General features: G+C 67.2%; 46 protein-coding genes (1 of these 46 running past the window's edge). 26 read left to right on the top strand and 20 right to left on the bottom strand.

What is annotated here, in order from left to right; translation table 11 throughout:
- Together MX571_RS19590 and MX571_RS19585 are read right to left on the bottom strand one after the other, a co-directional pair.
- Positions 1–947, bottom strand: the 5' portion of a protein-coding gene (locus MX571_RS19590) for a branched-chain amino acid ABC transporter permease (protein ID WP_247420424.1). The gene continues 88 nt to the left of window position 1, outside the view; only the first 947 of its 1,035 coding nucleotides appear in the window; its start codon is at positions 945–947; the stop codon falls past the left edge of the window.
- The gene (locus tag MX571_RS19585; RefSeq protein ID WP_247420422.1) at positions 947–1,825 is read right to left on the bottom strand and encodes a branched-chain amino acid ABC transporter permease; all 879 of its coding nucleotides are present in this window, start codon (positions 1,823–1,825) and stop codon (positions 947–949) included. Before MX571_RS19585 ends, MX571_RS19590 begins: the two co-directional genes overlap by 1 nt.
- A 109-nt stretch (positions 1,826–1,934) precedes the next feature.
- On the opposite strand from MX571_RS19585, the gene MX571_RS19580 reads away from it, so the two are divergent.
- Positions 1,935–2,678 carry an ABC transporter ATP-binding protein gene (locus MX571_RS19580; protein WP_247420420.1) on the top strand — a complete coding sequence of 248 codons (744 nt, stop codon included), beginning with the start codon at positions 1,935–1,937 and terminating at the stop codon, positions 2,676–2,678.
- Positions 2,678–3,370, top strand: coding sequence for an ABC transporter ATP-binding protein (locus MX571_RS19575; RefSeq protein WP_247420419.1), 693 nt, complete (start codon positions 2,678–2,680; stop codon positions 3,368–3,370). Before MX571_RS19580 ends, MX571_RS19575 begins: the two co-directional genes overlap by 1 nt.
- A 104-nt stretch (positions 3,371–3,474) precedes the next feature.
- Here MX571_RS19575 and MX571_RS19570 read toward each other — a convergent pair whose 3' ends face one another.
- A complete protein-coding gene (locus MX571_RS19570) occupies positions 3,475–4,233 on the bottom strand; it encodes an IclR family transcriptional regulator (protein ID WP_247420417.1) in 759 nt (252 codons plus the stop codon).
- 230 nt (positions 4,234–4,463) lie between these two features.
- On the opposite strand from MX571_RS19570, the gene MX571_RS19565 reads away from it, so the two are divergent.
- The gene (locus MX571_RS19565; protein ID WP_247420416.1) at positions 4,464–5,477 is read left to right on the top strand and encodes a TIGR04024 family LLM class F420-dependent oxidoreductase; all 1,014 of its coding nucleotides are present in this window, start codon (positions 4,464–4,466) and stop codon (positions 5,475–5,477) included.
- A gap of 45 nt (positions 5,478–5,522) precedes the next feature.
- Here the strand turns inward: MX571_RS19565 and MX571_RS19560 are convergent, their stop codons facing one another.
- The 4 genes from MX571_RS19560 to MX571_RS19545 all read right to left on the bottom strand — a co-directional run bounded on the left by MX571_RS19560 (position 5,523) and on the right by MX571_RS19545 (position 9,254).
- Positions 5,523–6,374 carry an SDR family oxidoreductase gene (locus MX571_RS19560; protein WP_247420413.1) on the bottom strand — a complete coding sequence of 284 codons (852 nt, stop codon included), beginning with the start codon at positions 6,372–6,374 and terminating at the stop codon, positions 5,523–5,525.
- Between the two features lie 102 nt (positions 6,375–6,476).
- Complete coding sequence (locus tag MX571_RS19555) at positions 6,477–7,544, bottom strand: phosphotransferase family protein (protein ID WP_247420410.1); 1,068 nt, start codon at positions 7,542–7,544, stop codon at positions 6,477–6,479.
- A 157-nt stretch (positions 7,545–7,701) separates the two neighbouring features.
- Positions 7,702–8,778, bottom strand: coding sequence for a phosphotransferase family protein (locus MX571_RS19550; protein ID WP_247420408.1), 1,077 nt, complete (start codon positions 8,776–8,778; stop codon positions 7,702–7,704).
- The gene (locus MX571_RS19545; RefSeq protein ID WP_247420405.1) at positions 8,775–9,254 is read right to left on the bottom strand and encodes a hypothetical protein; all 480 of its coding nucleotides are present in this window, start codon (positions 9,252–9,254) and stop codon (positions 8,775–8,777) included. Before MX571_RS19545 ends, MX571_RS19550 begins: the two co-directional genes overlap by 4 nt.
- Positions 9,255–9,388: 134 nt before the next feature.
- Here MX571_RS19545 and MX571_RS19540 point away from each other — a divergent pair, with 134 nt between their 5' ends.
- Positions 9,389–10,165: an SDR family NAD(P)-dependent oxidoreductase gene (locus tag MX571_RS19540; protein ID WP_247420389.1), complete on the top strand. Its 777-nt coding sequence runs from the start codon at positions 9,389–9,391 to the stop codon at positions 10,163–10,165.
- 105 nt (positions 10,166–10,270) lie between these two features.
- Here MX571_RS19540 and MX571_RS19535 read toward each other — a convergent pair whose 3' ends face one another.
- The gene (locus tag MX571_RS19535; protein WP_247420371.1) at positions 10,271–11,500 is read right to left on the bottom strand and encodes an acyl-CoA dehydrogenase family protein; all 1,230 of its coding nucleotides are present in this window, start codon (positions 11,498–11,500) and stop codon (positions 10,271–10,273) included.
- Positions 11,501–11,579: 79 nt separating this feature from the next.
- Here MX571_RS19535 and MX571_RS19530 point away from each other — a divergent pair, with 79 nt between their 5' ends.
- On the top strand, positions 11,580–13,085 hold the full coding sequence (locus tag MX571_RS19530; RefSeq protein WP_247420368.1) for a class I adenylate-forming enzyme family protein: 1,506 nt from the start codon (positions 11,580–11,582) through the stop codon (positions 13,083–13,085).
- Between the two features lie 33 nt (positions 13,086–13,118).
- On the opposite strand, the gene MX571_RS19525 is transcribed toward MX571_RS19530, so the two are convergent.
- Complete coding sequence (locus tag MX571_RS19525; protein WP_247420366.1) at positions 13,119–14,138, bottom strand: TIGR03617 family F420-dependent LLM class oxidoreductase; 1,020 nt, start codon at positions 14,136–14,138, stop codon at positions 13,119–13,121.
- 161 nt (positions 14,139–14,299) lie between these two features.
- Here MX571_RS19525 and MX571_RS19520 point away from each other — a divergent pair, with 161 nt between their 5' ends.
- The 6 genes from MX571_RS19520 (at position 14,300) to MX571_RS19495 (ending at position 23,085) form a co-directional block, all read left to right on the top strand.
- The gene (locus MX571_RS19520; RefSeq protein WP_247420363.1) at positions 14,300–15,103 is read left to right on the top strand and encodes an enoyl-CoA hydratase/isomerase family protein; all 804 of its coding nucleotides are present in this window, start codon (positions 14,300–14,302) and stop codon (positions 15,101–15,103) included.
- 76 nt (positions 15,104–15,179) lie between these two features.
- A complete protein-coding gene (locus MX571_RS19515) occupies positions 15,180–16,439 on the top strand; it encodes an acyl-CoA dehydrogenase family protein (protein ID WP_247420359.1) in 1,260 nt (419 codons plus the stop codon).
- Between the two features lie 103 nt (positions 16,440–16,542).
- Entirely contained in the window at positions 16,543–18,216 is a 1,674-nt protein-coding gene (locus MX571_RS19510; RefSeq protein ID WP_247420356.1) for an acetate--CoA ligase, read from the top strand.
- Positions 18,217–18,324: 108 nt separating this feature from the next.
- Positions 18,325–20,403 carry a hydantoinase/oxoprolinase family protein gene (locus MX571_RS19505; RefSeq protein ID WP_247420353.1) on the top strand — a complete coding sequence of 693 codons (2,079 nt, stop codon included), beginning with the start codon at positions 18,325–18,327 and terminating at the stop codon, positions 20,401–20,403.
- Between the two features lie 220 nt (positions 20,404–20,623).
- Positions 20,624–22,282 carry a hydantoinase B/oxoprolinase family protein gene (locus tag MX571_RS19500; protein WP_247420349.1) on the top strand — a complete coding sequence of 553 codons (1,659 nt, stop codon included), beginning with the start codon at positions 20,624–20,626 and terminating at the stop codon, positions 22,280–22,282.
- A 26-nt stretch (positions 22,283–22,308) separates the two neighbouring features.
- Positions 22,309–23,085 (top strand): acetoacetate decarboxylase family protein, encoded by a 777-nt coding sequence (locus MX571_RS19495; RefSeq protein ID WP_247420346.1) that lies wholly within the window; start codon positions 22,309–22,311, stop codon positions 23,083–23,085.
- A 56-nt stretch (positions 23,086–23,141) separates the two neighbouring features.
- On the opposite strand, the gene MX571_RS19490 is transcribed toward MX571_RS19495, so the two are convergent.
- On the bottom strand, positions 23,142–24,320 hold the full coding sequence (locus MX571_RS19490) for an epoxide hydrolase family protein (protein WP_247420343.1): 1,179 nt from the start codon (positions 24,318–24,320) through the stop codon (positions 23,142–23,144).
- Between the two features lie 297 nt (positions 24,321–24,617).
- Here MX571_RS19490 and MX571_RS19485 point away from each other — a divergent pair, with 297 nt between their 5' ends.
- Entirely contained in the window at positions 24,618–25,934 is a 1,317-nt protein-coding gene (locus MX571_RS19485) for an ABC transporter substrate-binding protein (RefSeq protein WP_247420340.1), read from the top strand.
- 156 nt (positions 25,935–26,090) lie between these two features.
- Here MX571_RS19485 and MX571_RS19480 read toward each other — a convergent pair whose 3' ends face one another.
- On the bottom strand, positions 26,091–27,242 hold the full coding sequence (locus MX571_RS19480; protein ID WP_247420330.1) for a thiolase family protein: 1,152 nt from the start codon (positions 27,240–27,242) through the stop codon (positions 26,091–26,093).
- Positions 27,243–27,401: 159 nt separating this feature from the next.
- On the opposite strand from MX571_RS19480, the gene MX571_RS19475 reads away from it, so the two are divergent.
- Positions 27,402–28,628 (top strand): acyl-CoA dehydrogenase family protein, encoded by a 1,227-nt coding sequence (locus MX571_RS19475; protein ID WP_247420327.1) that lies wholly within the window; start codon positions 27,402–27,404, stop codon positions 28,626–28,628.
- A gap of 61 nt (positions 28,629–28,689) precedes the next feature.
- On the opposite strand, the gene MX571_RS19470 is transcribed toward MX571_RS19475, so the two are convergent.
- Positions 28,690–30,216 (bottom strand): class I adenylate-forming enzyme family protein, encoded by a 1,527-nt coding sequence (locus MX571_RS19470; protein ID WP_247420323.1) that lies wholly within the window; start codon positions 30,214–30,216, stop codon positions 28,690–28,692.
- Between the two features lie 88 nt (positions 30,217–30,304).
- Positions 30,305–31,471 (bottom strand): acyl-CoA dehydrogenase family protein, encoded by a 1,167-nt coding sequence (locus MX571_RS19465; protein ID WP_247420320.1) that lies wholly within the window; start codon positions 31,469–31,471, stop codon positions 30,305–30,307.
- Positions 31,472–32,470: 999 nt separating this feature from the next.
- Here MX571_RS19465 and MX571_RS19460 point away from each other — a divergent pair.
- The 11 genes from MX571_RS19460 to MX571_RS19410 all read left to right on the top strand — a co-directional run bounded on the left by MX571_RS19460 (position 32,471) and on the right by MX571_RS19410 (position 45,078).
- Positions 32,471–33,670: an acyl-CoA dehydrogenase family protein gene (locus tag MX571_RS19460; protein WP_247420318.1), complete on the top strand. Its 1,200-nt coding sequence runs from the start codon at positions 32,471–32,473 to the stop codon at positions 33,668–33,670.
- A 5-nt stretch (positions 33,671–33,675) separates the two neighbouring features.
- Entirely contained in the window at positions 33,676–34,818 is a 1,143-nt protein-coding gene (locus MX571_RS19455; protein ID WP_247420314.1) for an acyl-CoA dehydrogenase family protein, read from the top strand.
- A gap of 174 nt (positions 34,819–34,992) precedes the next feature.
- The gene (locus tag MX571_RS19450) at positions 34,993–35,787 is read left to right on the top strand and encodes an enoyl-CoA hydratase/isomerase family protein (protein ID WP_247420311.1); all 795 of its coding nucleotides are present in this window, start codon (positions 34,993–34,995) and stop codon (positions 35,785–35,787) included.
- A gap of 128 nt (positions 35,788–35,915) precedes the next feature.
- Positions 35,916–36,980 carry a phosphotransferase family protein gene (locus MX571_RS19445; RefSeq protein WP_247420307.1) on the top strand — a complete coding sequence of 355 codons (1,065 nt, stop codon included), beginning with the start codon at positions 35,916–35,918 and terminating at the stop codon, positions 36,978–36,980.
- Between the two features lie 86 nt (positions 36,981–37,066).
- The gene (locus MX571_RS19440; protein ID WP_247420302.1) at positions 37,067–37,840 is read left to right on the top strand and encodes an SDR family NAD(P)-dependent oxidoreductase; all 774 of its coding nucleotides are present in this window, start codon (positions 37,067–37,069) and stop codon (positions 37,838–37,840) included.
- A gap of 109 nt (positions 37,841–37,949) precedes the next feature.
- A complete protein-coding gene (locus MX571_RS19435) occupies positions 37,950–39,491 on the top strand; it encodes an acyl-CoA carboxylase subunit beta (protein ID WP_282594733.1) in 1,542 nt (513 codons plus the stop codon).
- Positions 39,492–39,501: 10 nt separating this feature from the next.
- Positions 39,502–39,756: a DUF8022 family protein gene (locus MX571_RS19430; protein ID WP_247420298.1), complete on the top strand. Its 255-nt coding sequence runs from the start codon at positions 39,502–39,504 to the stop codon at positions 39,754–39,756.
- Between the two features lie 129 nt (positions 39,757–39,885).
- Positions 39,886–41,715 carry an acetyl/propionyl/methylcrotonyl-CoA carboxylase subunit alpha gene (locus tag MX571_RS19425; RefSeq protein ID WP_247420290.1) on the top strand — a complete coding sequence of 610 codons (1,830 nt, stop codon included), beginning with the start codon at positions 39,886–39,888 and terminating at the stop codon, positions 41,713–41,715.
- Positions 41,716–42,253: 538 nt separating this feature from the next.
- Positions 42,254–43,600: an APC family permease gene (locus MX571_RS19420; protein WP_247420287.1), complete on the top strand. Its 1,347-nt coding sequence runs from the start codon at positions 42,254–42,256 to the stop codon at positions 43,598–43,600.
- 35 nt (positions 43,601–43,635) lie between these two features.
- Complete coding sequence (locus tag MX571_RS22810; RefSeq protein WP_247420285.1) at positions 43,636–43,815, top strand: AMP-binding enzyme; 180 nt, start codon at positions 43,636–43,638, stop codon at positions 43,813–43,815.
- A gap of 87 nt (positions 43,816–43,902) precedes the next feature.
- On the top strand, positions 43,903–45,078 hold the full coding sequence (locus MX571_RS19410; protein WP_247420283.1) for a CaiB/BaiF CoA transferase family protein: 1,176 nt from the start codon (positions 43,903–43,905) through the stop codon (positions 45,076–45,078).
- A gap of 53 nt (positions 45,079–45,131) precedes the next feature.
- Here the strand turns inward: MX571_RS19410 and MX571_RS19405 are convergent, their stop codons facing one another.
- The 3 genes from MX571_RS19405 to MX571_RS19395 form a co-directional block, all read right to left on the bottom strand.
- Positions 45,132–45,581, bottom strand: a complete 450-nt coding sequence (locus MX571_RS19405; protein WP_247420281.1) for a MaoC family dehydratase — start codon at positions 45,579–45,581, stop codon at positions 45,132–45,134.
- 52 nt (positions 45,582–45,633) lie between these two features.
- Positions 45,634–46,620 (bottom strand): LLM class flavin-dependent oxidoreductase, encoded by a 987-nt coding sequence (locus MX571_RS19400; RefSeq protein ID WP_247420278.1) that lies wholly within the window; start codon positions 46,618–46,620, stop codon positions 45,634–45,636.
- A gap of 89 nt (positions 46,621–46,709) precedes the next feature.
- The gene (locus MX571_RS19395) at positions 46,710–48,299 is read right to left on the bottom strand and encodes a long-chain-fatty-acid--CoA ligase (RefSeq protein WP_247420275.1); all 1,590 of its coding nucleotides are present in this window, start codon (positions 48,297–48,299) and stop codon (positions 46,710–46,712) included.
- Positions 48,300–48,823: 524 nt separating this feature from the next.
- On the opposite strand from MX571_RS19395, the gene MX571_RS19390 reads away from it, so the two are divergent.
- Positions 48,824–50,020 (top strand): 3-hydroxyacyl-CoA dehydrogenase, encoded by a 1,197-nt coding sequence (locus MX571_RS19390; RefSeq protein WP_247420272.1) that lies wholly within the window; start codon positions 48,824–48,826, stop codon positions 50,018–50,020.
- A gap of 916 nt (positions 50,021–50,936) precedes the next feature.
- On the opposite strand, the gene MX571_RS19385 is transcribed toward MX571_RS19390, so the two are convergent.
- Positions 50,937–52,928, bottom strand: a complete 1,992-nt coding sequence (locus MX571_RS19385; RefSeq protein WP_247420270.1) for a TRAP transporter permease — start codon at positions 52,926–52,928, stop codon at positions 50,937–50,939.
- A 9-nt stretch (positions 52,929–52,937) separates the two neighbouring features.
- Positions 52,938–54,023, bottom strand: coding sequence for a TAXI family TRAP transporter solute-binding subunit (locus MX571_RS19380; protein WP_247420268.1), 1,086 nt, complete (start codon positions 54,021–54,023; stop codon positions 52,938–52,940).
- Positions 54,024–54,236: 213 nt separating this feature from the next.
- Here MX571_RS19380 and MX571_RS19375 point away from each other — a divergent pair, with 213 nt between their 5' ends.
- Positions 54,237–55,376 carry an acyl-CoA dehydrogenase family protein gene (locus MX571_RS19375; RefSeq protein ID WP_247420256.1) on the top strand — a complete coding sequence of 380 codons (1,140 nt, stop codon included), beginning with the start codon at positions 54,237–54,239 and terminating at the stop codon, positions 55,374–55,376.
- 50 nt (positions 55,377–55,426) lie between these two features.
- Here the strand turns inward: MX571_RS19375 and MX571_RS19370 are convergent, their stop codons facing one another.
- Positions 55,427–56,569: a thiolase family protein gene (locus tag MX571_RS19370; protein WP_247420244.1), complete on the bottom strand. Its 1,143-nt coding sequence runs from the start codon at positions 56,567–56,569 to the stop codon at positions 55,427–55,429.
- On the bottom strand, positions 56,569–57,671 hold a 1,103-nt coding region (locus MX571_RS19365; protein WP_247420242.1), incomplete at its 5' end, for an acyl-CoA dehydrogenase family protein. The genes MX571_RS19365 and MX571_RS19370, both read right to left, overlap by 1 nt.

Here is a 57,671-nt window from a genome sequence, read left to right as displayed (position 1 = left end):
CCGTCCGGGACGAACAGGACGAACAGGACGTACACGACGCCGAGCACGATGGGCCACCCCTCGATGAACCCGGTGAGGAGTTCGCGTGCGCCCAGCAGGAACGCGGCCCCGAAGATGACGCCCCAGAGCGTCCCCATCCCACCGATGAGCGTCACGAGCAGGGCGTCGCCGCCGGTCGACCAGTACAGCATGTTCGGCGTCAGGATGTTGAGGTACAGCCCCTGCAGGAGGCCGGCGACGCCGGCGAAGAGGCCCGCGACGACGAACACGGCCAGCTTGTAGTGCGTCGTGTCGTAGCCGAGGAACCGCGCGCGGTCCTCGTTCTCCCGGATGCTGACGAGCACTCGCCCGAACGGCGACTTCGTGAGCCGCCGCATCGCCAGGAACGAGAGCACGACGACCCAGAGGGCGAAGTAGTAGAACGTCACGTAGTCCGAAAGCGGGACGCCGAGCAGGTCGGGGCGAGCGATGAGCAGGCCGTTGTCCCCGCCGGTGAACTCGGTCGACTCGAAGACGGCGTAGTAGCCGACCATCGAGAACGCCAGCGTCAACACGGCGAAGTACACCCCCGACAGTCGGAACGCCAGCCACCCCGTGACCACCGAGATGACCACGACCGCGAGCAGGGCGAGTCCGACCGCCACGGGGAACGAGACCCCCACGTCGGGAATCAGTGGGAGGGGTCGTCCCGCCATCGCCATCCCCATCACGTACGCGGCGGCACCGTACGGGAGCGCGTGGCCGAACGAGACGACGCCGGTGTACCCGATGAGCAGGTCGTAGCTGGCCGCGAACAGCAGGAGGACGAGGAGTTCGACCGCCAGCCCTGTCCGGTAGCTGCCGTACACCTGCGGAACCGCGAGGAAGCCGACCAGCAGGGCGATGCCGATGACCCACTGGAGCCGACCGGACATCCCCGCGAAGCGCTGGCTGAGACTGACCGCCATCAGTGTTCCACCTCCGGGTCACCGAAGAGACCGCCCGGACGCACCAGCAACACGACGATCATGAGCGTGAAGATGATGATGGAGGAGAGCGACGGGATGTAGAAGCTCCCGAAGGCCTGCGCCAGGCCCGCGAGCAACGCCCCGACGACCGACCCGCGGAAGCTCCCCAGTCCGCCGATGACCACGACGACGAACGCCTCGATGACCATGTCCAGTCCCATGGCGGGGTAGACGCTCAGCATCGGCCCGGCGACGACGCCGCCGAGGGCCGCCATCCCCGCACCGACCGCGAACATGATGGTGAACGCTCGCTTGACGTTGATGCCGTTGGCCTCGACCATCGTCCGATTGGCGGTGCCGGCCCGGACGACCAGGCCGTAGCGGGTCCGCTGGAGAAATAGGTAGAGGCCGACCGCCACGACAGCCCCGAGAACGATGACGAACACGCGGTAGATGGGGAGCGCTGCCCCGGCGACCGTGAACACCCCCGTGAGCCACGACGGCCCCGCGAAGTTGAGCGCGTTCGGTCCCCAGACGAGGATGACCACCTCGTCGAGGATGAGGGCGATGCCGAACGTCAGGAGTATCTGATAGAGCGGGTCGCGCCCGTAGAGCGGTCGGAGCGTGAGGTACTCCATCAGCACCCCGATGCCGGCGACGAGGAACGGGGCGAGCAGGAGGGCCAGCAGGAACACCCCCGTTCTGTCGAACAGGACGAGGCCGAAGTAGGCCCCGAACATGTACAGCGACCCGTGCGCGAAGTTGACCACGCCCATCAGCCCGAAGATGAGCGACAGTCCGGAGGCGACGAGCAGCAGTAACATTCCGATGGCGATACCGTTCAGTGTGAGGCCGACCAGGACGCTAGCTGATGTCATACACCCTCTGCAAGAGCAGCGAAGGGGGCACGGTTAAACTTATGGGTGGGGAACACACACCAAGCGATAGGTTCTCATGATAGTGCCAACCGATTCGGGAGGAAGGTAGATGGGGGTACTGGAGACCAGCGGTCTGACCAAGCACTTCGGCGGCGTGACGGCGGTCGACGACGTCGACATCTCCGTTCCGCGGGGAGAGATCACCTCGCTGATCGGGCCGAACGGCGCGGGGAAGACCACGCTGTTCAACATGCTGGCGGGGGCGCTCGAACCCTCCTCCGGAGTGGTCCGGTTCCGGGACGAGGAGATCACCGGGCTCACGCCGGAGGCGATCGCGCGGAAGGGCGTGGCTCGGTCCTTCCAGATAACGAACGTCTTCGAGGGGCTCAGCGTCCTCGAGAACGTCTGCGTCGCGGTCCAGGCCCGGCATCGGGGTGGGTGGAACTTCTACCAGCACGTCGACAGTCGCGACGACTACACCGAGGAGGCGCTGGAGATGCTCTCGACGGTCGGTCTCGCGTCCGAGCGCGACCGCCTCGCTAGCTCGCTGTCACACGGCGACAAGCGGTCGCTCGAAATCGCGCTCGCGCTCGCCATCGGCCCCGAGTTGCTGTTGCTCGACGAACCGGCGGCCGGGATGAGCCAGGTAGAGATCGAGGAGATGCTGGACCTCATCGACGACCTCGCCGGCGAGTACACCATCCTCTTCGTCGAACACAACATGGACATCGTGATGAACATCTCCGATACGGTGCTGGTGCTGCAGAACGGGTCGATCATCGCCTCGGGGCCGCCGTCGGAGGTACAGGCAGACGAGTCGGTACAGGAGGCGTACCTGGGAGGGGTGGCCTGATGGCGAGACTCGATATCGACGCCATCGACGCGTACTACGGACAGAGCCAGGTCCTCCACGACGTCTCGCTCGACGTGAACGACGGCGAGGTCGTCGCGCTGCTCGGCCGGAACGGGGCGGGGAAGACGACCACGTTACGCAGCGTCGCCGGCATCGTCCCGCCCAGGTCGGGCCAGATTCGGTACGACGACGAGGACATCACCGGCCTGTCGACCTTCGAGATCATCCGCCGTGGTATCGGCTACGTGCCCGAAGACAGGCAGGTGTGGGAACCGCTCACCGTCGCGGAGAACCTGGAGGTGCCGGCCGGCCGCGGCGGCGAGTGGACCGTCGACGACGCGTACGAACTGTTCCCGAAGCTCTCGGAACTCCGCGAAGCCAAGGCCGGCGACCTCTCCGGCGGCGAACAGCAGATGCTCGTCATCGCACGGGGGATGCTCGGCGGGACCGACTTGCTCCTGCTCGACGAACCGAGCGAGGGGTTAGCGCCACAGATCGTCGCCGACGTTCGAGACGCGCTCGTCGACCTCAAGGACGACCTCACCATCCTGCTCGTCGAACAGAACGTGAACCTGGCGCTGTCCGTCGCCGACCGGGTCTACGTCCTCGCCAACGGCCGAATCGTCCACGAGAGCGCCGCCGACGGGCTCGAGGCCGACGACCCGACGCTGCGCGAGCACATCGCGGTGTAGTCTCTCTCCAGCGCTCGTCGGTCGGCTGACGGGAGCGTCGACGGGAAGCCGCCCGAGCGACCGACCCCGCGACGACAGACAGAAGAACGGTAACTCCTCAGTCGTCAGCCGACCGTCAGGTCGACCTCGATCTGGTTCGCCGAGGAGAGGAGCTGGTTCGACAGCTCCGTCTTCGCGTGGTCCTTCGTCAGGCGCATCGACGGGCCGTAGACGGAGATCGACCCGTGGACGCACTCCTCGCCGCGGATGGGAACACCGATCGACGCGACGCCCCGCCGGTACTCGTGCTGACTGAAGAACACGCCCTGTTGCCGATTCGTCTCCAGTTGCTCCTTGAGACGCTCCCGGCTCGTTATCGTCCGGTCGGTGAGCCGCGGCATCCCCCACTGGTCGAGTATCTCGTCGACCCGCTCGTCGGGGAGGTACGCGAGGATGGCCTTGCCCGCCGCCGCCCCGTGCATGTAGGTGTGGGTGCCGACCCGGATGGTGGTCTGGACGGCCCGGTCGCCCGCCTTCGCACAGAGCGCCGTCGCCAGCCCCTGCTCTTCGACCCAGCAGAACACGAGTTCGCCGGTCTCGTTCGCCAGGTTCTCGACCGCCGGTTTCGCGGCGGCGTAGAGGGGTTGTGCGCGTTTGACGTACTCGCCGTAGTTCAGGAACCGGAGGCCGAGTTCGTACTGTCTGTCCGTGGAGACGACGTACCCCTTCTCCTCCAGCGTCGTCAGGTGGATGTGGACCGTACTCTTCGAGAAGTCGAGATACTCGGCGAGTTCGGTGACGCCGGCCCCGTCGAGCTTCCACAGCCCCTCCATGATGTCCAGCGCCTTGTTCACCGACGCGATGGTTTTTACCTCCTCTTGCATACGTGTTGTTGGAAACCAAAGGCATAAAAGCGTTTAACATCGTTGTACTGATTCCGGCCACTATTCGACTGGATTGAACTTCTAAATGTTCTCTTACCCGTAGGTACTTCGACGCCGCATCGACGAACGCCGAACCGGGGTGGCGCTCTCTGCGGGTCGGCATCGTTCGAGCGTGTTGGACTCCGGTCCGACGTCAACGGTTAACTTGGCGGGGTCTGCACGTCGGTACGATGTCAGACGACTTCGAACTCGACGTGACGCTCACACCGGATCGCCACGACACGCTCGACGACTTCGCGGCGGTCGCGCGCGACGTCGAGGACCTCGGCTTCGACACGGTGGGCTTCGGTGAGACGACCGGCTGGGACAGCGTCGCACTGTTGACCGTCCTCGCGGACCGAACGGGGACCATCGGCATCGCCGACGAGGTCATCGGCCCGTTCTCCCGCTCACCGAGTCAGATCGCACAGGCGGCCGCGTCCGTCCAGTCGCTGGCGGACGGACGGTTCAGACTGGGCCTCGGGACGAGTTCGCCAGCGCTCGTCGAGGGCTGGCACGGCCTCTCGTTCGAACGGCCACTCCGGCGACTGCGCGAGGCCATCGATATCGTGAACCAGGCGACTGCCGGCGAGACGGTGACGTACGACGGCGAGGTGTTCACGCCGGAGGGGTTCCAGCTCGAACTCCCGACGCCGGTCGAGGTGCCCATCGACGTCGCCGCACTCGGCCCGAAGGGCGTCGAACTCGCCGGCCGGTTCGCCGACGGGTGGGTGCCACAGCTGTTCACCCCCGAGGGCCTGGAACGACGGCTGGAGGACCTCAGGCGAGGTGCCGAACTCGGCGACCGCGACCCCGACGCGCTCCGCACCTCGGTGCTCCTGCGGGCGTGTGCGCTCGAGGACGGCGAGAAGGCGAGACAGCTCGGTCGACAGCACGTCGCGTTCATGATCTCCCTGTACGGCCCCTTCTACCGGCAGTCCATCGCGGACCAGGGGTACGAAGGGATGGTCGAGACGGTCCGCGGCCACTGGCAGGACGGTGACCGCGAGGCGGCGGTCGCTGCCGTCGAGGACGAGGTGCTCGACGGCCTCGTCGCCTGCGGGACGCCCGACGAGGTCAACGCCATCGTCGACGAGTTCGCCGCCATCGACGGCTGTGATGCCGTCCGAATCGGCTGGGTCGGACCGGCAGACGACGACGCCATCGAGGCGACGATGCGGGCCGTCGCGCCGAACAATCGGTGACGCAACGGGACGGACATCCTGGCGGCTACCGGAACGCGCGTCGGTTCACTCGGGACGCTGGAACTCGGGGTCGAACAGCGCGGCGGAGTCCGGGTCGGGGTCGCCGGGCGTGCAGTTGTACTCCGAGAAGTCCTCGACGCCGACCTCGCGCAGTATCTCCTCGTCGTACACCGAGTTGCCGCTGAACTCGCTCGGGTCACGGGACAGGAGTTCCAGCACCGTATCCGCGAGGATGTCGGGCGTCCGCCAGTCGTCTTCGGTGCCGAGCCCGAAGTACCGCGACGCCCGCGTGTCGATGGTCGTCACCGGCCAGAACGTGTTCGCTGCGACGCCGTGCTCGCGGAGTTCGTCGGCCAGCGACAGCGTGACGAACGTCATCCCCATCTTCGACCAGGCGTACGCGGCCTGGCCCGGCGCACGGTCGACCTGGATGGGGGGCGCGTTCGTCAGGATGTGGCCACCGCCGATCTCCTCGAGATGCGGGACGAACGCTCGCGAGGTGGCGTACGTGCCCCGGACGTTGACGTCGGCGACGAGGTCGAACCGGTCGGCCGGCATCTCCTCGACGGACGCGATCTGGATGGCACTGGCGTTGTTGATGACGATGTCGACCTCGCCGAACTCGTCGATGGCCTGCTGCGCGGCGGCCTCCACCTGGTCGACGTCGCGGAGGTTCAACTGGATTGGAAGCGCCTCGACACCTCGTTCCTCGCAGGCGTCGGCGGTCTTGTGGATGGTCCCCTCCAGGTCTGAGTCGCTGTCGTCGACGGTCTTGCCCGTCGAGACGACGTTGCAGCCGGCGTCCGCCAGCGAGAGTGCGATCTCCTTGCCGATACCCCGTGTCGTACCCGTGATGAAGGCGGTCCGTCCGCTCAGGTCGGGCGTTTCGAGCGCCATGCACGTCGCTTCGTGAGAAGAACCCTCAAGCTTGTCGTCCCGGCAACCCTCACGCTGCAGACGACGCTGGGGTCCGTCACGGACGACGCCAGCGGTCGTCGGTCACTCCTCGCCCTCGACGATGCGCTTCGCGCGCGCTGCGAGCGTCGGCACGCGCTCTTCCATCTGCGGGTACGTGTCGTCGTCCGCGTTGCCCTCGAGGTGCCGGCGGAAGAACATCTCCCCGAGCGCCCCGAGCTTGTACACCGCCAGTGCTCGGTAGAAGCGGTCGTTCGCGAACTCGAGACCGGTGGCGGACTCGTACCGGTCGACCAGTTCGTCGCGGGTCGGGTAGCCGTCCCGGAGCAGGAACTCCGCCCCGCCGGCGGTACCGACGGCGGCCGACTGGTCGCCGTCGTCGGGCCAGTACGAGAGCAGCCACCCGAGGTCGGCGAACGGGTCGCCGAGCGTCGACATCTCCCAGTCGAACACCGAGCGGACCGTCGGCGGCGGCGACGTCTCGAACATGACGTTGTCCAGCTTGTAGTCGCCGTGAACGAGCGCGTGTGGCGGGTCCTCGGGGACGTTCGCCTGAAGCCAGTCGGTCAGTTCGTGGACCGCCGGCACGTCGCGTTCGTCCGTCGTGACCTCGAACGCCCACTCGTACTGGCGTTGCCAGCGGTCGACCTGGCGCTGGGTGAACCCGTCCGGTCGGCCGAACTCCTCCAGACCGACCGCCTCGTAGTCGACCCGGTGGATGGACGCTAGCGTGTCGACCATCTGCTCACCGAGTCGGCGACGGTGGTCGGGGGCCGCGAACTGGTCCGGTTCCTCGTCGCGAATCACGACGCCGCGTTCGCGCACCATCACGTAGAAGTCGCTCCCGATGACGTCGTGGTCGTCGCAGGCGAGGACCGTCTCCGGAACCGGGACGTCGGTTCCCTGGAGTGCCTCCATTACCGTGTACTCCCGGAGGACGTCGTGGGCCGTGTCGGCAGTCTCGCCCGGCGGTGGCCGTCGGACGACCAGGTCGCGGTCCCCCCACGTGACGAACAGCGTCTCGTTGGAGTGCCCCCCGGCGTGCCGGTCGACCTCGAACGTGTCCGTCGCTCCGAGGTGGCTTTCGAGGTACGATTCGAGCGCGTCTACGTCGACGAGGCGCTCGAAGTACGAGTCGTCGCTCTCACTCACGAGTCCTCACCCTCCAGTCGTTCCATACGAGGCGTGCGAGGCCCACCCACATAAGCGTGGACGGACCGACGAACCACGTCGTCGATAGCGACCCCGTTCACCACGGAGACGAACAGCGGACGCCGCCGGTGAGCGAAGGGAGAATCAGTGTGTCGGGTCAGCGCGTCCGGTCGTCGGTGATGGTCGTCAGCAGGTCCTCTATCTGGCCGGGGACGATGTACTGGAACCAGGCGCTCCTGACGTCGTCGCTCTCCCCGGTGTGGTACCGGTGCGCGCCGGCCACACCTCTGGTCAGCATCGTGAACGTCGAGAACGCCTGCCAGTACCGGACCCGGTCCCGGTCGACCGTCCGGCCCGTCCGTCGCTCGTACTCGTCGTACAACCACTCGCGCTCGACCAGGGCGCTCGCCAGTTCCGGCCGTTCGATGGGGTCGAGGAGCTTTCCGGCGAAGTACCGCGTGCTCGCGTAGCCGAGGTCGTACAGCGGGTCGCCGACCTGTGCGAGTTCCCAGTCGAGGACGCCCGTGAGTTCATCGTCGGTGACGAGGACGTTCCCGATGCGGAAGTCCCCGTGGACGAGCGTCGTCTCGGTGACCTCGGGTTTGTTGGCCCGGAACCACCGCAGCGCCTCCTGAATCGCCGGCTCCCGTTTCAGCCTCGTCTCCTCGTAGATGCGCTCGTACGTGTCGAGTTCCCGGTCGACGACGGCCTCGGGGTCCGTCTGCTCCAGGAACGGGACGTCCTGGGGGGAGACGGTGTGGATGGCGGCGACGGCGTCGACGAACTGGCTCGGAAGCGTGTTCTCCGGGTCGTCCCACGCGTCGTAGAGCCGCTGTCGGTTGCGCGGGTCCCAGGTGATGAGCGCGTCGCCGTCGAGGTGTTCGACGACGAAGAAGGGCCCGCCGAGGACGGCGGGGTCCGACTCGTAGAGGTAGGGTTCCGGTGCCGGGACGCCCGCCTCGTAGCCGGCCTTCATCGTTCTGAACTCCGTCTCGATGTCGTTCCGGGTGTCCGTCGCGTCGTCGACGTCGTCGTAGTCGGTGCTGATGCGGACGACGAAGCGCTGGGACGTCTCCGCGCCGTCGTCGGCCCAGTGGCCCGTGAACGAGATGGTCCGGCGCGACCAGCCCTCCGTGTGGCTCAGGACGTCCGTCACGTCGACGGGGCCGTCGGCCAGTCGGCCAGAGAGGTACGTCGAGAGGTCCTCCGCGACGGTGTCGAGGTCGGCCGTCATTCCGCCTCTCGCCCGAGCATCCGCAGTTGCGACTCGACGCGCGTCTCGAGGAACCCGTACAGCGGGGTGCGGACGGCCCGCGCCGTCTCGCGGTCGAGTCCCTCGTCGACGGCTTCGAGGAGGTCGGCGCTCGCCTCGACGAGCACTCGCTCGTGTTCGTAGACGTCGTCGCGGGGAGCGTTCGATACGCGTCGACGCGTCTCCTCGACGCTCACCGAGAGGTCCGCTCCCTCGACGGCCGCGTCGTCCAGGACGTCATCCGCGTCGTCCAGCGCCGCGAGTAGCGCCTCGTGCTGTGTTTCGACGCTCTCACCCATCCCCCCCAGTTCCTTCGAGAGGAACGAGAGGGTGCTGGACATCGACCCGACCTGTGCTTCGAGGAACTCGTCGCCCTCACCGGTGATGGCCGGCCGGACGTCGTCGCGAGCGAACGACGAGAACCGGTCGAGAACGAGTTCCGGACGAAGGTATGGCATAGCACACGCCACTCGGTGTGTCGATAAGAAACTGTCGGCGCTGCCGACGGTTTGGGTGCGCTCTGCCACGGGCGGGCCCCGCGTGTTCGGCGACGTGATAACACTTATCAGGACCGGTTCTGAAGGGTTCTGCGATGCGCGTAAGCAACGCGATTGGAGAGATAGACTTCTCCGGCCAGACGGCTATCGTCACCGGCGGAGCGTCGGGCATCGGACGGCAGATCAGCGACACGTTCGCCGCACTCGGTTCGAACGTCGCCATCGCCGACATCGAGGAGGGGCCAGCCGAGGAGGCGGCCGCCGAACTGGAGGACGACCACGACGTCGAGGCCATCGCGGTCGAGACCGACGTCTCGTCGTACGACGCCGTCACCGAGATGGTCGAGACCGTCGACGACGCGTTCGGTCGAATCGACAGCCTCGTCAACAACGCCGGCATCGGGGAGAGCAAACCGTTCGTCGACACCGAACCGGAGGGCTGGGAGAAGATCGTCGGCGTCTGTCTCTACGGGACGATGAACTGCACGCACGCCGTCCTCCCCCACATGACCGAGCAGGACGAAGGCGGCGCTATCGTCAACTTCGCCAGCGACTCGTTCAAGGGGAACGACCCAGGACTGTCCGTCTACGGGGCGGCGAAGGCGGGGAACGTCTCGTTCACCCGGACCGTCGCCCACGAGGTCGGGGGCGACGGCGTCCGCGTGAACTGCCTGTCGCCGGGCACGACGAAGACGCCGGCGACCGCCGAGTGGATCGAGGAGTACGAGGAGAAGATCCTCGAGTCGTACGCGCTCGACCGTATCGGCGAACCCGAAGACCACGCCGACGCCGTGGCGTTCCTCTGTAGCGACGCCGCCGACTGGGTCACCGGCGAGGTGCTCAGCGTCAACGGCGGCTACATCCGCGGCTAGCGCGCGTCGATAGGCGCGGGACCCCTCTCGGGCCGGTCGGCTCGTCGTTCTTCTCGCCGTGTGCAGAGAATCAGAGGGTGCGGAGCGTCGCCGACGACCGACCGGTCAGTCGCGCAGTTCTCCCACGATGGTCTGTTTCTGCATCTCGTCGGTACCCTCGGTGAGTCGCTTCCCACGAGAGGTCCGGTAGCGTTCCTCGATGGGTTCGCGCCTGGAGTACCCCGACCCACCGTGGACCTGCATGGCGACGTCGGCGGCCCGGTTCTCCAGGGTGGCCGCCGAGAGCTTCGCCATGGCGATCTCCTTGCGCGCGTCGCGGTCGTCGTCGACCTTCCAGGCGGCGTAGCGATAGAGCTGTCGCGTCCGCTCGACGTCGGTCGCCACCTCGGCGAGCGGGAACGAGATGCCCTGTCGTTCGACGAGCGGTTTCCCGAACGTCTCGCGGTCCTCGGCGTAGTCGAGCGCCTTCTCGACGAGGAACTCGGCCGAGCCGACGCAGCCGGCGGCGACGTTCAGCCGCGCGTTCCCGATCCAGTTCATCGCCTGGTAGAACCCCGCCCCTTCGTCGCCGAGGAGCTGGTCGTCGCCGACGCGACAGTCGTCGAACCGGAGCTTCGAGGGGGCGACCCACGCGTGTCCCATCGGCCGGTGGACGTCGCCCACCTCGAAGCCGGGCGTGTCGGCGTCGACGAGGAAACAGGAGATGCCACCGACCTCGCCCGCGTCGCCACTCGTCCGAGCGAACACCATCGCGAAGTCGGCGTACGGGCCGTTGCTGATCCACGACTTCTCGCCGTCGATGACCCACTCGTCGCCTGCGGGTCCGCTGACCCGTTCGGCGGTCGTCTCCAGGAAGTTCGGGTCGCTCCCGTGGTCCGGTTCGGTGAGTGCGAAGCAGGTGGTCTTCTCGCCGGCCATCAGCGGGTCGAGGTACTCCTCGCGCTGCGCCTCGTCGCAGGCGAGCAGGATGGGTGTCGGCCCGCCACCCGCGCCCTGCACGGCGTACGTGTGGAACCCTGGCGGACGGTTCTCCAGGAACTCCGAGACGATGGCGCTGGTGAGCGTGTCGACGCCCCGGCCACCGACCGACTCCGGCATGCTCATCCCCCAGAAGTCCGCCTCCGCAGCGCGTTTGCGAATCGTCTCCTTCAGGTCGAGGTACTCGGGGACCTGCTCGAAGTTCTCGTCGAAGATGTGTCGCTCCGCGTCGGGGCCGAGGAATCGCTCGTGGTCCTCCTCGAGCGGTTCGATCTCGCGCTCGATGAACGCCGAGAGTTCGTCCTTCAGGTCGGTCGCGGCTGCTGGCTCCTCGAAGTCCATGGTACGGGATGGCATCACCACCGCAATAAATCCCGGTGCGCGGTGGGTCGGTGGCTGGGAAGGATTTACATACCACAGTCCGGTCTGCACGGGCATGCACGGGATGACCATCGGGTACCTCGCCGAGCGCAACGCCCGCAAGTGGCCGGACCGCGAGGCGGTCGTACACCGGGCGAACGGCGAGCGACTCGTCACTCACACGTTCGAAGCGTTCGACGACCGGACCGACCGACTCGCGGCGGGACTCGCCGAGCGGGGCGTCGAGAAGGGCGACAGCGTCGCGCTGTACACGAAGAACAACGCCGAGACGCTCGAAGCGTTCGTCGGGGCGATGAAGCTCGGCGCGCTGGTCGTCCCCGTCAACCACCGGTTCAAGGGCGAGGAGGTCCGCTACGTCCTCGAGGACAGCGACGCGAGCCTCTGTCTCGTCGACGACTTCGGCGCGGAGACGCTCGCGGACGTCCGCGACGCCGTCGACCACGTCGTCTCCGTCGACGACCCGCCGTCGTTCGCCGACTCCTACGAGGCGCTCCTCGCCGACGACCCGACGACCCTCGACGCCGACGTCGGTCGACTGGACGAGGCCGGCATCATGTACACCTCGGGGACGACCGGTGACCCGAAGGGCTGTGTCTACACCCACGACAACCTCGTCCAGCTGGCGCAGGACGCCGCCGAGGCGTGGGCGTTCCTCGAACCGGGCAACCGTCACCTCGTCTCGACGCCGCTGTTCCACGTCGGCGCGTTCGTCCCCTTCCTGAACAACTTCTACGCAGGGGGCGCGACCGTCGTCGTCGACGGGTTCGACGCAGAACGGACGCTCTCGCTGATCGAGGCGGAGCGGGTGAACTCGACGTACCTCGTCCCGACGCAGACCCGGATGCTGCTGGACCTCGACGCGTTCGACGCGTTCGACGTCTCCAGCCTCGACACGTACAGCACGGGAGCCGCGCCGGTCGGGGCGGCGCTCAAGCGAGAGACGATGGACCGCTTCGACTGCGACGTCATCGAGACGTTCGGTCAGACGGAGGCGCTCTGTCTCCACCTCCTCCCGGATGACGCCATCGAGAAGGCCGACAGCGTCGGCGAGTCGATGTTGAACCTGGGCGCGAAGGTCGTCGACGAGGGCGGCGAGGAACTGCCACCGGGCGAAGTGGGCCGCATCGCCTACCGCGGGCCGACCGTCTTCGACCGGTACCACGGGATGCCCGAGAAGACCGCCGAGGTGTTCGACGACGGCTGGTTCGTCTCCGACGACCTCGTCCACCGCGACGAGGACGGCTTCTTCCACTTCGTCGGCCGCGCCGACGACATGATCATCACCGGCGGCGAGAACGTCCACCCGGCCGAGATAGAGGAGGTGCTCCACGACCACCCCGACATCGCGGAAGTCGCCGTCATCGGCGTCCCAGACCAGGAGTGGGGCGAGGCCGTGAAAGCGTGTGTCGTCGCGGCCGAGGGGTCCTCACTCTCCCAGTCGGACGTCGTCGCACACGTGGCGGCTCGGCTGGCGGACTTCAAGAAGCCGCGACGAGTCGAGTTCTACGACGAACTGCCGCGCAACCCGACCGGCAAGGTGCTCAAGAGCGAACTGGCGTGAGTACTCGCACGTGGATCGGTCGTCGGAGACCGTTCACGCCGCGCGAAGGTCTTCGAGTACGTCCGCCCAGTAGTCGCTGCCGTCGAACTGTAGCTGGACGCGGTCGGCGACGCCCCCGTACGTCTCGACGATCTCTTCACCGAGGTCCTCGGGCGGTGCGCGGATGGCGAACGCGTCGACCATCTCGTCGGTGACCAGTTCGGTCATCTCGCCCCACTGGTCGTCCTTCGACAGCTCGTGGAGTTCCATGCCGACGTCCTTCCAGCCGTGGAGTTCGAGGACGTCGTGGTACGTCCGCGTCGACCCGTAGAACGCGATGCGCCGTTTCGCTTCCTGGAGCATCTCCCGACGTTGCTCCTCGGTCTCGCCGGTGACGAGGAACGGACTGGCCGAGAGGTCGACCGCCTCGGGGTCGCGGTCGCCGATGTTCGCGCCCTTCTCGACGAGCGGGGCGATGACTTCGTCGGTGTACTTCGGCGTGTTGAACGCGTGCATGCAGAGGCCGTCGGCGACCTCGCCGGCCATCGTGAGCATGTACTCGTTGACGCCGGCCGTCCAGATGGCCGGTGGCCCCTCCTCGATGGGGCCAGGATTGAACTCCTCGGTCATCAGCGAGAACTCGTAGAACTCGCCGTCGAAGTCCAGGTCGTCGGCTTCACCCTGGAACACGTCGAAGATGTGGCGAAGCGCCAGGACCTCCTCGCGGAGCCGTGGCCCCGGTCGCTCCCACTCGAAGTCGACGGAGAACCGCCGCTCGTTGTGCCCTTTCACCTGCGTCCCGAGGCCGAGGACCATCCGGCCGTTCGAGTATCGCTGCAGGTTCCACGCCATGTACGCCAGCACCATCGGTGAACGCGTGAACGACGTGGCGATGCGGGTTCCCAGTTCGACGGTCGAGGTGTGTTCGGCGACCAGCGACAGCGGGAGGAACGGGTCCGTGTCGAGTTCCGACGCGAACACCCCGTCGAAGCCGAACTCCTCCGCCTTCCTCGCGAGGTCGGCGGTCTCGTCGGACAGTCCCTGGACGCCGACGTCTATCTTGAGCTCGCTCATCGGCTACACCACTCGCGCTCGGCCTGTTAACTGTACTCATCTGTCGGGGAGGTAGCAACGGATACGGACGCCAGCGAGTCGACTCCGAAGAGATGGTGTCGAGTCGTCCTAGAGTGTGTCACGCACTAACATGTATCCGAACCCGCGGTTCGGGTCGTACCGTGTCGACGAGCGACATCGACGACGCCGTCCTCCTCGACGTGGACGACGGGGTCGCCACGGTCAGGCTGAACAGACCCGAGCGACGGAACGCACTCTCCCCGGACGTGATAGCTGGCGTCACGGACGCGTTCGAGGACCTCCAGGCGCGCGACGACGTGCGCTGCGTCGTCGTGACGGGCAGCGAAGGCGTGTTCTGTGCTGGCGGGGACATCGAGAGCATGGGCGAACGCGAGCGGACGACCGCCGCCGACGCCGTCGAGCGCATCACGGACAGCGCCCACGACCTCGTCGAGACCGTCGCGACCTTCCCGCTCCCGGTCGTCGCGAAACTCGGCGGGCCGGCGTTCGGCGCTGGCGGTGCCATCGCACTGGCCTGCGACGTCCGGGTGGCGAGTACGGACGCGAAGATCGGGTTCGGGTTCCGGCAGGTCGGTCTCACCATCGACTCCGGACTCTCGCACTTCCTGCCGCGACTGGTCGGCCGAGGCCGGGCCAAGGACCTCGTGTTCAGCGGCGAGTTGGTCGACGCGCAGCGAGCGGCCGACCTCGGCCTGTTCGAACGGGTGTTCGACGCCGAGACGTTCGACGAACGTGCCGACCGGTACGTCCAGCAGGTCGCCAGCGGACCGACGGCGGCGCTCAGACACTCCAAGCGCCTCCTCGACAGCAACGGTGACCAGTCACTCCGGGGCGCGCTGCAGTCCGAGGCGACCGCACAGGCGGCCCTCATGGACACGGCCGACCACGAGGAGGGCGTCAGCGCCTTCCAGGAGGGACGAGAGCCCGAGTTCGAGGGACACTGACACGGGGACCGGTCGTCGGCCGCGTCGACCGTCGACCGGGCGAACCTATTTGTCGGAAACGATGGTACCGTTCCTCATGGAGTTCGGCATCCCGGAGGAGATACAGGAACTGCTCGACGACCTGGACCAGTTCATCGAAGAGGAGATCGAACCGCTCGAAGCGGAACACGAGGAGTTCTTCGACGAGCGACGGGAACACGCGCGGACGGACTGGGAGCGGGACGGTCAACCCGCAGAGGAGTGGGAAGACCTGCTCTCGGAGATGCGACGGCGGGCCGACGAGGCGGGCTTCTACCGGTACGCGCTCCCCGAGCGGATGGGCGGGCAGGGAGGGACGAACCTCGGGATGGCCATCGTCAGAGAACACCTCGCTCACAAGGGAGTCGGCCTGCACAACGTGCTCCAGAGCGAGGCCTCCATCGTCGGCAACCACCAGTTCCCCCAGATTCTCGAACGGTTCGGGACCGACGAGCAACAGGAGCTCATCGAGGACGTCACCAGCGGCGAGGTGTTCGTCGCCTTCGGTCTGACCGAGCCGGAACACGGGTCGGACGCGACGTGGATGGACACCAGTGCCGAACGGGTCGGCGGTCCCGCGGGCGACGAGTGGGTCATCGACGGCGCCAAACGCTGGAACAGCGGGATGCACGTCGCCGACTACGACCTCGTGTTCGCCCGGACGAGCGGCGAGGACGGCGACGGCGAGGGCATCACCGCCTTCCTCGTCCCGACGGACGCCGACGGGTTCGAGGTCGAGTACTTCTGGTGGACGTTCAACATGCCGACCGACCACGCCGAAGTCTCTCTCGACGGCGTCCGCGTGCCCGACAGCGCCATCGTCGGCGAGGAGGGCAAGGGGCTGCACGTCGCCCAGCGGTTCGTCCACGAGAGCCGCATCCGGCAGGCGGCCGCGAGCCTCGGCGCGGCGCAGTTCTGCATCGACGAGGCGGTCGACTACGCCAAGGAGCGCGAGACGTGGGGCGAACCGCTGGCCTCCCGGCAGGCCATCCAGTTCCCGCTGGCGGAACTGCACACGGAAGCCGAGATGCTCCGCAACACCGTCCGGAAGACCGCCGCGGCCCTCGACGACGAGGGGCAGATGATCACCGAGTCGGGGTCGTCGGTGAGCGAACTGGTCGCGATGTGCAACTACACCGCCAACAACCTCGTCTGCCGAGCCGCCGACCAGGCGATGCAGGTCCACGGCGGCGTCGGCTACAGTCGCCACAAACCGTTCGAGCACATCTACCGCCACCACCGCCGCTACCGCATCACCGAGGGCGCAGAGGAAATCCAGAAACGCAGAGTCGCCGGCCACCTCTTCGACTACATCTGACCGAGTGGGCTGCGGTCGAGGGTGACGGTGCGAGGGGACGAGGTGACGGCGGCTCCCACCCTCGGCGACAGTGTTATTACGCGGTGTCGGGATGTGTCACGATATGTCACGACTGGACGCCTATCACTTCTACGAGCGCGACTGGGAGAGCTACGAGGCGCTCCGCGAGGCGTTCGAGTGGGAGATTCCCGAGCGGTTCAACATGGCCGAGTACGTCTGCGACCAGTGGGCCGACGACCCGGAGCGAGTCGCGTTCTACGCCGAGTCCGCGGCCGGCGAGCGCCGAACCCTGACGTACGGGGACGTTCAGGAGGAAGCGAACCGACTCGCCAACTACCTCGCGTCGGCGGGCGTCGAGCGGGGCGACCGCGTGGGCATCTGTCTTGGACAGCGCCCTGAGGCCGCCATCGCTCACGTCGCCATCTGGAAACGCAACGCCGTCTCGGTCCCGCTCAGCACGCAGTTCGGGCCGGACGCGCTCGGCTACCGCCTCGACGACTGCGGCGCTATCGGGTGCGTCGTCGGTCCGTCGAGCGCCGACACGCTCCGCGAGGTGCGCGACGACCTCGACGCGCTGGAGACCGTGCTGACCGTCGACGCTCCCCCGACGTCGGCGGAGGCCGAGTGGAGCGCCATCGACGAGGCGTCCGCACGGTTCGAGCGCGAGCCCACGGACCCCGAGGACGACGCCACCATCATCTACACGAGCGGGACGACCGGCAACCCGAAGGGAGTGTTGCACGCCCACCGCCTGCTGCTCGGTCACCTCCCGGCGTTCGCCGAGAACTTCCTGGCGGCCGGCACCACCGACGGGACGGTCTTTCGGACGCCCGTCGAGTGGTCGTGGATCGGGTCGCTGTTCTCGATGGTGATGCCGACGCTGTTCTACGGTCGACCGCTCGTCGCCTACGACGCGGACCGGTTCGACCCCGAGACGGAGTTCGAACTCGTCGAGCGCTACGGCATCACGAACTGGGGCGGCCCGACGACGGCGCTCCGCATGATGATGCAGGTCGACGCGCCGACCGACCGGTTCGACGTCGCGTCCATCGAGTCGGTGTCGGCCGGCGGCGAGGCGGTCGGCGAGAGCGTCATCACGTGGGTGACGGAGACGTTCGACGGCGCGTCGTTCGAGGAGGCGTACGGACAGACCGAGGCGAACCTCGTCGTGGGCGACTGCAGCGCGTTGCGACCGGTTCGCGCCGGGAAGATGGGGCTGGCAGTGCCGGGCCACGAGGTGACGGTCGTCGACCCCGAGACGGCCGAACCGACCGTCGAAGCGGGCGAGGTGGGCGAGATTGCAGTCCGGTACGAGGGCGACCCGGTCTGTTTCGTGGAGTACTGGGACGAACCCGACCTGACCGACGAGAAGGTGCGAAACGGGTGGCTCCTCACCGAGGACCTCGGGACGGTCGACGAGGAGGGCTACTTCTCGTTCGAAGGGCGGACCGACGACGTCATCATCACCTCGGGCTACCGGGTTAGTCCCGAGGAGATCGAGGAAACGCTCGCCAGTCACGACGCCGTGGCCGACGTCGGCGTCATCGGCGTCCCCGACGACCAGCGAGGCGAGGTCCCGAACGCGTTCGTCGTCGTCGCCGACGGGACCGAGGGGTCCGCGACCCTGAAACGGACGCTCGAAGAGCGCGTGAAGGACCGCCTCGCCCCGTACGAGTACCCCCGGCGAATCGAGTTCGTCGACGAACTCCCGAAGACGTCGACCGGGAAGGTCCGCCGTGAGTCGCTCCGCGAACGAGTCGCCACCTCAGACTCCTGAGGGCCGACGCGCCGGCCACGCCGGTCGGCGGCGACCGTAGGAACCGTCACGTTCCTGTTACCATCGGGCAACGATTAAGTGCACTTCGCTGAACAACGTTCACGAGATATGCATACACTTGGCATCGACATCGGAGGGACGTTCACGGACTTCACGCTGGTCGACGAGTCGGCCAGAGAGGTCACCACCGAGAAGGAACCGACGACGCGGGACAACCCGGCGGTCGGTGCCCTCGCCGGGGCGCGTCGGCTGCTCTCCGAACGGGGCATCGCCGCGAGCGACGTGGGGACGGTCATCCACGGGACGACGCTCGTCTCGAACACGCTCATCGAGAAGACCGGTGCGACGACCGGCCTGCTGACGACGGCGGGCATCCGCGACTCCCTGGAACTCCGCCGCGGGTCGCGGTACGACATGTTCGACTGGGACATGGAGTACCCCGACCCGCTGGTGCCGCGTGACCGACGCCTCGAACTCGACGAGCGACTGGACGACGACGGAGCGGTGGTTCGACCCATCGACCGCGACGAGGTCCGCGACCGGGCGGCGACGCTCGTGGAGGACCACGGGGTCGACTCCATCGCGGTGTCGCTGTTGCACTCGTACGTCGACGACGGTCACGAGCGGGTCGTCGAAGACGTCCTCGCCGAGTCGTACCCCGACGTGAACGTCTCGCTGTCGTCGGCGGTCGTTCCGGTCATCCGGGAGTACGAGCGGACGTCGACGACGGCCATCAACGCCTACGTCGCCCCGGTCGTCGAGGACTACCTCGACTTCCTGCGCGAGGAACTCCGCGACGAGGGGTTCGAGGGCGAGGTCTACCTGATGACGTCGAGCGGCGGCGTCGTCGACATCCAGACCGCGAAGGCCGAACCCATCCGCCTCGTCGAGTCCGGGCCGGCCGCCGGCGTCCTCGCCTCCCGAATCTTCGGCGACGACCACGGCTACGACGACGTCTTCTCGTTCGACATGGGCGGGACGACCGCGAAGGGTGCCATCGTCCGCGACGGCGACGTCCCGATGAAGTACCAGACCGACGTCGCTCGCGTCCACCGGTTCCGCGAGGGGAGCGGCTACGACATCATCTCGCCGCAGATCGACCTGACGGAGATCGGCGCCGGTGGCGGGTCCGTCGCCTCGGTCAATGACGCGGGACTCGTCGAGGTCGGCCCGGAGTCCGCTGGGTCCGACCCCGGCCCCATCTGTTACGACCAGGGGGGCGACAGACCGACGGTGACCGACGCCTCCCTCCTGCTGGGCTTTCTCGACCCCGAGAACTTCTACGGCGGGCGCATGGACCTCGCCGCAGAGCGGACGCGCTCGATCTTCGAGGCCGAGCTCGCCGACCCGCTCGACGTCTCGGTCACGGACGCCGCGTGGCGCGTGTTCGAGGTCGTCAACGAGAACATGGCGACCGCCTTCCGTCGCTACGCGGCGAGTCGCGGCGTCGACACGCGGGGACTGAGCATCACCGCACTCGGCGGAGCCGGGCCGTCACACGCGTTCCGGATCGCCCAGAAACTCGGCTTCGAGGAGGTCATCTGTCCGTTCGGCGCGGGCGTCGGCTCCTCCATCGGACTCACCGAGGCCCCCCGGATGTACGAGACGAGTTCGACCCACCAGTCGGTCGTCTCGGCGCTCGACCGGGAGGCCTTCGAACGGCAGTTCCAGCCCCTCTACGAGGAGGCCCGTGCGGTGCTCTCCAGAGCGAACGTCGACGAGGGACGGGTGTCGACCACCCTCAGTCTCGACATGCGGCACGTCAACCAGGGCCACGAGATAAAGGTCCCGCTGCCCGGCTACGACGTCGACGAGGTGACCCCGGAAGTCGCCTGTGAGGCGTTCGAGCGGACCTACGAGGAGAAGTTCAACCGCGAGACGCTGGAGTTCCCGGTCGAGGTCCTGAACTATCGGCTCGAACTCCGGGAGGCGTCCGACGAGACCGACATCGCCCAGTTGGCAGCGCCCGCCGACGACGCCACCGACCCCGACGGCCGCGAGGTCTACTTCGGCGACGAACACGGCTCGGTCGAGACCGACGTCTACCGCTGGGCGACACTCGACCCGGGGAGCGAACTCGCGGGGCCGGCGGTCGTCGAGGCCGACCAGACGACGGTCGTGGCCGACCCCGACTCGACGGTGCACGTCGCCGAGAACTACGACGTAACGATCGAACTCGACCAATGAACACTCGAACAGAACCGATTTCACGGCAGTCGCTGGCGACCGACCGAACACCCGGAGCGCAGGCAGGGCAGAGTCATCGAGCGGTGAGACAGTACGCGTTCGAGACAGTCGTGAGGTATACGTGGTCGTGTGCTGACGATGCACACGACCGAGATGAGTACCACGAGACCCGACGGCGACGGACCGACGCCGCACCGACGCGCGTCCTGGGGGTTGCCTCATGAGTAGTGGCGAATCGGGCCCGAGCGACCTGGAGACCCAGGTGCTGTGGAACCGCCTGCAGGCGACCGCCGACGAGATGTACGACGCCGCCGAGCGACTCGCGTTCTCGTTCAGCATCCGCGAGGCGGCCGACGCGTCCACGGCGGTGATGACTGCCGACGGCGAGGCGATCGGGCTCTCGGCACAGAGCGTCCCCGTCCTCTCGGGGAGTCTCTCGCGGACGACGCGAGCGATTCTCGACGAGCACTTTCCGCCCGAGGACCTCGAACCGGGCGACACCATCGTCACGAACGACCCCTGGATCGGCGGGGGGCACCTCTCCGACGTCGTCGTCCTCGACCCGGTGTTCGTCGACGACGACCTGGTCGGGATAACGGGCGCGCTCGGTCACACCGACGACGTCGGCGGCAACCGCGGAGGCTGGTCGACCGACGCCGGTCAGGTGTACGAGGAGGGGCTACTGATACCGCCGACGAAGCTCTACGAGGCCGGCGAGCGCAACGAGGCGGTCGACGCGTTCGTCAGGGGCAACGTCCGCATCCCTCACCAGGCGACCGGCGACATCGAAGCGCTGCGCTCGGGGAACACGCTGGGCGAGCGCCGCCTCACGGAGGTCGTCGAGGAGTACGGCCGCGAGACGTTCGACCGGGTGACCGAGCAGGTCATCGACCGGTCCGAGCGCGCGCTCCGAGAGCGACTCGCCGACCTCCCCGACGGCACCTACGAGAGCGAGGTGTCGTTCGAGGTCAACGACCTCGACGTCACCATCGCCGTGGCCGTCACCGTCGACGGCGACGACCTGCTCGTCGACTTCGAGGGGACCTCCGACCAGGTCGACGGGGGCCTCAACTGTCCGTTCGGCAACGTCGTGACCGTCACCGAGTACGTCGTCAAGTGCATGCTGGTCCCGGACCTCCCGAACTCGGAGGGCTACTTCCGGCCCATCGAGGTCCGCGCACCCGAGGGCTCGGTCCTCAACTGCGACCGGCCGGTGGCGACGATGGGCCGTCACCTCACCTACTCGCAGGCGGAGGACGCGCTCATCCGCGCGCTCGGGCAGGTCGTCCCCGAGTCGGCGCTCAGCGAGATGGCCGGTATCCAGCTCGCGGCGTTCAGCGGACAGGACGAGAACGACGAGGAGTTCATCGCCGTCTCCGGTACCGCTGGCGGGATGCCCGCCCGCGCGAACAAGGACGGGACGCCCGCGGTGTTCTTCCCGTACAACGGCAAGTCGACGCCGATAGAGATGTTCGAGCGCTACGGTCCCATCCGGTGGGAGGCGACCGAGATGGTCCCCGACCGCGAGGGGGCCGGCGAACAGCGGTCGGGGCCGGCGATGCGTGTCGCCATCCACAACCCGACCGAGCGGCCGGTCTACTACAGTCTCACCTCCGGTCGGGCCGACGAGGGGCCCGAGGGGTTCGACGGCGGCGAGGCCGGGCAGCCGGCCACCGTCTCCTCGGACGCGGCCGACGACGTCGCACCGAACGGACCGGGAGTGCTCCAGCCCGACGAGACGCTGACGTTCACCTCCGCGACGCCAGGGGGGTACGGCGACCCCGAGGAGCGCGACCCGGCGCTCGTCGAACGCGACGTCCGCCTGGGGTACGTCTCGCCGGAGCGAGCCCGCGACGTGTACGGCCACGACCCGGAGTGACCGACCGTGAGGTACCACGTCGAACCATGACCGGGTTCGTGCGGTCGTCCGAGGAGGTCGCCGCGATTCGAGACCGGATGGCGACGAACCGGTTCGTCGACACCCGGTCGGTCTCCGTCAGGTACCGAACCCGGCAGGACGTCGTCGAGGAGGTCCTCCCGCCGGGACTGGACCCGACCGACGACCCGCGAGTCGAAGCGGAGGTCGTTCAGGTCGGTCGGAGTAACTGCGTCGGGTCGTTCGACGGCAGCGGGCTGTACGTCCGGGCCGAACACGAGGGGACTGTCGGCAGCTACTGTCTGTGGATGGCGATGTCGACGGACGCCGCGGTCCGCTGGGGTCGTGAACTGCTCGGCGAACCGAAGAAGCGCGCCGAAATCGGGCTGGACCGCGACGGCGACGAGGTCGCCGGCCGAGTCGCCCGGCGTGGCGAACACCTCCTCGGCGTCGACGCGACCACGGACTCGCGACGGGACATCGACCCCGCCCCCCGGACCGTGTTCCACTACAAGTACCTGCCCGACGTGACCGGCGGTGGGTTCCAGTTCGACCCCACGCTCGTCCGCGTCGACTTCGAGAGCGACCTCCACCGCTTCGAGACCGGTCCGGGGGCGGTGACGCTCGGCCGGACCGACCACGACCCCCTGGCCGACGTCACCGTCGAAGAGACCCTCGGGGCCGCCTACGCCGAAGCAGACCTGACGTCGAGCCAGACCGAACTCGCGACGGTCGACCCCGAGGCGTTCGCCCCCTACGCCCTCGCCCGAGGGGCCGACGACTGGTTGGCGCTGGACGACCTCTAGGTGGCCAGGTCGTCGCGGTCACGGGGCCGACGTCGTCGTCGAACGCGAACGGCGCATCAGCCGTCCGCTGGGTCGCCGCCGAACCCCCGATGGTCCGCGAAGAAGGTCCGCACGTCGTCGACGAACAGGTCGGGGACCTCCATCGCGGCGAAGTGGCCGCCCTCGGGCATGTCGACCCAGTGCTCGATGTCGTACACCGCCTCCGCCCAGGCGCGGGGCGTCCGCGACACCTCCACCGGGTAGCGGGCGTGCCCGGTCGGCACGTCGACGCTGTCGGGGACGACCTCGGCGAACTCCGTCTCGTAGTACAGCCGCATCGAGGCGTTGATGGTTCCCGTGAGCCAGTAGACGCTCAGGTTGTCGAGCAGTCGGTCGCGGTCGAAACTCGACTCGACGTCGCCGTCGCTGTCGCTCCAGGTCAGGAACTTCTCGACGATCCACGCCGCGAGGCCGACCGGCGAGTCGGTGAGCCCGTAGGCGAGCGTCTGGGGCTTCGTCGACTGTATCGCCTGGTAGCCGGTCTCGCCGTCGCGGGCCGCTTTCGTCGCCTCGTAGTCGGCCATCCCCTCCTCGTCGAGCATTCCGGTCGGGTCCTCGAACCGAGAGGGCGAGACGAACAGGAGGTTCGTGTGGATAGCGGCGACGCGGTCCGGGCGTGTCGCGCCCAGTATCGCCGTTATCAGCGCCCCCCAGTCACCCCCCTGGGCGACGTAGCGGTCGTAGCCGAGGCGGTCCATCAGGTCGTCGAACACGGTGGCGATTCGCCGGACGTCGTAGCCCGGTTCGTCGGTCGGTCCCGAGAACCCGTACCCCGGCAGCGACGGCGCGACGACGTGGAACGCGTCGCTCGTGTCGCCGCCGTGAGCCGACGGGTCACTCAGCGGGCCGAGGACGTCGAGGAACTCCGCGACCGAACCGGGCCAGCCGTGACTCAACAGCAACGGGACGGCGTCGGGGTCGGGCGAGCGCACGTGGTAGAAGTGGACCCGCTGGCCGTCGACGCTCGTCGTGAACTGGTCGAACCGGTTGAACCGCCGTTCGAACGCATCCCAGTCGAACTCGTCGCGCCAGTACTCACAGAGCGTCCGGAGGTACGTCGGGTCGGCACCGTACTCCCAGCCGGGAACCGGCGGGTCGTCGGGCCAGCGTGCGTCGTCCAGCCGCCTCCGGAGGTCGTCGACGGCCACCTCCGAGACGTCCACCTCGAACGGCCGTATCGAGTCCTCAGTACCCATTGTCCGTCGTCACGCGTGCTGTGGTCCGCCGTCGTCCGGCGTCGGCGGGCGGGCAGTCGTTCGCGGTCCGTGCCTCGCTCCTCGGTTCGTCGTGGTCGATCATCCGTGTGGCCGTGCGAGCCGACAACGTATACCAGTTCACCCGTGAGAGCCCCCTTCTCGGATGCCCGTGACGAATCCCCCATCGACGAGTAGTAGAGGAGCAATCGTGTCCCGCTCTGCGAAACACTTTAGTTTCGTTGTTGCTAGCTACCATATACCATAACAATGGACAAGAGAGAGCACAGTAGACGAACTGTGTTGCGTCGTATCGGGACGGGAGCGACCGCTGGCGGGTTGATCGGACTGGCGGGGTGTACTAGCGAACAGGCCGGTGGCGGTGACGGCGGCGGCGGTGGTGGTGGGAGTGGCGGTGGGACCGAACAGTCGAACGGCAGTAGTTCCAACGAGTCCGGAGGCGGCGGGTCCGGCACCGCCTCGATCAAGGTCGGGTTCCTCTACCCGCTCAGCGGTCCGTACTCCAGCCTCGGCGAGTACCAGGCCGGGGGGACCGACGTCGCTCTCGAACGGATCAGCTCGGAGAGGGACGTCACCGTCGAGAACGCCGGCGTCGTCGACACGAAACTCGACCCGACGGAGGGGCTGCGGCGAGCGAGGGAGCTGACCGAACAGAAGAACGTCGACGTCCTCGTCGGGACGAACAGTTCCGCCGTCGCGGCGGCGGTGTCGGAGCACGCCAAGCAGACCGAGACGCCGCTCGTCATCACCGGCGCGTCCGCGGAACCGCTCACCGGGGAGAACTGCAACCGCTACACCTTCCGAACCATCGGGAACACGTACCAGAACACGCGGGCGCTGGCCGAGTGGTCGATGGAGAACCTCGGGAAGACGGTCGCGACGATGGGTGCCGACTACTCGTGGGGCCGGGCGAGCGTCGGCGGGTTCGTCGAGGTGGCCGAAGAGAACGGTGGCGAGGTCGTCGAACAGGTGTGGCCGAAGCTGGGCGCGACGGACTACTCGACGGAGATACAGAAGGTGGCCGGCTCCGACGCGGACCTCGTCTGCGTCCGAGCGGCCGGGTCGGACGCCGTGAACGCGGCCAAACAGATGTCGAGCTTCGGACTGATGGACCAGATGGACGTCCTCATCCTCAACTCGGTGGACGTGATGAAGGGCGCCGGCGCGGCCGCCGTCGGCACGTACGGCGCGGGCTACTACTTCGAGCGAGACACCGAGGCGAACCGCGCGTTCGTCAACGAGTACATGGAGATGAACGGCGGCGCGGTCCCGGACACGTGGTCGACCACCGCGTACAGTGCGACGCGGCTGACCGCGAAGGCCGCCGCCGAGACGGGGGCGTCCGCCGGGTCGGCCGATTCGGCGGCCCTCGTCTCCGCGCTCGAAGGGATGAGCGTCGAGGGACCGACCGGCGAGACCCGACTGCGGGAGTGCGACCACCAGGCGACCGCCAACATCGACGTGTCGAAGACCGTCGAGAGCACGGAGGGCTGGTGGGGCGAGAAGTCGTTCCCGACCCGAGAGATACTCACCACCTCGGAGGCCGGCGAGAACGCTCGGCCGTGCGAGGAGAGCCAGTGTAGCCTGACCGAGTGACCGTCGGCTCCCTGTTGCGACTCCCCGACCGAGGGTCGGGGCACTCGCGAGTGTGGCCACGTTCGTGGCCGCTGTTCCATCGGTGAGTCAGGAGACGGCAACGGTCGGTCGTCCGCCACCCCAGCCGTCGAGAACTGGGCCGTGGTCGACGGCCGTTCAGACGCGTTCGACGAGGGTAGCGATGCCCTGACCGAACCCGATGCACATCGTGGAGATACCGTACTTGCCGTCGCACTCCTCCAGCTGGTAGGGCAGTTTCCCGAGAAGCGCCGCACCGGTCGCCCCGAGCGGGTGACCGTGGGCGATGGCGCCGCCCCAGACGTTCGTCCGGTCCCAGTCCGCCCCCGTCTCCTCCAGCCACGCCGCGACGACGGAGGCGAACGCCTCGTTCACCTCGAACCGGTCGATGTCGTCGACGGTGAGGTCGTTCTGCTCCAGTAGTTCGTTGGTCGCCGGAATCGGGCCACGGAGCATCGTCACCGGGTCGACGCCGACGACGTGCGTGTCGACGATGCGCGCCTTCGGCTCCCAGCCGTGCTCCTCGCAGGCGTCGCCCGACGCGACGAGCGTCGCGGCCGACCCGTCGACGATGCCCGAGGAGTTCCCGGCGTGGATGACGCCGTTCCCCTCCTCGCGGAACGCCAGCGGGATGCCGCCGAGCGTCTCGGTATCGGTCTCCGGCCGCGGGTGCTCGTCCTCTTCGACCACGACGTGCTCGCCGTCGAGTTCGACCTCGACGGGGACGACCTGCTCGTCGTACTTACCGCTCTTCGCCGCGTCGCCCCAGCGGTGCTGGGAGTCGACGGCGATACCGTCGAGGTCGTCGCGCGTGAATCCGCCGTTGGCGGCGATACGCTCGGCGCCCTCGCCCTGCGTCGTCAGCTCGTCGAAGTGCTCGAAGTACGTGTCCGTGATGCTGCTCCCCGCCGAACCCATCGGTACGCGCGTCATGTGCTCGACGCCGCCGGCCACGAGGACGTCGTGGAAGCCAGCGCGCACCTGCCCCGCCGCGAAGTTGACGGCCTGCTGGCCGGACCCGCACATCCGGTCTAACTGGACGCCGGGGACGTCGTCGCCCCACCCGGCGACCATCGGCGCGAGTCGCGCGATGTTGTTCGCCTGTTCGTCCGTGGGCGTCACGCAGCCGTAGACGACGTCCTCGATGTCGTCGGGGCCGGAGAAGCCGTTGCGTCGCTCCAGCGCGTTCAACGGGGCTGCGGCGAGGTCCTGCGGGTGTGTGTCGCGGAACGAGCCGTCGCGTTTCCCGAACGGGGTACGGATGGCGTCGACGATGTACGCGTCCTGCATAGGTCCATGGTGCGTGTGAACGGGCATTAGTGTTCGTGTTTCGTTCGGGGACGTTCCACCCAGGTGGTGAGGGCGGCACCCGGCCAGCTCGTCTCCCGCTCGCCCGGTCCCCGCGAGACGAGGAGTTATGTGTCCGGTGGTGTAACTCCCGCCCAGCCTATGGCAGACACAACAGGGACCGCCTCGGGTGTAGCGTTCGGCACGGACGAGGAGACGCGTCTCATCCTCCAGAGTCTCGAGGACTTCGTCGAGCAGGAGGTGGAACCGGTCGCGAACGACCTCGGTGAGACCCTCCGGAACCCACGGCTCGGCCACGAACCGGACGGCAGACTGACCGACGAGGTGCTGGAGGCGTACCGAACGATTCGACAGAAGAGCGCCGAAGCGGGCTTCTACGCGATGAACCTCCCCGAGGAGTGCGGCGGGCAGGACGTCTCGAACGTGACCTGGTATCGCGCCAACAAGCACCTGGCCGCGATGGGGACGCCGCTGACCGGACAGGTCCTCGCCGGCCCGTTCGGGCCGAAACCGCTGCTCGTGCAGGCGGAAGGTGAGCAGGTCGAGCGCTACCTCGAACCGACGGTTCGGGCCGAGAAGTCGACGGGATTCGGACAGACCGAACCCGGCGTCGGGTCGGACTCGCCGAACATGTCGACCACGGCGGAGCGCGACGGCGACGAGTGGGTGCTCAACGGGACGAAGCAGTGGATAACGAACGCGCCGTACGCCGACTTCCTGCAGGTGTTCGCCCGGACGACGCCACAGGAGGAGGCGGGCCGCTACGGCGGCATCACCTGCTTCCTCGTCGAGGACGACGAGTACGAGATCGGTAGCCTCAACAACGCCGTCGGGTCCGAAGGGCTGCAGTCGGAGGTCCACCTCGACGACGTGCGAGTCGGCGAGGACCGCGTCCTCGGTGAGGTGGACGACGCGTTCTACGCCGCGATGGGGTTCCTCTCGCTGGGTCGCATCGAGATCGGCGCGCAGGCGGTCGGCAACGCCGAGTGGCTGCTCGATACGGCGACGGAGTACGCCAACGACCGCGAGGCGTTCGGCCAGTCCATCGCCGGGTTCCAGGGCATCTCCCACAAGATCGCCGAGGGACGGGCGAAGACGTACGCCGCGGACGCGGCGGGGCTTCGCTGCGCGTGGAAACTCGACCAGGGCGAACAGGCAATCGCCGACTCGTCCATCCTCAAGTACTACGCGACGAACACGTACTGGGACGTGGCGGACGACGTCGTGCAGGTCCACGGCGGCAACGGCCTCGCCGAGGAGACGGGCCTGATGGAGCACCTCCACGAGGCGCGTATCTTCCGCGTCGTCGAGGGCACCGACGAGATTCAACTCAACACCATCGCCAAGCAGTACGGCGTCGGGGAGTAAGGGTCGCGTCCCGGCGGCAGTTCTGGGTCGACGTCGTCGTTGACCGACTCCACAGACTACGTCACTCCAGCTGTGCCTTCACGACCTTCCCGGTCGGATTCCGGGGGAGTTCGTCCAGGAACTGGACCTCACGGGGCTTCTTGAAGTCCGCGAGGCGCTCGTCGACGAACGAGGTCACCTCCTCGGCGGTGAGCGTCGCGCCGTCTTCGAGGACCACGACGGCCTTGACGCGTTCACCCCACGTCTCGTCGGGGACGCCGACGACGGCCGCCTCGGAGATGGCCGCGTGTTCGTGGAGCACCTCCTCTATCTCGGCCGGGTGGACGTTCTCCCCACCCGTGATGATCATGTCGTCGGCGCGGCCGACGAAGTAGACGAACCCCTCTTCGTCCCGGTAGACCAGGTCTCCGGAGACGAAGTAGCCCTCGTCGTCGAACACCTCGGCGGTCTTCTCGGGCATCCCGAGGTACTCGCGGAACGCCGTCGGCCCCTTGTACGCGATGCGACCGATCTCGCCCTGTTCGACCTCCTCGCCGTCCTCGTCGACGACCTTGACCGTGACGTTGACGATGGGCTTCCCGATGCTGTCGGGTTTCCGCAGGGCGTCCTCGGGGTGGAGGATCGTCGTCACGGGTGACATCTCGGTCTGGCCGAACACCTCGAAGAACTCCGCGTCGAACGCCTCCGTGACGGCCTTCTTCAGCTCCTCGCCCGAGGGTGCCGCGCCCGTCATGTAGTACTCGAACGACGAGACGTCGTAACTGTCGAAGTCGTCGACGGCGAGCAGCGCCCGACTCATCGTCGGCACGAAGAACGAGCCCGTGATGGACTCGTCTTCGATGATCTCCATCGTCCGGACCGGGTCGAACCCCTCGGTGACGTAGCTGGTGCCACCGATGTAGAACGTGTTGTTGAACACGCCGAACGCCGCGATGTGGAACATCGGCGTGACGACGAGGAACGTGTTGTCGTTCTCCTCGAACCCCGCGCTGTACACCGTGTTCACGGAGTTCTGTACGATGTTGTCGTGCGTGAGGACACAGCCCTTGGGGGCGCCCGTCGTCCCGCTGGTGTACATCAGCGCGGCGTCGTCCAGTCGACTGGGGACGACCTCGACGCGTTCAGTGGCGGCTGCCTCGCGAGCGGCGGTGAAGTCGTCGGCGTACTCGGGTCGGTCCTCACCGACGTACAGGAAGTCGTCGACGGGCGCGTCGTCGGCGGCGAGCGTGCCGACGGTCGGTTCGGCGTCGTCGTCGAAGACGATGAGGTCGGCCCCGCTGTCTTCGAGGACGTAGTGCACCTCGCGGTCCTTGAACCGGTGGTTCACGGGGACCGGCAGCGCGCCGAGTTTCATCGCGCCGTAGTACGTCTCCAGCGTCTCTGTGTTGTTCTGCATGTACACCGCGACCCGGTCGCCCTGCTCGATACCGTAGCCGTCGAGGAGGTGTGCCGCCTGGTCGGCCCGTTCGTTGAACTCGGCGAACGTGAGTCGCTCCGTCCCTGCCGACGTCTCCATCACGAGGCAGTCGTCGTCAGGGTACTTCCGGGCGTTCGTTTCCGCTACGTGGCCGAATGTAAGTCCCCGCATAGCGAGTGGTAACACGTCACCCTACAAATAGCTGTATGCCGGCCGGGAGCGCTCGAACCCGACCGGGTGTCACGTGACTCTCGACTGTTCAGTAGGACCTCGGCAGGCCGAGGTGGTGTTCGGCGATGTAGTTCTTCGCCATCTCGTTGGAGACGGGGACGGTCTGCGTGACCCGCGCGTTCTGCCAGATGTCGTACACCTCGTACTCGCGAGTGAACCCGTTGCCGCCGTGGGTCTGGACGGCCCGGTCTGCGGCTTCCGTGGCGAACTCGCTGGTGAGGAGTTTCGCCGCGTTCGTCTCCATGCCGCAGTCCTCGCCAGCGTCCCACTTCCGCGCTGCCTTGTACAGGAGTTCGCGCGACGAGAGCAGTTTCGCGTACGAGTCGGCCAGCGGGTGCTGGATGGCCTGGTGGGCACCGATGGGCTGGCCGAACACCTCCCGGTCGTTCGCGTAGTCCACCGCGAGGTCCACCGCCCGGAGCCCCCCACCCAGTGCGCTCGCTGCGCCCGCGATACGCTCGGTGTTCAGCGTGTCGAACAGGAGGCGCAGGCCCTCGTCCTCCCCGCCGAGGATGCGTTCCTCGGGGACACGGAGGCCGTCGAAGTGGATCTGGTACTGGTCTTCGAACCACGGGACGGCGGTGTCGAGCGTCGAGTAGGAGACGCCGTCCTGGTCCGCCGGGTCGGGGACGAGAAACAGCGAGACGCCGTGCGTCGGGTTCTCCGGGTCGAACTCGCTCGTTCGGGCGACGAGCAACATCTCGTCGGCCGTCTCCACGCTGCTGATGAACGTCTTCTCGCCGTCGACCACGAACTCGCTTCCCTCCCGTTCGGCCGAGGTGTCGATGTTGAGCGTGTTCGTCCCGGCACGCGGTTCGGTCAGCCCCATGCAGAAGCGCATCTCGCCCGAGGCGATCTTCGGGAGGTACTCCTCCTTCTGCGCCTCGGTGCCGTGGCGGGTGATGCCGATACCGCCGAAGACGGGCGTGAGGATGAAGATGATACCACCCTGCCCGCCACCGCGTGCGAGTTCCTCGATGACGATCGCCATCTCCTCCATCCCGAGGCCCTCGCCGCCGTACTCCTCGGGGATGGCGACGCCCAGCCAGCCGTCGTCGGCCAGTGCCTGCCAGTACTCCTCCGGGAACTCCTTCTCGTCGACGTGCTCGCGCCAGTACTCACGGTCGAACTCGCCGGCGACGTCCCTGACGGTCTCCCGAATCATGTCGTGCATCGCTGTCTCCGCGGTACCCATGACGAACACCTCAGCGGGGACGGCAATGAAGCCGTCGCTGTCGAACCGGTGTACGGCGTGGGTAACGGGGTGAACCGGCGCTCGCGAACTCCGAGACGACGTGAACCAGTCTCCAGCCATCTCTTCCCTGGTGTCGGAGACGGCAGTCCATGGCACAGTCTGCCAAGAGGCGTTCAACGTGCTCGAACAGCTACGGGGAGCCATCGCCGCCGAATTCGGGAGATTCAGTTCGAATTGGACCGAGATATCGGCCAACACGCCCGTCGAGAGCTGTAGCGAACTACTGACCGGACGGTCGTGTTCAGTGTTGTCAAACACCATGAATGGGAACCGTGACCCGTCGGTAGCGCATTCTCACGAGTCGATGGTCGAACACGACGGACCCAGTAATCACAAACGTAGTTTTGTTATCCAGTGGAGAGCGAGGGTGGACGTTTGGAGAGCGCTGACCGGGGGGTGGATAACGGACGTAGTCGTGTGACGACTCCTGCGAGAGTCGAGCGAGGTCGTAGGGTGCTCGTTGGCCGCAGGGTGCCGGGACAGTCGGCGACAACGGTGGTCCGCTGGCGAACCGCCTTTCGTTCGGCGAACGCACGCCGTCCAACAGTATTGAATACGTTCTCTCGTCAGCGCCAGAGGAGTGCGTTCGCCGTCCAGGCCGTGAATAGGAAACCGAGGCGAGTATCGTACCAACCAGGGTTGACGGCGAACTGGAGTCTCTCGGACGAAAGGCGGGGATTCGGTTCTATCCTCACCGTCTATCGCGTTCGATCCTCTTGGACAGGTTCGTTCACGTTTCACCGAGATTCGGCCGGCGACGGAGAGTGGAGACGGGGAGTCGAGACGCTGACGACACGGTCAGTTGCCGACACCGGGACGACCCGACGGCGGAGGGGTCCCTAGCGTCGGAACGGCGCTGGTCTCGGCGGCGGACGCCGGCTCCGACGTGCACACTTATTGCGCTCGCCCTGTCACGAGGTGTCACGGGCCACCGAACCTATGAACTTCGACTACGACGACGAGCACGAGGCGTTCCGGCAGGACCTCCGCGAGTGGCTGGCGGAGAACCTGCCGTCGGACTGGCAGGACGGCGACCGGCAGCTGCCGGAGGGTAGCGAGCGGGAACGGTTCCTCCGCGACTGGCAGCGAACCCTCTACGACGGTGGGTGGGCGGGCGTTCACTGGCCGGAGGAGTACGGTGGCCGCGGCGCGTCGCTCGTCGAACAGACCATCTACCGCGAGGAGATGGCACGAGCGCGAGCGCCACCACAGATCAACGTGGTCGGCATCAACTTCGTCGGCCCGACGCTCGTCGCGGCCGGGACGGAGGCACAGAAGGAGCGGTTCGTCCCGAACATCCTGAGCGGCGAGGAGATCTGGTGTCAGGGCTACTCGGAACCGGACGCCGGGTCGGACATCGCCAGTCTCACCACGAGTGCGGAGAAGCAGGGCGACGAGTGGGTCATCAACGGGCAGAAGATCTGGACGAGTTACGCCCAGTACGCGGACTGGTGTTTCCTCGTGGCGCGGACGGACGCTTCCGGCGAGAAACACGAGGGCATCACGACGCTGCTGGTCGACGTCGACCAGGAGGGCGTGTCGATGGACCCGATCCACCAGGCCAGCGACGAGGAGGGGTTCAACCAAGTGTACTTCGACGACGCGGTGGCGAGCGCCGAGAACGTGGTCGGCGAAGTGGGCCACGGCTGGGACGTCGTGATGACGCTCTCGGCGTTCGAACACAGTACGACGACCATCTTCTCCATCGAACAGGACTACCTCGACCTCCTGGAGTACTGCCGCGACGAGACCAGAGGCGGAGAACCGTTGATCGAGGACGCGCGTGTTCGCCGCGACCTCGCCGACCTCGACGCACGAATCCAGGCAGCGAAGGTCTCTCACTACCGGAACGTGAGCAAACGGAGCGAGTCGGGCACCCCCGGACCAGAAGGGTCGATGGACCTGGTCGTCGCCGATGAACTCAGGAACGACCTCACGAACGTCGCGATGGACGTCCTCGGTCCCGAGGTGGCGCTCTGGGAGGACGGTCCGCGGGACGGGCAGTTGGCCGACGACTACCTCGGTTCGTACGGGTCGTGGATCGCAGCGGGAACGGGCGACGTACAGCGGAACATCATCGGCGAACGCGTGCTCGGTCTGCCGAAGGACGACAAGAGCCAAGAGAGCCACAGGGCCTGATAGCTATGGACGCAACACTCACCGACGAACAGGAGCGAATTCGAAAGACAGCCCGCGAGTTCATCGAGTCCGAGGGCGGCATCGAACTGGCGAGACGACGGATGGAGGGCGACGAGCGCGTCGTCGACGAACTCTGGGCCGACCTCGCCGACCTGGACTACACAGCCATCACCGTTCCGCCGGAGTACGACGGGTTCGGCGAGGGGATGGTGTACCTGACCGCATTGCTGGAAGTCACCGGCCGGTACGCGCTGCCCGGACCGCTCCCAGAGACCGCGGCGTTCGCAGTACCACTCCTCGACGAACTGGGCACCGACGACCAGCGTGAACGTCACCTCCCGGCAGTCGCCCGTGGCGACCAGAGGTTCTCGTTCGCGCTCTACGACGACCGCAACGAGTCGCTCCCCGAGGCAGTCACCCTCGACGTCGACGAGACCGACGACGGCCACCGGCTCTCGGGGACGAAGACGCTCGTCCCGTACGGCGGCGAGGTCGACCACCTGGTCGTCGCCGGCCGGACGGGCGACGGGTCGGGGGACGACGGCATCTCGCTGTTCGTCGTCGGAACGGACGAGGAGGCGGTCGAGACGCGTCGACTCGACAGCCTCGACCGGACGCGTCCGATGTACGAGGTGACGTTCTCGGACCTCTCGGTCGGCGATGCCGCCTTGCTCGGCGACCGCCACGAGGCGGGAGACGCACTCTCCAGCGCCGCCGACCGGTACACGGTCGCGCGCAGCGCGATGCTGGTCGGCGCGGCCGACAGGGCGGTCGAACTGTCGACGGAACACGGCACCAAACGCGAACAGTACGGACAGCCCGTCGGCAAGTTCCAGGCGGTCAAACACCGCATCGCGGACATGTGGATAGAGATGCAGAGCGCGCGGTCGCTGGTGTACTACGCGGCCTGGGCGCTCGACGCGGGCGAACCCGACGCGACACGCTCGGTGTCTGCGGTGAAGACGTACGCCGCCGACCGACTCCACCGCGTGTTCGGCGACGACATGTGGAACCACGGCGGGATGGGGTTCACGTGGGACCACGACGGGCACATCTACCTGAAACAGGCCAAGGCGTGGCGGAACTTCCTGGGGTCGCCCGAGGACCACCAGGACCGACTCCTCGAAGAGCGTCTCGCAGAGCGGTAGAGCGCGACGTCGGCGACGCGGTCGACGAGGACCCCCTTCCCGGTCGGGCCGCCGAGGGAGTCTGTCCGACGGATTCCTCGCAGGAGTCCACGACCGGCCGGTGTCGACGCCGCACGGCGTCGGCGACGCTGCCTGCTCCAGTAGAACTATGCCTCGTCTCTGACATGCGAACCCATGGAGGAGTTCGAGACAGTCGAGGCGGAGTTCGACGAGGAAACGCACGTCGGGCGACTGACGTTGAACCGGCCAGACGCGCTGAACGCGCTCAGCGACCAGTTACGGCAAGACCTCGTCGCGGGGTTGCAGTGGCTGGAGTCGCACAACGAGGACGCGGACGGTATCGCGCTGCGTGCCGTCGTCGTCGAGGGTGCGGAGGGGAACTTCTGTGCCGGCGCGGACATCTCCGAGTTCAGCGAGGCGTCGCCGGGCGAGACGTCCGGACAGCACCACTACGAGTTCATCCAGGAGTTCCCGGTGCCGATCATCGCGAAGATTCGGGGGTACTGCCTCGGTGGCGGCCTCGAGACGGCGATGGCCTGTGACTTCAGGTTCGCACACAGCGACGCTCGGCTCGGGCTCCCGGAGGTCGACCTGGGGCTGATTCCGGGGGCCGGCGGCGTCCAGTTCATCAGCCGACTGGCCAACCCGTCGGTCGCGAAGGAGGTGGCGATGACCGGCGACCACCTCTCGGCCGACCGGGCGGACGAACTGGACATCGTCAACCGCGTCTACGACGACGCCGACCTCGACGAGGCGACCCGGGAGTTCGCGGAGACGCTGGCCGCCAAGCCGCCGCTGGCGGTGCAGGCCATCAAGGACGCCGCGAACGTCGCGACCCAGGTCGGTCTCAACGAGGGGCGGTCGTACGACCGCCGTCGCTTCGAACCCCTCCTCGAGACGGAGGACCACCAGGAGGGAGCCAGAGCGTTCGCCGAAGACGACTACGACCCCGAGTTCAGGGGACGGTAACGCCCACGGCGACGACCCCTCGTTAGTGGTCACCGACCGAACGGTTAACGGGCTGCTGTACGAAGCGGTACCATGTCACACGCTCACCGCGCGGACGACCACGCTCTCGACGAACCGTCGGTGCAGCGATGACCGACCGTCGGGAGTACCTCGACCGACTCTACGACGAGGAGCGACTGGCGCGATTCCTCGAGAGGGCGGTCGGGCCAGGCGGACCGCTGACCGTCGAGTACCACCAGGCTGGTCACTCGAACGAGACGCTGTTCGTCGGCTGGGGGGACCGCGAACTCGTCCTCAGGCGACCGCCCGCGGGGGAGACTGCCGACGCAGCACACGACGTGCTGCGGGAGTATCGCGTCATGTCCGCGCTCGAAGACACAGCCGTACCGGTGCCGTCGACGGTCGCCGCCTGCGAAGACCGCGCCGTGCTCGGGGCGGAGTTCTACCTGATGGAGCGCCTGGCGGGCGACGTCATCCGCGACGTGGAACCCGACCGGTTCGCCGCGCCCGACCAGCGACGTGCGCTCTCGGAGCGGTTCGTCGATACGCTCGTCGAGATTCACACGCTAGACCCGGAGACCGTCGGACTGGACGACCTCGGTCACCCCGAGGGGTACACCGAGCGACAGGTCGAGCGGTGGACGGACCAACTCGAGTGGGCGGTCGAGGTGACCGACGACGACCGCTCCGTGCCGGAACTGCACACCGTCGCCGACTGGCTGGCCGCGAACGTCCCGACGGAGTACGACCACACGCTGCTCCACGGCGACTACTCCCTCGACAACGTCATGTTCGGGCCGGGGACGCCCCCGGACCTCGTCGGTGTGTTCGACTGGGAGATGTCGACGCGCGGCGACCCGCTGACGGACCTCGGCTGGACGCTCGCCCACTGGTTCGACCCCGAGGACCCCGAGTTCGACGATCCGCTGAACAGCCGGGTCGAGGCGTCCCCCGGCTACCTCACTCGGCGCGAACTCCTCGACCGGTACGAGGAGCAGACCGGACGAGCGTTCTCGAACGAGCGGTTCTACCGAACGTTCGGTGTCTTCAAGACCGCCAGCACCTGCGAGATGATGTACCGCCGCCACCTGGAGGGCAACGCGGACAACCCGAACTACCCGCTGATGGAGGAGTACGTCCCCGCGCTGGGCGAGCGAGCGCGTCGTATCATCGACGGCGAGGAGCCGCTCTAGCGGCGCTACGGGCGAGCGACCCGGACGGCTGCGGGTCCACCTTCCGGTAACTATAGGTACGTCGGGTGGTATCACACGACAGTCGCATGATCTCTCAGTTCCACGTCGACGGAGACACCGCTATCGTGACGGGCGCATCGCAGGGCATCGGGGAGGCTATCGCCAAGACGTTCGCGGACGACGGCGTGAACGTCGCGCTCTGTTCGCGCTCTCGCGACCGGTTCCAGTCTGTCGTCGACGACATCGAGGACGCCGGCGGGACGGTGTACGCCGCGGAGTGCGACGTGACCGACCGAGAGCGCGTCTTCGAGTTCGTCGACGAGGTGACCGCAGAGTTCGGCGACGTCGACGCCCTCGTCAACAACGCGGGCGGGAGTTTCCAGTCGCCGTTCGAGGACCTCTCGGAGAACGCCTGGAAGACCATCATCGACATCAACCTCCACGGCGCGTTCCACTTCACACAGGCGGCCGGGGAGGTCATGCGGGAGGGTGACGGAGGGTACATCGTCAGCGGTGCCGGACTCGAGGGGGGTATGCCCGATATGAGTCAGTACGGCGCGGCGAAGGCCGCGCTGAAGAACCTCACCGAGACGCTGGCCGGCGAGTGGAACGAGTACGGCGTCCGAACGAACTGTATCGCCCCCGGCCTGGTGGCGACGCCGGGCGTGGTCGACTCGATGGGCATCGAGCCCGGTGAGATGCCACCACGGGAGCAGGTCGACCGGTACATCGGCCACCCCGAAGAGACCGCCGACCTCGCACAGTTCCTCTGTAGTCGGGCAGCGTCGTACCTGAACGGGTCGATGATCAGGGCCGGGCTGCCGTCGTCGGAGCGGCCCGACCGCGAGCGACCGTCCTGAAGCGCGTCGAGACGGAACCGACCCACGCACGGGATGTCGTTCGACAACGCTTTTCCGGCAGGCGCGACTCTCGGTCATCGATGAGCCAGAGTCAGTGGTCACGGTGACGATGGACGACCGAATCGACGACCTGCGGGAGAAGAAAGCCGACGCGAGGAAGGGTGGCGGCGAAGACCGCATCGAGGCCCAGCACGACAAGGGCAAGATGACCGCTCGCGAGCGCATCGACTACTTCCTCGACGACGACACCTTCGAGGAGATAGACCAACTGCGGAGGCACCGGAGTACGAACTTCGACCTCGACGAGAACCGCCCCGCGGGCGACGGCGTCGTCACGGGGTACGGCGAGGTGGACGGCCGGACCGTCTTCGTGTTCGCCCACGACTTCACCGTCTTCGGCGGGTCGCTCGGCGAGGTGTTCGCCGAGAAGGTCTGCAAGGTGATGGACAGGGCGATGGAGGTCGGTGCGCCCATCGTCGGGCTGAACGACTCGGCGGGCGCGCGCATCCAGGAGGGCGTCGTCGCCCTCGGCGGCTACGCCGACGTCTTCCACCGCAACCAGCAGGCCAGTGGGGTGATCCCACAGATATCCGCCATCATGGGGCCGTGCGCCGGCGGTGCAGTCTACTCCCCCGCCATCACGGACTTCATCTTCATGGTGCAGGACACCAGCCACATGTTCATCACCGGCCCCGACGTCATCGAGACGGTCACCGGCGAGGAGGTCGGCTTCGACGAACTCGGCGGGGCACAGACCCACACGTCGAAGACGGGCGTCGCGGATTTCGCAGAACCGGCCGAAGAGGAGGCGCTCGACGACATCCGCCACCTCCTGTCGTACCTCCCGCAGAACAACGTCGAGGATCCGCCGCGCGTCGAACCGTGGGACGACCCCGAACGCGACGCCGACGTGGCCGACATCGTTCCCGACCAACCACGGAAACCGTACGACATCGTCTCCGTCGTCGACGACGTGGTCGACGAGGGGTCGTTCTTCGAGTGCGCGGGGGACTACGCCCGGAACCTCGTCACGGGGTTCGGTCGCCTCGACGGACACTCGGTCGGCGTGGTCGCCAACCAGCCGCGAGTCGACGCCGGGACGCTAGACATCGACGCGTCGCTGAAGGGCGCGCGGTTCGTCCGGTTCTGCGACGCGTTCAACATCCCCATCGTGACGTTCGTCGACGTGCCGGGGTTCATGCCAGGGACCGACCAAGAGCACAACGGAATCATCAAACACGGCGCGAAACTGCTGTACGCCTTCTCCGAGGCGACCGTCCCGCTCATGACCGTCATCACCCGGAAAGCGTACGGCGGGGCGTACGACGTGATGGCCTCGAAGCACGTCGGCGCGGACGTCAACTACGCCTGGCCCACCGCCGAAATCGCGGTCATGGGACCACGTGGTGCCGTCAACGTCCTGTATCGGAGCGAACTGGACGAAGCCGACGACCCCGAGGAGCGTCACCAGGAACTCATCGACGAGTACCGCGAGGAGTTCGCCAACCCCTACACCGCCGCCAACCGTGGGTACGTCGACGACGTCCTGGAACCGACCGACACCCGGCGGCGGCTGATCAGTGACCTGGAGATGCTGCGGAGCAAGCGCGTCGACGGCCCCTCGCGCAAACACGGCAACATCCCGCTGTGAGGCATCGAGGATGACCGACCAGCTCACCGGACTGGCCGACGCCGCGGACGACGAGGCGGCCGCCATCGTCGCCGCAGTTCGCGCACACCTCCGAGCGCAAGCCGCGGCCCGCACCGCCGACGAGGAGACAGAGGAGACGTGGGACGGCGAGCGATGGGCGTTCGCCGGTCGAGTCGCGACGCTCCAGCGTCGCGACGTGCGGGTACCGCGAGAAGCACCGACCGACCCCTGGACCGCCAGCGGCCGAACCGCTCGAATGCGCTGAGCGTGTCGAGACCCCCGGAGACGCCCCGAGCAGGAGTCGACGTTCCGACGGACGCGACTCGGCACCGGTTCGCTGGTGCGTGCGTCGACCGGTAGAGTAAGGTGCGCTGCGGGGGCAGATTGGGCCGAGATGTTCGAGAAGGTACTCGTCGCCAACCGTGGCGAGATAGCGGTCCGAGTCATGCGTGCGTGTGAGGACCTCGGAGTCGCTACCGTCGCCGTCTATAGTGACGCAGACAAGAACGCTGGACACGTCCGGTACGCGGACGAGGCGTACAACGTCGGTCCCGCGCGTGCGGCCGACTCCTACCTGGACCAGGGGGCCATCGTCGAGGCCGCGCAGCAGGCTGGCGCGGACGCCATCCACCCCGGCTACGGCTTCCTCGCGGAGAACGCCGACTTCGCCGCGCGCGTCGAGGAAGCAGAGGGCGTCACGTGGGTCGGGCCGAGCAGCGACTCGATGGAGCAGGCCGGTGAGAAGACCAACGCCCGCACGGTCATGCAGGCCGCGGACGTCCCCATCGTTCCGGGGACGACAGACCCCGTCGAGACGGTCGACGAGGTCGAGGCGTTCGGGAACGAGCACGGCTACCCGGTCGCCATCAAGGCGGAGGGCGGTGGCGGCGGTCGCGGGATGAAGGTCGTCGAGGACGAGAGCGAAGCCGCTGACCAACTGGAGGCCGCCAAACGCGAGGGGGAAGCGTACTTCGACAACGACTCGGTCTACCTCGAACGCTACCTGGAGAGCCCTCGACACATCGAGGTACAGATCCTCGCCGACCACCACGGCAACGTCCGCCACCTCGGGGAGCGCGACTGCTCGCTCCAGCGTCGCCACCAGAAGGTCATCGAGGAGGGCCCCTCGCCCGCGCTCACCGACGACCTCCGGGAGCAGATTGGGGAGGCCGCTCGGCGGGGTGCGGACGAGGCCGACTACTACAACGCCGGCACCTTCGAGTTCCTGGTCGAGGACGACGACGACCGGGAAGCGGGGGACCTGCTCGACGCCGATTCGGACTTCTACTTCCTGGAGGTCAACACCCGCATCCAGGTCGAGCACACCGTCACCGAGGAGATTACGGGCATCGACATCGTCAAGTGGCAACTGCGGGTCGCCGCCGGCGAGGAACTGACCTTCTCGCAGGACGACGTCGACCTGAGGGGTCACGCGATGGAGTTCCGCATCAACGCCGAGAACGCTGCCGAGGAGTTCGCCCCGGCTCAGGGCGGTGCACTGGAGACGTACGACCCGCCCGGCGGTATCGGCGTCCGGATGGACGACGCGCTCCGGCAGGGCGACGACCTCGTGACCGACTACGACTCGATGATAGCGAAACTCGTCGTCTCCGCGAGCGACCGCGAGGAGTGTATCGCCCGCTCGAAGCGCGCGCTCCGCGAGTACACCATCGAGGGTATCCACACCATCCGGCCGTTCCACCTGATGATGCTCGACGATGACGCGTTCGTCGGCGGCACGCACACGACGAACTACCTCGACGACCACATGGACGAGACGCCCATCGAGGAGTACCAGGGGCGGTACGGTACGGAGGCGTCGAGTTCGTCGACCGAGGAGGAGACCGTCACCCGCGAGTTCACGGTCGAGGTGAACGGCAAGCGGTTCCAGGTCGACCTCGAAGAGAGCGGCGTTCCGGAGGCGTCGACTCCCCAGCGACCCACCGACGACGGCCCCGCCCGCAAGGGTGGTTCCTCGAACGACGACGACACCACCGCCGTCGCTGGCGACGGGGAGGTAATCGAAGCCGAGATGCAGGGGACGGTCCTCGAGGTGGCCGTCGAAGAGGGAGAGACGGTCGAACCGGGCGACCCCGTCCTCGTCCTGGAGGCGATGAAGATGGAGAACGACATCGTCGCGGAGATGGGAGGGACGGTCACGGAGGTGGCCGTGGAGGCCGGTAACTCCGTCGACCAGGGCGACGCCCTCGTCGTGTTGGACTGACGGTCGCGCCGGGCCGACACGGACCGAGCCGTGCCGTGGCAGTCAACCGTGGACTGGCTGGCCGACAGCGGCCCCTTCGAACCGCCCCTCACACGGGCGGTGGCGCGTCCGATTCGGTGGAACGACTGTCACTCACCGACCGCGGACGTCCGACCGACCGTGCCCGGATTCCTCGGCCGGACCGTCGGCCCGTTGCTGTCGCAGGGGGCGCTCCACTCGTAGCCCGCTTCGTGAGTGAACACGAGCAGTCCCTCCCAGCCGTCGAGGAGACACCTGGAGAGCCACTACGGACTCGTGCTCGCGTCGGGTGGCCGTCAGGTCGTCGAGGGGTCCCGTCCGTCCCGGTAACGGACCGCCGCCCTCTGCTGGTCGCCGAGTGTTCCCCGATTACCTTTCGAATCGGTCTCCGACCAGAGGACGGTCGTCGAACGCACTGCTGGTCGAGGGGCACGCGCAGGTCGACTCCGGCCACTGCGACCGACCGGACCCGAAAACCGTGGATTCATGGGGACCTCGGGCGGAGGTCGTTCACGAACGCATGACGGACCAGCCCGCCTCCGAGTCGACCGATCATCTCGGTCTGTTCGACTGTCTCCTCCTGAGTGTCGGTGGCATGATCGGCTCGGCCATCTTCGTCTTCCCCGGGTCGACGGGGCGACTCGCCGGTCCCGCTGCCCCGCTCGCGTGGTTGCTCGCCGGCCTCCTGATGACCGCCATCGCGCTCTGTTACACCGAACTCACCCTCGCTTTCCCGCGCACCGGGGCGCTCGCCATCTTCCCGTACGAGACGCTAGGGCCGTCGACACGGCTCCGGGCGTTCGCCAGCTACCTCGAAGGGGTCGGCTACGCCATCGGCTGGGTGTTCGGCATCACGGTGTCGGCGCTCGCCATCGCGGGGTACCTCGGGACGGTCGTTCCGGCGGCGGCGGGCCACACGACCGGGGTCGCACTCGCGGCGGTCGCTCTCGTGACCGCAATCAACCTCCTCGGTGGGCAGGTCACGAGTCGGCTCAACCTGCTCCTCACGGCCGTCCTGCTCGCCGTCCTCGTCGCCTTCGTCGCCGTCGCCACAGCACGGGTCGACCCGGCGAGGACCGCTCCGCTCGCCGTCGGCGGCCCAGCGTCGTTCCTCGCCGCGGTCCAGATATCGATGACCGCGTACGGCGCCTGGACGGTCGTCCCGGCCGCTATCGGTGAGATACGCGAGCCAGCGTACACCGCACCGCGGGCCATCCTGCTCTCGCTCGGCGTCACGACCGTCCTGTACGCTCTCGTCGTCTTCGCCCTTCACGGCGTGGTACCGGTAGACCAGTTCCTGGCCGACGGTGCGACGCTCCGGACACCGCTGGCGACGGCCGCGACGATACTCGGCGTCGAGTGGCTGAGGTACGCGCTGGCGCTCGGCTCGGTCGCCGCCATCTTCACCACGATGCTCGTCGGGACGATGAGCGCGAGTCGCGTCCTGTTCGCGCTCGGCCAGAACGGGACGCTGCCGTCGCCGTTCGCGTCGGTCACCACGGGGACCGGAGTCCCCAGCGTCGGCGTCGTCGCGGTCGGCGGGTCGGCGGCCGTGCTCTCGCTGTTCCCGGGGTACTTCTACGAACTGCTCGTGGTCGCGTCTATCGTCGGGACCGGCATCCCGTACGGCATCAACCTCCTCTCGTTTCTGGGGCTCAGGCGGTATCGAACCGACGTGCAGCCGTCGTTCCGGGTTCCCGCTGGCCACCTGGTCGCCGGCGTCGCCGGCGTCGGACTGGTCGTCGCGATGGTCGGCCTCGGCCTCACAGAGGTTGTTTGGTCGACGGTCGCCATCGCGCTGCTGACAGGGTACTACGCGATCCGGCGGCTCTTCGGCTCCTCGCCAGCACGGTCGGCGTCTTCGTAGCGCGAGGTGGGCGGGGCCTGCCCCGGGGGGAGATAGTGAAGGCATTCGTCACCCTCACCGCGGGCCGGGAGGCGTCGCCGGAGTTGCGCGACGAGATCAGTTCGTTCGCACGCGAGACCCTCTCGAAACACGAGTACCCCCGCGAGGTGGCGATCGTCGACGAACTCCCGAAGACTGCCAGCGGGAAGATCAAGCGGGCGCAGTTACGCGAGTGACCGGGTCGGACCGGCCTCAGCCGGCGGGTCCCCGAGCCGCGACGACGACGGCGGGCTTTATTGCATGGGTGGGCGTCAGCATGCCACATGGACCTGCAGTCCATCACGGTACTCGACCTGTCACGCCTCCTGCCCGGCCCGTACGCGACGCACCTGCTGGCCGAGATGGGGGCGGACGTCGTCAAGGTAGAAGCGCCGAACGGCGGCGACTACGCTCGCTACGCCGAGCCGACCGTCGACGGCGACTACGGGGCGATGTTCGCGGCCATCAACCAGGGCAAGGAGAGCATCACGCTCGACCTCAAGTCCGACGAGGGTCGGGAGGCGTTCCTCCGACTCGCGGCCGAGGCGGACGTCGTCTTCGAGCAGTTCCGTCCCGGCGTCGTCGACCGACTGGGAATCGGGTACGACGACGTCGAAGAACGGAATCCCGACGTCATCTACTGCTCGCTGTCCGGGTACGGACAGTCCGGCCCGTACAGCGACCGGGTCGGTCACGACCTGAACTACGCGGGCTTCGCCGGTCTCCTCGACATGACGCGTCGCGACGAGGAGGAGCGCCCTCGCATCACCGGCTACCCCGTCGGCGACATGGCCGGCGGCGTGTTCTCGGCGCTCAGCATCGTCGGTGCGCTGCTCGGTCGGGAGCTAGGAAACACCGGCGGGAACTACCTCGACGTCTCGATGACGGACGCCGTCCTCTCGTTCTCCCAGGCGGTCGGGTCGCTGGCGAACGCCGGTGAGGACCCGCGCCCGGGCGAGACGAACCTGACGGGACTGTACCCCTGCTACGATATCTACGAGACGAGCAACGGGCGACACCTGACGCTGGCAGCACTCGAGCCGAAGTTCTGGGAGAACCTCTGTGCGGCCATCGACAGACCGGAACTCGTCGACAAACACCAGTCCGACGACCCGGCGGTCAGGCGGGCCGTTCGCGACGAACTGCGCGAGGTGTTCGGGTCACGGAGCCTCGCCGAGTGGGAAGCCGACCTCGGCGAGCAGGAGGTCATGATCGGGAAGGTGAACACGCCACGCGAAGCGCTCGACGACCCTCACCTCCGGAATCGCGGCGTCGTCGACGCCGACGGCGAGGGGTTCCCCAGAATCGGGTATCCGGCCGAGGTACACCATGGGCTCTCGGGCGGGGGGGGGCAGGCCCCCGGACTGGGCGAGCAGACGAGCGACGTGCTGCGACGGTTCGGCTTCGAGGCCGCGGAGATCGACGCGCTGTTCGACAGCGGTGCCGTCGAGGGCTCCTGACGCTCCGAAGCGCTGGTCGGCGCTGCGGCCGCGACCGAACGGCCGGCGCTCCGCTACCCGTCTGGGTCGCGCACCTCGACCATCCCGAGGCCGATCCACGAGATGACGACCTCGCCGTCCTGGTTGATGCCCTCCATCTTGTTGTCGACGTAGCCACGGCTGGGGTCGCTCTCCGAGCGGCGTTTGTCGACCACCTCGACCCGGAGGTGGAGCGTATCGCCAGGCGTCACCGGTTTCCGCCAGCGGAGTTCGTCGACGCCGCGTGCCCCCATGCTCGCCTGGTCGTGCACGTACCCGTCGACCAGCATCCGCATGCAGACGGCGGCGGTCTGCCAGCCGCTGGCGATGAGTTCGCCGTACGCGGTGTCCTGGGCCGCCTCCTCGTCCGTGTGGAACGGCTGCGGGTCGTACTTCTCCGCGAACTCGACGATCTCCGCTTTCTCGAACTGGTACTCCCCGAACTCGGAAGATTCCCCGACCGCTATGTCCTCGTAGTATCGCACACTGCGAGTGAAGGATGGTACCGACTATCAAATCATGGGTCCGACCGAGCGACTACTGTAGCTGCGTTATCGTCTCCCGGACGACGTCGTCGCTCGCCCACCGGCTCGGGAGGTACGCGACGGGCGAGTCCGCACCAGCATCGACGAAGCGCTCGAAGCTCTCGGCCGCCTGCTCCGGCGTGCCACAGGCGCCGATAGCCGAGACCATCTCGTCGGTGACCGCGTCCTCCGCACCGGCCTGCGTATCTGCCTTCCAGCCGTCCTGAATCGCTTCGGCCTCCTCCTCGAAGCCGAAGTTCGCCACCATCTGTGCGTAGTAGTCACCCATCGCCCCCACGTAGAACGCGATCATCGAGCGGACGGCTCCTTCGGCGGCCTCGGGGTCCGTCTCGGAGATGCAGGTCGGCACCCAGGGGGCGATGTCGACGTCCGCGAGCGACCGGTCGCCGCGGTCGGTGCCACGCTCGACGGCCTCCAGCGCGTCGCCGACGGCCGTGTTCGGGAGCAGCAGGGGTATCCACCCGTCCGCGAACTCGCCGGTGAGCTGGCGGTTGACCTCCCCCATCGCCGCGACGTAGATGGGACAGTCGTAGGTTCGCTCCACGTCCAGCGCGAACCCGGAGAGGTCGAACAGCTCACCGTCGTACTCTACCCGGTCGCCCGACAGGTACGCGCGGACGATTTCGACGTACTCGCGGGTTCGCCTGAGCGGCTCGTCGAACTCTGCGCCGTGGAAGTTCTCGATGACCGCGGGGCCGCTCATCCCCAGGCCGACGCGGAACCGCCCGTCCGACAGGTCGGCGAGGGTGTTCGCCGTCATCGCGACCAGCGCTGGCGAGCGTGTGTAGACGTTGAAGATGCCCGAGCAGACGTCGATGGACGCCGTCCGTTCGAGCAGCCGAGTCATGGTCGGGACGGAGCTCCGCCCCCAGGATTCGCCCTGCCAGTACGTTTCGAGTCCGGCGTTCTCCGCGAGTTCGACGTACTCGACGATGTCCTCCGGAGCGTCGCCGCCGAGGGTGAGACCGTTCGCGCGCATCGTTCGTGTTGCTCCGGTGGCACTCAAACGCTTTTCGGTGGTTGCACTGCGGCCGGTCGCCGTCGTCGAGCGTCGCACACCCCGATACCCTATATCGACGACCCATCGACGTCGGACGGCTGGAGTTCGAACTTCTGAATCTTGCCACTCGGGTTGCGTGGCAGTTCGTCGACGAAGTAGTACTCGCGGGGGCGTTTGAAGTCGGCGAGTTCGTCGCGGGAGCGGCAGAACTCGTCGAGGCTGTCGGCGTCCGCCCCGCTCCCGACGACGTACGCGACGACACGCTCCCCCCACTCGCCGTTCTCCTCGCCGACGACCGCGACCGCCTCGACCGCCTCGTGGTCGTAGAGGACGTTCTCTATCTCGGTCGGGTAGATGTTCTCGCCGCCCGAGATGATCATGTCGTCGATGCGGTCGACCAGGAACAGGTAGCCGTCCTCGTTGACGTACCCGGCGTCGCCGGTGAAGAACCAGCCGTCGCGGATGGCGTCCGCGGTCAGTCCGGGACGGTTCCAGTACTCGGTCAGCATCGGTGGCCCCTGGAGGATGATCTCGCCGACGTCGCCGCGCTGGACGACGTCCGTCGGAGCGACCGGGTCGTCGGGGGATTCGGTCTCGGTCGGCGAGACGATACGTAGCTCGTGGTTGGGCGCGGCCCGACCGACGCTCCCGAGCTGGTCGTGGACCTCGTCCGGCCGGATGAACGTCGCACAGGGCCCCATCTCGGTCATCCCGTACGCAGTCGCGTAGTCCTCGCAGAACGTCTCGATGCACTGTTCGAGGAGCGTGGGCGGCATCGGGGCGGCCCCGTAGATACCGAGCTGGAGGCTGCTCCCGTCGAAGTCGGCGGCGTCTTCGGCGGCAGACAGTAGCTCCGACCACGTCCGGGAGGCGACGAACAGGTGCGTGGCCTGCTCGGCGTCGACCACGTCGAGGACTCGCTCGGGGTCGAACTGGTGGAGGACGACCGTCGTCGCCCCGAGGTTCAGTCGCGGGCAGAGACCGCAGTTGAGTTCGGCGTTGTGGTACAGCGGCATGGCCGAGACGCCGACGTCCGTGTAGTCGAGGTCCAGCCGACCGAAGTACAGCATGTTGTGGTACGTCGCGTCCTGGTGGGAGTGGACGACACCCTTCGGTCGTCCCGTCGTCCCGGAGGTGTACATGATGGCGTACTGGTCGGTCGGTGCGACCTCGATCTCGACGGGACCGTCGTCCGCAGTCGAGACGGTCTCGTGGAACCCCCTCGCGTAGTCTGGCGTCGACTCGACGTCGTCGTCGACGTACAGGTACCGGTCGACCGTCCCGAACTCGTCGCGGCCGGCCTCGACGGTCTCTCGCGTCGCCTCCTCGAACAGGAGGACGCTCGAATCCGAGTCGTCGAGGATGTAGCCGACCTCCCCCGGTGCGAGACGGTAGTTGATAGGGTTGAACACCGCTCCCGCCCGGAGGAGCCCGAACATCGCCACGACGAACTCTGCGGAGTTGTACATGAGCAGCGAGACCCGGTCGCCCGGTTCGACGCCGAGGTCCCGGAGCGCGTTCGCACACCGCGTCACTCGGCGGTCGAGTTCCTCGTACGTCAACCGGACGTCCTTCCGCGGGTAGACGACGGCCTCCCGCTCGGGGTACTTCCGGGTCGTCCGGGCGAGCGTTCCCGGTAGCGTCGGCAGGTGAGTCACGTCGAGTCACTCGTCGGACTCGCTGTTAGACCTTTCGTCGCTCGAACACTCGTCGGGGGTCGGGAGTCGGGGACGGCCGGTTCGAGAGACCTCGCCGTGCGCCGCTCCGAGCAACGACGGGAAGTGACTGGTCCAGTCCGAGATGATTCGCCAGGTCGACGTCCGGCTAGCTCCGCCTCCCGGTCACCGACGACGGCGGCCTGGCAGGGCGCTCCTGCGAACACGTCGCTCGTGTGAGAGGCAGCAATCGATTCCGCAGCCGGAAGGAACAATGGTAACAAGCACCAACATCCTGACCCGGTCGGTGCTCCAGCCATGCTGCACCTGGCCGGTGGCGTACCGTTCATAAACGCTTGTCACGTGCGACTCCCCATCCCTGGGGACACTTTTCACGAGACGCTCGTCGGCTTCCTGGTGTCGCCGCTCTCGGTAGAAGGCCACGAGTATCATCTCCAACCGATAGGAAGCAGTCCGTCCGAATCCATACAGTATCCTTTTTCTCCCACCGTCTGTGAGCAGGTAGTATGGTCGTAGACCGCACCGAGATAGAGACCGTCGCCGTCGTCGGCAGTGGACAGATGGGCCGTGGCATCGCGGCCGTCGCCGCGCTCGCCGGCTACGACACCTACCTGAACGACATCGACGAATCACAGCTCGAGGAGGCGAGCGAGCGAATCGAGTGGTCGTACGACAAGTCCGTCGGGAACGGTCGAGTGACGCAAGAGGACGCCGACGCTGCCCTCGACCGACTGGAGTTCACGACCGACCTCGACGAGGCGGTCGGCGACGCCGACTTCGTCACCGAGGCCGCAGTCGAGCAGCAAGCGGTGAAAGAGGACATCTTCGAGGACCTCGACGAAGCCACCCCCTCCGAAGCGATTCTCGCGACCAACACGTCCGGGCTCAACATCACCCGCCTCGCAGAGGTCACGGACCGGCCAGCACAGGTGGTCGGTAGCCACTGGTTCAACCCGCCGATGCTGATGGATCTGGTCGAGGTGATCATGACCGAACACACGCCCGACGACGTGGCGGGGACCGTCGAATCGCTCGTCGAATCGTTCGGCAAGACACCGATTCGCTGTCGGATGGACGTCCCCTCGTTCATCGTCAACCGCCTGATGCGGCCCTACGGTGAGGGAGCGGCGTGGATGGTCTACAGGGGAGAGCACAGTATCGAGGAGATCGATTCGGCGATGAAGTACAAGGAACGGTTTCCGATGGGGCCGTTCGAACTCGCCGACTTCACGGGCGGCATCCAGATTCGCGTCGAGGGCGAGCAGGACCACCTGACCGAAGACCGCCCCATGGCGTACGACACGGAGGTCTGTCCGATACTGCACCAGTTGTACGACAAGGGGCGGTACGGTCGGAAGTCGGGGGCCGGGTACTACGACTACGACGAACGCGACGAGCCACAGATCGCGGTCGACGCTGGCCAGGGGTTCGATACCCTGCTCGTCTGGGCGCCGATCATCAACGAGGCCGCCAAGATGGTGCAACACGATGTCGCGAGCGTCGAGGACATCGACACGGGTGCGAAACTCGGCGGCAACTGGCCGGTCGGTCCACTCGAGAAGGCAGACGAGGTCGGTGCATCGGTCGTCCTCGACCGACTGACCGAGGTCGCGAGCCGTCACGACGACACCAACAAGCAGGCCGAGACGCTCCCGTGTGACCTGCTGGTCGAGAAGGCGAAGACCGGAGACACCTTCTACTAACGGGTCACCGACAGTCGAGGCCGATACTTTCCAGGGACTCCGGGGGGTAGTCACCGTCGTCTACGTCGTCGGGCGGGAACGGATGCGTGTCGACTCCTCTCACGTCTCGCTATCTGTACACGCGTAGGCGCTGGAGTGGCCAGGAACCGCCCCCGATTTCGGTCGAGTAGCCCGCTTCTATCGAGTTCCGAGTCTCCTACGGCCCCGCGAGGGTACTCCCTTCGGTTACGATTGCATCCGCACTCTCACGTCGCGATGGACGGGTCTGACCGGTGGTCGGTCGACGGAGTCTCGACTGCTCCAGGGAGGCCAGTCGTCTGGTACGTGCTTTCGCGCCGAAGAGAATACCAGTTCTAGTGCAATACACAACCTGTCGCACAACCGAAGTCCGGTTAGAGAATATCGTGTCCAGTACTTAGCCGAGGAAGGTTCAGTGTATATTTCCACTGTATCCTTCAGCGATAGCTTATTCCCAACACTATTCACTCATCGAAAACACACTCGCCCATATATGATAGTCCAGTATTGCCATTCTGGACAATACAACCCGGTTAGAAACCACCAACACACCCCCCGTGTGGCCGACGATAGCCTCCCGACAGACGTCCGCGAAGCGCAGACGACGGTCGGTCTCGACCGCGCCGGTGAGAGTGCAGACCACTCCCAGAACGTCGAGCTACGGAATCCAGCCGGCCCTGCTCGATTGCGCCCTGCCTCCCATCGCTAGCGAGTCCGTCGCGTCGAAGCGCTCGCCATCGGTGCGAGGGGTCGGCTCGACGCTCAGGGAGTCGACCCTGTAACGAGGGTCTCGTACTCACAGATCACCATTACGACACACCCTGCACGACACCTCGCCGCGGGTCGAGCGAGGTACGCCGTCTCGTGATACAGAGGGGCGACGGGGGACGCGAGACACCTACTTCGACGGTGACACGGCGGCTGGCAGGCGGTCGAGCTGGCTCAGTCCCAGCCCGGCGAGTGCGAGCGTCGCCGCGACGACCTGTACACCGGTCATCGGGGCGTAGAGCGCGACGAACGAGAGCGCGATGTACGCCGCCCGGTGGGGCAGGCCGAGGTGGTGTTTCCCGTCGAAGCCGGTGGTCGCCGCCACCAGTGCGACGACCCCCACGAAGACGATACCCGCGTGGAGCAGCGTCGCCGGGAACGACCAGAAGATGAGACTCCGATTGGAGATGAACGCGAAGGGGATGAAGAAGCCCGGCGCACCGATGCGCAGCGCCTGCTTCCCCGTCTGCAGGAAGTCAGCGTCCGCGATGCGCGCCCCGACGGCCACCGCCACAGCCACCGGTGGCGTGATAGCGGAGAGCATCGCGAAGTAGAAGACGAAGAGGTGGGCGGTTATCTGCGGGACGCCCACCTCGATGATGCCCGGCGCGACGAGGATGACCACCAGGATGTAGGCGGCGGGCGTCGGCATCCCCAGTCCGAACAGGATGCTGAGCACCATCGCCATCAGGAGCACCGCGACGAGGACGCCGCCAGCCAGCCCTACCATACGGATGCTGATCTTCTGGGCCAGACCGGTCTGGGTGAGCATGCTGATAATGATACCCATCGCGGCGAGCACGCCGACGAGCGGAGCCATCTCGACCGCGCCGTCGCGGAAGCCCCGGAGCGTCTCCCGGGTCGTCCCGACCAGCGTCCCGACGGACGGCCCGTCGACGACGAGGTTCCGGACGTACATCGTCACGACCATCGTCACGGTCGTGTAGAGCCCGGCGCTCAGCGGCGTGAGCCGCAGGACGACGAGCGTGTAGACCAGAACGGCCAGCGGGACGGCGAAGTGCGCACCCCCCCGGAGGACGCTCCGGTCGAACTCGCCGGTCCGCTCGGTGGTCCAGCCGAAGCGCAACACGACGAACTGGACGGCGATACCGACGCTGAAGTAGAACAGCAGTGCCGGAATCAGGCTGGCCTGGATGATGCGGACGTACGGCACCTGCAGGATGTCGGCCATGATGAACGCCGCGACGCCCATCACGGGCGGCATCATCTGTCCGCCCGAGGAGGCGACGCTCTCGATGGCCGCCGCGAAGTCGTCGCGGACGCCCTGTCGCTGCATCATCGGGATGGTGAAGCTCCCGGTCGTCGCGGTGTTGGCGGCGGCGCTCCCCGTGATGGAGCCCATCGCCATGCTGGAGACGACCGAGACCTGCACGACGCCCGACCGGAGCTTGTTGCCGAGTTCCGTCCCCACGTCGAGGATGTAGTCGAGCGCTCCGTAGGTCTTCGCCATCCCGGCGAACATGATGAAGATGGCGACCCAGGTCGTCCCGACGCCGAGGATGAACCCGTACGTGCCGGTGAGCCCCACGGCTCCGAACCGGGCGACGTCCTGCCAGGACATCCCCGTGTGACCGAGGAAGCCGGGGAGCCACGGCCCGGCCATCGCGTAGGCGACGGCGACGACGACCACCGAGGTGATGGCCAGGCCGTAGGCGCGTCTGGTCGCGTCGGCGACGAGCAGGACGATGAGCGCGCCGACGACGAAGTCCATCTCGGTGTACCCGAGGATGGGGGCGTCGAACTGGAGGCGCTGGAAGTTCAGCTCGATGTACGCCGCGACGGCGACCGCGACGACGGCCCCGAGCAGCGTGAAAATCCCGTCGTACGGTCCGAGGAGCGACCGGAGGCGGCTACCGAGGGAGCCGTCGTGGTCGAGGTCGCGGTCGCGGTACGCCTCGACATCCTCGGTGCCGAAGACGTGCTTCTTCGTCTCGTAGAGGTAGAACAGGGCGACGCCGACCCCGAGGAAGAGGTTGGAGTGTCTGACCCGGACGAACGGTCGTTCGTAGGCGTAGTACAGCATGTACGCTGTCAGCGCGACGCCGATGACGTAGATGAGCCCCGAGAGCGCCCGTTCGCGGGTGACGGTTGAGTCGTTCATCGCCGGAGGCTACTCCTCGCCGCGGGTGAACTCGTCGGACCAGAGTCCCTGCTCCTCGTAGAAGTCGGCGGCGGCCGGGTGGAAGGGGATGTCGTCGTAGGCGTTCTTCAGCCAGAACTCGCCGTCGGCGAGGTTGCCGAGCAGTCCGTGGTACTCGCTGAGCCCCTCGCGGTTCTCGTACATCGTCGCCAGGAGGTCGTAGACGGCGTCGTAGCTGAAGTCGTTCCTGACGATGAAGTTGTACGCCAGCGACGGCATCATCGCCGGTTCCGGGGTGTACGCGTAGTTCTCCAGGTCGCCGGTCTCCACCTCGGTGAGCAGCAGGCCGGGTTCCTCCTGCATCTTCGAGACGACGTCGTCGCTCCACCCGAGCATCCGGAGGTCGACCGTCCCCTTCATCTCCTGGAGCCAGCCGGGTTCGACCGAGAAGTTGACGAGCGTCGCCGCGCCGACGTCCAGACGGCCCTCGCTCATGGCGCTCCCCTGCCCGCCGTAGTCGATGCTGACGCGTTCGTAGTCCTCCGTCGCGTAACTCAGCGCGGTCTCCAGCATCTCGGCCGTCCCGGAGCCACGGGGGGTCGGCGAGACGCGGCTCCCCGACTCGATGTCGGAGGCCGTCTCCCACCCGCCGTTGGGCGTCGCGAGGAACCACCCGAGGTCGTAGAGGTGGAACACCTGGTTCGGCGTGAACGTGAGCTGGTCGAACGGCTTCTCGCCGGCGTTGATCTTCGCGGCGGCCCAGTTCTGGATGTACGCTATCTGGACCTCCTCGCGGTCGAGCCGACCGATGTTCGCGTTCGTCCCTTCGCTCGGTCGCGCGTCGACGCGGACCGCGTCGCTGTTCTCGTTGACGACCGCGGAGATACCCTGGCTCATGGCGTACGCCGCCGTCGTCTCCGTCGACGTCGTCATCACCATGTCGGTCCGGCCCGACCCGCCACCGGAGCCGTTGCCGTTCGACCCGTTGCCGTCGCCGCCGCTGCCGTTACCCCCCTGGCTCGAACAGCCAGCGACACCGGCCACACCGGCCGTTGCGACGGTCCCCTTCAAGAACGCGCGACGCTTGATACTCTCAGCCGTGGAATCGCTTCCCATTCTGAATCATCATTCAGAACACCGGCATTAGTAAGTTCTGGTATCGGCTACTATCCCCGAACAGCGTTCGACGCCGCTCGACCGGGACACAACGTTGTACATCCACATCTCTTCGCGATCGCTCGCCCGCGGAGGCGCTGACTCCAGCGCTCACCACTCGCCTCGTGAATCGACCATCGGTAGGTACTTGTGAACACGGTCGGACGTCGGGCCATGGCGTTCAGCCTCAGCGACGAGCATCGCGCGATACGGCAGGCGGTCCGCGAGTTCGCCGACGAAGAGATCGTGCCGGTCGCACAGGAACACGACGAACAGGGGACGTATCCCGAGGAGATCCGACGGACGGCGGCCGAGTACGACTTCGTCGCGCCGAACATCCCCATCGACTACGGCGGGGCCGGGATGGACAAGCTCTCGACGGTCCTCGTCACGGAGGAGCTGTGGCGCGCGGACCCCGGCATCGGGTCGGCCGTCGGGTCGGCCGGCTTCGGGACGGACATGATCATCGAGTTCGGCGACGAGTGGATGAAAGAGGAGTGGCTCCCGCGCATCGCCGACGGCGAGACCGCCTCCGCCAGCGCCATCTCCGAGCCCGCTCACGGCTCGAACGTCGCAGGCATCGAGACGCGGGCGGAGAAGGACGGTGACGAGTGGGTGCTCGACGGCAACAAGATGTGGATTACGAACGGTACCGTCGCCGACGTCGCCGTCGTGATGGCGAAGACGAGCCCCGATGAGGGCCACCGCGGCATCACCGCCTTCCTCGTCCCGACCGAGGTCGAGGGCTGGAAGCCGACGAAGATAGACAACAAGCTCGGTATCCGGGCGTCGGACCTCGCCGAAATCGTCCTTGACGACGCGCGGATTCCCGAGGAGAACGTCATCGGCGAGGTGGACCAGGGGTTCTACCAGCTGATGGAGTTCTTCGCCTCCGGGCGGACGAACGTCGCCGCCCAGGCCGTCGGGGCCGCACAGGGGGCGTTCGACGCGGCGCTCGACTACGCCGGCGAGCGCGAGCAGTTCGACCAGAAGATCGGCGAGTTCCAGGCCATCCGCCACAAACTCGCGGAGATGGCGACGAACGTCGAGGCCGCCCGGGCGCTCACCTACCGCGCCGCCTCGGCCGTCGAGGAGGGCGACCAGTCGATGGCCGCGCAGTTCTCGAGTATGGCGAAGCTGTTCGCCTCCGAGCGGTCGGTCGAGGTCGCCGACGAGTCCATCCAGGTCCACGGCGGGGCGGGCTACGTCTCCGACCACCCGGCCGAGCGCTACTACCGCGACGCCCGTATCACGAAGATCTACGAGGGGACGAGCGAGATCCAGAAGAACATCATCGCCGACCGACTCCTGTAGACGCAGTCGAATTCGGGGACGCCCGACGCGCGCCGATTCAGGGGGACGGATTACGGTGCGAACAACTCGACGGCCGCACCCTGCCCGTACCCGACGCACTCCGTGGCGAGCCCGGACGACGCGTCGCGACGCCGCATCTCGTGGACGAGCGTGACCGGGAGCCGTGCCCCCGACGCTCCCAGCGGGTGGCCGATGGCGATAGCGCCACCGTTGACGTTGAACACCTCGTCGTCGAAGCCGAGTTCGCGCTGGCAGTACAGCGTCTGGGACGCGAACGCCTCGTTCAGTTCGACGAGGTCGTAGTCGTCGGCCTCGGTGCCCGAGCGCTCGAACAGCCCCTCACACGCCGGAACCGGACCGATTCCCATCACTTCGGGGTCGACGCCGGCGACCTCGTGGTTCCCCACTTCGGCCAGTACGTCGAGGCCACGTTCCTCGGCGAACGCCCGCGAGGTGAGCAGGAGGCCCGCCGCGCCGTCCGATATCTGCGCCGCGGTCGCCGCGGTGACCGTCCCGTCCTCGTCGAAGGCGGGCGGGAGCCCCGCGATGGACTCGGCCGTCGTCCCGGGGCGGAGGCCCTCGTCCTCGGTGACCGTCCCGTCGGGCGTCTCGATGGGGACGATCTCGTCGTCGAACCGACCCGCCTCGGTGGCGGCGACCGCCCGCTGCTGGGAGCGCGCGCCGTACGCGTCCTGGTCCGCCCGGGAGACGCCGTAGCGGTTCGCCACCGCCTCGGCAGTTGCCCCCATCTGGAGGTCGTCCGGGTCCCAGGCGGCCGCGATGCCGGGGTAGTTCCCGATGCCGTACTTCCGCGAGACGCGGGACATCTGCTCGACGCCGCCGGCCACGACGCAGTCGCGCTGGCCGGCCCGGATGGCGTCGGCCGCGGAGAAGAGCGCCTCCGCGGAAGAGGCACAGAGCCGGTCGATGGTCGTCCCCGGCACGGACTCGCCGAGGTCCGAGAGGAGCGCGACGACGCGGGCGAGGTTGTTGCCCTGCTCGCCCTCCTGTTTGGCGCAGCCCCAGCGAACGTCGTCCACCTCATCGCCCGAGAGTCCAGTCTCGGCGAGCATCCGGTTCACCAGCGGCACCGAGAGCTCCTCGCTGCGGACCGCCGAGAAGACGCCACCCTCCTTCCCCTGAGCCGTCCGGACCGCGGAGACGACGACCGGTTGGTGTAGCTTCCCGGCCATCACTCGTAGGCGGCGAAGCCGGTGAGGTCCTGACCCAGAATCAGCGTGTGGATGTCGTGGGTCCCCTCGTAGGTGTAGACGGTCTCCAGGTTGGCCATGTGGCGCATCGGCGAGTAGTCCGCCGTGATGCCGTTCCCACCGAGCATCTCGCGGGCGATACGCGACTGGTCGCGCGCCATCCGCACGTTGTTGCGCTTGGCCATCGAGACGTGCTGAGGACGCATCTCGCCGCGCTCTTTCAGTTCCGCGAGGCGATGTGCCAACAGCTGACTCGTCGTGATCTGCGTCGCCATCTCCGCCAGCTTTTGCTGTTGGAGCTGGAACCGGGCGATGGGACCGCCGAACTGCTCGCGGTCGGTCGCGTACTCACGAGCCGTCTCGAAGCAGTCCCGCGCCGCACCGATAGCGCCCCACGCGATGCCGTAGCGCGCCTGCGTGAGACACGACAGCGGTCCTTTCATCCCCTCGACGTCCGGCAACAGGTTCTCCTCGGGGACGTAGACGTCGTTCAGACCGATCTCGCCCGTGATGGAGGCCCGCAGCGACAGCTTCTCGTCGATCTTGTTGGTGGAGACGCCGTCGCGGTCCGTCTCGACGAGGAAACCCCGAACCGGTGTGTCCTCGGCCGACCGGTCGCGCCCCCAGACGATGGCCACGTCCGCAATCGGCGAGTTCGTGATCCATGTCTTCGAGCCGTTCAGGACGTATCCTTCGTCCTCGGCTTCCGCGTAGGTCTCCATCGCGGTGGGGTTCGACCCGTGCTGTGGCTCGGTCAGACCGAAACAGCCGACCGCCTCGCCCCGCCCGAGAGCGGGCAACCACTCGTCTTTCTGCTCGTCGCTGCCGAACGCGTGGATGGGGTACATCACGAGCGCCCCCTGCACGCTTGCCATCGAACGCAGCCCCGAATCGCCCGCCTCGAGTTCCTGCATCAGCAGACCGTAGGCGGTCTCGCTCAGGTCGGGGAGGTCGTACCCATCCAGGTTGGGCGCGTAGAACCCCAGCTCGCCCATCTCCTCGACGAGGTCCGTCGGGAACGTCCCCTCGATCCAGTGCTCGCCGACGTCCGGGCGCACCTTCTCGTCGACGAACTCGCGGGCCG

This window comes from Halomarina salina (assembly GCF_023074835.1).
In the GTDB taxonomy this organism is placed as follows: Archaea; Halobacteriota; Halobacteria; order Halobacteriales; family Haloarculaceae; genus Halomarina; species Halomarina salina.
This window is presented reverse-complemented; position numbering and strand designations above follow the sequence as displayed.

Bases quoted from the DNA above. Each gene is read 5' to 3' on its own strand.
- MX571_RS19410 (WP_247420283.1), top strand. From the start codon at position 43,903: ATGGACCTGCAGTCCATCACGGTACTCGACCTGTCACGCCTCCTGCCC.
- MX571_RS19585 (WP_247420422.1), bottom strand. From the start codon at position 1,825: ATGACATCAGCTAGCGTCCTGGTCGGCCTCACACTGAACGGTATCGCC.
- MX571_RS19560 (WP_247420413.1), bottom strand. From the start codon at position 6,374: ATGGCGCTCGAAACGCCCGACCTGAGCGGACGGACCGCCTTCATCACG.
- MX571_RS19435 (WP_282594733.1), top strand. From the start codon at position 37,950: ATGGACGACCGAATCGACGACCTGCGGGAGAAGAAAGCCGACGCGAGG.
- MX571_RS19565 (WP_247420416.1), top strand. From the start codon at position 4,464: ATGTCAGACGACTTCGAACTCGACGTGACGCTCACACCGGATCGCCAC.
- MX571_RS19470 (WP_247420323.1), bottom strand. From the start codon at position 30,216: ATGCGGGGACTTACATTCGGCCACGTAGCGGAAACGAACGCCCGGAAG.
- MX571_RS19425 (WP_247420290.1), top strand. From the start codon at position 39,886: ATGTTCGAGAAGGTACTCGTCGCCAACCGTGGCGAGATAGCGGTCCGA.
- MX571_RS19515 (WP_247420359.1), top strand. From the start codon at position 15,180: ATGGAGTTCGGCATCCCGGAGGAGATACAGGAACTGCTCGACGACCTG.
- MX571_RS19580 (WP_247420420.1), top strand. From the start codon at position 1,935: ATGGGGGTACTGGAGACCAGCGGTCTGACCAAGCACTTCGGCGGCGTG.
- MX571_RS19510 (WP_247420356.1), top strand. From the start codon at position 16,543: ATGTCACGACTGGACGCCTATCACTTCTACGAGCGCGACTGGGAGAGC.
- MX571_RS19575 (WP_247420419.1), top strand. From the start codon at position 2,678: ATGGCGAGACTCGATATCGACGCCATCGACGCGTACTACGGACAGAGC.
- MX571_RS19540 (WP_247420389.1), top strand. From the start codon at position 9,389: ATGCGCGTAAGCAACGCGATTGGAGAGATAGACTTCTCCGGCCAGACG.
- MX571_RS19385 (WP_247420270.1), bottom strand. From the start codon at position 52,928: ATGAACGACTCAACCGTCACCCGCGAACGGGCGCTCTCGGGGCTCATC.
- MX571_RS19375 (WP_247420256.1), top strand. From the start codon at position 54,237: ATGGCGTTCAGCCTCAGCGACGAGCATCGCGCGATACGGCAGGCGGTC.
- MX571_RS19490 (WP_247420343.1), bottom strand. From the start codon at position 24,320: ATGGGTACTGAGGACTCGATACGGCCGTTCGAGGTGGACGTCTCGGAG.
- MX571_RS19420 (WP_247420287.1), top strand. From the start codon at position 42,254: ATGACGGACCAGCCCGCCTCCGAGTCGACCGATCATCTCGGTCTGTTC.
- MX571_RS19450 (WP_247420311.1), top strand. From the start codon at position 34,993: ATGGAGGAGTTCGAGACAGTCGAGGCGGAGTTCGACGAGGAAACGCAC.
- MX571_RS19380 (WP_247420268.1), bottom strand. From the start codon at position 54,023: ATGGGAAGCGATTCCACGGCTGAGAGTATCAAGCGTCGCGCGTTCTTG.
- MX571_RS19465 (WP_247420320.1), bottom strand. From the start codon at position 31,471: ATGGGTACCGCGGAGACAGCGATGCACGACATGATTCGGGAGACCGTC.
- MX571_RS19480 (WP_247420330.1), bottom strand. From the start codon at position 27,242: ATGCAGGACGCGTACATCGTCGACGCCATCCGTACCCCGTTCGGGAAA.
- MX571_RS19525 (WP_247420366.1), bottom strand. From the start codon at position 14,138: ATGAGCGAGCTCAAGATAGACGTCGGCGTCCAGGGACTGTCCGACGAG.
- MX571_RS19500 (WP_247420349.1), top strand. From the start codon at position 20,624: ATGAGTAGTGGCGAATCGGGCCCGAGCGACCTGGAGACCCAGGTGCTG.
- MX571_RS19445 (WP_247420307.1), top strand. From the start codon at position 35,916: ATGACCGACCGTCGGGAGTACCTCGACCGACTCTACGACGAGGAGCGA.
- MX571_RS19505 (WP_247420353.1), top strand. From the start codon at position 18,325: ATGCATACACTTGGCATCGACATCGGAGGGACGTTCACGGACTTCACG.
- MX571_RS19460 (WP_247420318.1), top strand. From the start codon at position 32,471: ATGAACTTCGACTACGACGACGAGCACGAGGCGTTCCGGCAGGACCTC.
- MX571_RS19390 (WP_247420272.1), top strand. From the start codon at position 48,824: ATGGTCGTAGACCGCACCGAGATAGAGACCGTCGCCGTCGTCGGCAGT.
- MX571_RS19455 (WP_247420314.1), top strand. From the start codon at position 33,676: ATGGACGCAACACTCACCGACGAACAGGAGCGAATTCGAAAGACAGCC.
- MX571_RS19535 (WP_247420371.1), bottom strand. From the start codon at position 11,500: ATGCCATCCCGTACCATGGACTTCGAGGAGCCAGCAGCCGCGACCGAC.
- MX571_RS19570 (WP_247420417.1), bottom strand. From the start codon at position 4,233: ATGCAAGAGGAGGTAAAAACCATCGCGTCGGTGAACAAGGCGCTGGAC.
- MX571_RS19370 (WP_247420244.1), bottom strand. From the start codon at position 56,569: ATGGCCGGGAAGCTACACCAACCGGTCGTCGTCTCCGCGGTCCGGACG.
- MX571_RS19545 (WP_247420405.1), bottom strand. From the start codon at position 9,254: ATGCCATACCTTCGTCCGGAACTCGTTCTCGACCGGTTCTCGTCGTTC.
- MX571_RS19430 (WP_247420298.1), top strand. From the start codon at position 39,502: ATGACCGACCAGCTCACCGGACTGGCCGACGCCGCGGACGACGAGGCG.
- MX571_RS19400 (WP_247420278.1), bottom strand. From the start codon at position 46,620: ATGCGCGCGAACGGTCTCACCCTCGGCGGCGACGCTCCGGAGGACATC.
- MX571_RS19495 (WP_247420346.1), top strand. From the start codon at position 22,309: ATGACCGGGTTCGTGCGGTCGTCCGAGGAGGTCGCCGCGATTCGAGAC.
- MX571_RS19550 (WP_247420408.1), bottom strand. From the start codon at position 8,778: ATGACGGCCGACCTCGACACCGTCGCGGAGGACCTCTCGACGTACCTC.
- MX571_RS19440 (WP_247420302.1), top strand. From the start codon at position 37,067: ATGATCTCTCAGTTCCACGTCGACGGAGACACCGCTATCGTGACGGGC.
- MX571_RS19530 (WP_247420368.1), top strand. From the start codon at position 11,580: ATGCACGGGATGACCATCGGGTACCTCGCCGAGCGCAACGCCCGCAAG.
- MX571_RS19475 (WP_247420327.1), top strand. From the start codon at position 27,402: ATGGCAGACACAACAGGGACCGCCTCGGGTGTAGCGTTCGGCACGGAC.